At 36.6% G+C, this 53,014-nt stretch carries 54 protein-coding genes and 2 pseudogenes (1 of these 56 running past the window's edge); 43 read left to right on the top strand and 13 right to left on the bottom strand.

The genetic code is table 11. The features are described from left to right. The first annotated feature begins 96 nt into the window (after window positions 1-96). On the top strand, window positions 97-948 hold the full coding sequence (locus AC2YHV_RS21500) for a tyrosine-type recombinase/integrase (protein WP_487374104.1): 852 nt from the start codon (window positions 97-99) through the stop codon (window positions 946-948). Between the two features lie 151 nt (window positions 949-1,099). On the opposite strand, the gene AC2YHV_RS21495 is transcribed toward AC2YHV_RS21500, so the two are convergent. After that, window positions 1,100-1,957: a manganese catalase family protein gene (locus AC2YHV_RS21495; protein ID WP_487374103.1), complete on the bottom strand. Its 858-nt coding sequence runs from the start codon at window positions 1,955-1,957 to the stop codon at window positions 1,100-1,102. Between the two features lie 83 nt (window positions 1,958-2,040). On the opposite strand from AC2YHV_RS21495, the gene AC2YHV_RS21490 reads away from it, so the two are divergent. The 7 genes from AC2YHV_RS21490 (at window position 2,041) to AC2YHV_RS21460 (ending at window position 7,801) form a co-directional block, all read left to right on the top strand. Then, complete coding sequence (locus tag AC2YHV_RS21490; RefSeq protein ID WP_487374102.1) at window positions 2,041-2,181, top strand: hypothetical protein; 141 nt, start codon at window positions 2,041-2,043, stop codon at window positions 2,179-2,181. A 494-nt stretch (window positions 2,182-2,675) separates the two neighbouring features. Next, on the top strand, window positions 2,676-3,908 hold the full coding sequence (locus AC2YHV_RS21485) for an MFS transporter (RefSeq protein ID WP_487374101.1): 1,233 nt from the start codon (window positions 2,676-2,678) through the stop codon (window positions 3,906-3,908). Window positions 3,909-4,052: 144 nt separating this feature from the next. After that, window positions 4,053-4,700 (top strand): LysE family transporter, encoded by a 648-nt coding sequence (locus tag AC2YHV_RS21480; RefSeq protein ID WP_487374100.1) that lies wholly within the window; start codon window positions 4,053-4,055, stop codon window positions 4,698-4,700. Window positions 4,701-4,877: 177 nt separating this feature from the next. Continuing rightward, on the top strand, window positions 4,878-6,215 hold the full coding sequence (locus tag AC2YHV_RS21475) for an amino acid permease (RefSeq protein ID WP_487374111.1): 1,338 nt from the start codon (window positions 4,878-4,880) through the stop codon (window positions 6,213-6,215). A 351-nt stretch (window positions 6,216-6,566) separates the two neighbouring features. Then, window positions 6,567-6,704 (top strand): AAA family ATPase, encoded by a 138-nt coding sequence (locus tag AC2YHV_RS21470; RefSeq protein WP_487374099.1) that lies wholly within the window; start codon window positions 6,567-6,569, stop codon window positions 6,702-6,704. A gap of 240 nt (window positions 6,705-6,944) precedes the next feature. After that, entirely contained in the window at window positions 6,945-7,589 is a 645-nt protein-coding gene (locus AC2YHV_RS21465) for an ATP-dependent nuclease (protein WP_487374098.1), read from the top strand. Further along, window positions 7,565-7,801, top strand: coding sequence for a TOPRIM nucleotidyl transferase/hydrolase domain-containing protein (locus tag AC2YHV_RS21460; RefSeq protein WP_487374097.1), 237 nt, complete (start codon window positions 7,565-7,567; stop codon window positions 7,799-7,801). Before AC2YHV_RS21465 ends, AC2YHV_RS21460 begins: the two co-directional genes overlap by 25 nt. A gap of 89 nt (window positions 7,802-7,890) precedes the next feature. Here the strand turns inward: AC2YHV_RS21460 and AC2YHV_RS21455 are convergent, their stop codons facing one another. The 6 genes from AC2YHV_RS21455 to AC2YHV_RS21430 all read right to left on the bottom strand — a co-directional run bounded on the left by AC2YHV_RS21455 (window position 7,891) and on the right by AC2YHV_RS21430 (window position 13,906). After that, window positions 7,891-8,565 carry a hypothetical protein gene (locus AC2YHV_RS21455; RefSeq protein ID WP_487374096.1) on the bottom strand — a complete coding sequence of 225 codons (675 nt, stop codon included), beginning with the start codon at window positions 8,563-8,565 and terminating at the stop codon, window positions 7,891-7,893. Window positions 8,566-8,976: 411 nt separating this feature from the next. Further along, window positions 8,977-10,302 (bottom strand): MFS transporter, encoded by a 1,326-nt coding sequence (locus AC2YHV_RS21450; RefSeq protein ID WP_487374095.1) that lies wholly within the window; start codon window positions 10,300-10,302, stop codon window positions 8,977-8,979. A 31-nt stretch (window positions 10,303-10,333) separates the two neighbouring features. Then, entirely contained in the window at window positions 10,334-11,482 is a 1,149-nt protein-coding gene (gene dgoD, locus AC2YHV_RS21445) for a galactonate dehydratase (protein ID WP_471801615.1), read from the bottom strand. Between the two features lie 51 nt (window positions 11,483-11,533). Further along, window positions 11,534-12,160 carry a bifunctional 4-hydroxy-2-oxoglutarate aldolase/2-dehydro-3-deoxy-phosphogluconate aldolase gene (locus tag AC2YHV_RS21440; protein WP_487374094.1) on the bottom strand — a complete coding sequence of 209 codons (627 nt, stop codon included), beginning with the start codon at window positions 12,158-12,160 and terminating at the stop codon, window positions 11,534-11,536. Window positions 12,161-12,173: 13 nt separating this feature from the next. Beyond that, complete coding sequence (locus AC2YHV_RS21435) at window positions 12,174-13,127, bottom strand: sugar kinase (protein WP_487374093.1); 954 nt, start codon at window positions 13,125-13,127, stop codon at window positions 12,174-12,176. A 17-nt stretch (window positions 13,128-13,144) separates the two neighbouring features. After that, window positions 13,145-13,906 carry an IclR family transcriptional regulator gene (locus tag AC2YHV_RS21430; protein ID WP_487374092.1) on the bottom strand — a complete coding sequence of 254 codons (762 nt, stop codon included), beginning with the start codon at window positions 13,904-13,906 and terminating at the stop codon, window positions 13,145-13,147. Between the two features lie 314 nt (window positions 13,907-14,220). On the opposite strand from AC2YHV_RS21430, the gene AC2YHV_RS21425 reads away from it, so the two are divergent. The 12 genes from AC2YHV_RS21425 to AC2YHV_RS21370 all read left to right on the top strand — a co-directional run bounded on the left by AC2YHV_RS21425 (window position 14,221) and on the right by AC2YHV_RS21370 (window position 24,757). Then, on the top strand, window positions 14,221-14,493 hold the full coding sequence (locus tag AC2YHV_RS21425) for an HU family DNA-binding protein (protein ID WP_487374091.1): 273 nt from the start codon (window positions 14,221-14,223) through the stop codon (window positions 14,491-14,493). A 723-nt stretch (window positions 14,494-15,216) separates the two neighbouring features. Continuing rightward, window positions 15,217-15,546: a JAB domain-containing protein gene (locus AC2YHV_RS21420; protein WP_487374090.1), complete on the top strand. Its 330-nt coding sequence runs from the start codon at window positions 15,217-15,219 to the stop codon at window positions 15,544-15,546. 63 nt (window positions 15,547-15,609) lie between these two features. Further along, entirely contained in the window at window positions 15,610-16,686 is a 1,077-nt protein-coding gene (locus AC2YHV_RS21415) for a tyrosine-type recombinase/integrase (RefSeq protein WP_487374089.1), read from the top strand. A gap of 31 nt (window positions 16,687-16,717) precedes the next feature. Next, window positions 16,718-17,002, top strand: coding sequence for a helix-turn-helix domain-containing protein (locus AC2YHV_RS21410; RefSeq protein WP_081088781.1), 285 nt, complete (start codon window positions 16,718-16,720; stop codon window positions 17,000-17,002). Window positions 17,003-17,009: 7 nt separating this feature from the next. Beyond that, window positions 17,010-17,780: a hypothetical protein gene (locus AC2YHV_RS21405; RefSeq protein WP_487374088.1), complete on the top strand. Its 771-nt coding sequence runs from the start codon at window positions 17,010-17,012 to the stop codon at window positions 17,778-17,780. A 56-nt stretch (window positions 17,781-17,836) separates the two neighbouring features. After that, window positions 17,837-18,361, top strand: a complete 525-nt coding sequence (locus AC2YHV_RS21400; protein ID WP_487374087.1) for a site-specific integrase — start codon at window positions 17,837-17,839, stop codon at window positions 18,359-18,361. Window positions 18,362-18,800: 439 nt separating this feature from the next. Then, on the top strand, window positions 18,801-19,511 hold the full coding sequence (locus tag AC2YHV_RS21395; protein ID WP_487374086.1) for a LytR/AlgR family response regulator transcription factor: 711 nt from the start codon (window positions 18,801-18,803) through the stop codon (window positions 19,509-19,511). A 9-nt stretch (window positions 19,512-19,520) separates the two neighbouring features. Next, window positions 19,521-20,819 (top strand): sensor histidine kinase, encoded by a 1,299-nt coding sequence (locus AC2YHV_RS21390; RefSeq protein WP_487374085.1) that lies wholly within the window; start codon window positions 19,521-19,523, stop codon window positions 20,817-20,819. 125 nt (window positions 20,820-20,944) lie between these two features. Next, window positions 20,945-21,742, top strand: coding sequence for an ABC transporter permease (locus AC2YHV_RS21385; RefSeq protein WP_487374084.1), 798 nt, complete (start codon window positions 20,945-20,947; stop codon window positions 21,740-21,742). Between the two features lie 11 nt (window positions 21,743-21,753). Beyond that, window positions 21,754-23,268, top strand: a complete 1,515-nt coding sequence (locus tag AC2YHV_RS21380) for a hypothetical protein (RefSeq protein WP_487374083.1) — start codon at window positions 21,754-21,756, stop codon at window positions 23,266-23,268. Window positions 23,269-23,279: 11 nt separating this feature from the next. Next, on the top strand, window positions 23,280-23,954 hold the full coding sequence (locus AC2YHV_RS21375) for an ABC transporter ATP-binding protein (RefSeq protein WP_487374082.1): 675 nt from the start codon (window positions 23,280-23,282) through the stop codon (window positions 23,952-23,954). A 137-nt stretch (window positions 23,955-24,091) separates the two neighbouring features. Next, the gene (locus AC2YHV_RS21370; RefSeq protein ID WP_487374081.1) at window positions 24,092-24,757 is read left to right on the top strand and encodes a GGDEF domain-containing protein; all 666 of its coding nucleotides are present in this window, start codon (window positions 24,092-24,094) and stop codon (window positions 24,755-24,757) included. A 442-nt stretch (window positions 24,758-25,199) separates the two neighbouring features. Here AC2YHV_RS21370 and AC2YHV_RS21365 read toward each other — a convergent pair whose 3' ends face one another. Continuing rightward, window positions 25,200-27,140, bottom strand: a complete 1,941-nt coding sequence (locus tag AC2YHV_RS21365; protein WP_487374080.1) for an AAA family ATPase — start codon at window positions 27,138-27,140, stop codon at window positions 25,200-25,202. A gap of 294 nt (window positions 27,141-27,434) precedes the next feature. On the opposite strand from AC2YHV_RS21365, the gene AC2YHV_RS21360 reads away from it, so the two are divergent. Together AC2YHV_RS21360 and AC2YHV_RS21355 are read left to right on the top strand one after the other, a co-directional pair. After that, window positions 27,435-27,929 carry a GNAT family N-acetyltransferase gene (locus AC2YHV_RS21360; RefSeq protein WP_487374079.1) on the top strand — a complete coding sequence of 165 codons (495 nt, stop codon included), beginning with the start codon at window positions 27,435-27,437 and terminating at the stop codon, window positions 27,927-27,929. Between the two features lie 529 nt (window positions 27,930-28,458). Further along, on the top strand, window positions 28,459-28,893 hold the full coding sequence (locus tag AC2YHV_RS21355; protein ID WP_487374078.1) for an SMI1/KNR4 family protein: 435 nt from the start codon (window positions 28,459-28,461) through the stop codon (window positions 28,891-28,893). A gap of 824 nt (window positions 28,894-29,717) precedes the next feature. Here AC2YHV_RS21355 and AC2YHV_RS21350 read toward each other — a convergent pair. Together AC2YHV_RS21350 and AC2YHV_RS21345 are read right to left on the bottom strand one after the other, a co-directional pair. Continuing rightward, window positions 29,718-30,953, bottom strand: coding sequence for an IS110 family RNA-guided transposase (locus tag AC2YHV_RS21350; protein ID WP_487374077.1), 1,236 nt, complete (start codon window positions 30,951-30,953; stop codon window positions 29,718-29,720). Window positions 30,954-31,429: 476 nt separating this feature from the next. Further along, complete coding sequence (locus AC2YHV_RS21345) at window positions 31,430-31,939, bottom strand: DoxX family protein (RefSeq protein WP_487374076.1); 510 nt, start codon at window positions 31,937-31,939, stop codon at window positions 31,430-31,432. A gap of 362 nt (window positions 31,940-32,301) precedes the next feature. Here AC2YHV_RS21345 and AC2YHV_RS21340 point away from each other — a divergent pair, with 362 nt between their 5' ends. The 13 genes and pseudogenes from AC2YHV_RS21340 (at window position 32,302) to AC2YHV_RS21280 (ending at window position 42,082) form a co-directional block, all read left to right on the top strand. Beyond that, on the top strand, window positions 32,302-32,802 hold the full coding sequence (locus AC2YHV_RS21340) for a DinB family protein (protein ID WP_487374075.1): 501 nt from the start codon (window positions 32,302-32,304) through the stop codon (window positions 32,800-32,802). 232 nt (window positions 32,803-33,034) lie between these two features. After that, window positions 33,035-33,418: a VOC family protein gene (locus tag AC2YHV_RS21335; protein WP_487374074.1), complete on the top strand. Its 384-nt coding sequence runs from the start codon at window positions 33,035-33,037 to the stop codon at window positions 33,416-33,418. 243 nt (window positions 33,419-33,661) lie between these two features. Then, the gene (locus tag AC2YHV_RS21330; RefSeq protein ID WP_487374073.1) at window positions 33,662-33,949 is read left to right on the top strand and encodes a hypothetical protein; all 288 of its coding nucleotides are present in this window, start codon (window positions 33,662-33,664) and stop codon (window positions 33,947-33,949) included. A gap of 154 nt (window positions 33,950-34,103) precedes the next feature. After that, the gene (locus AC2YHV_RS21325) at window positions 34,104-34,583 is read left to right on the top strand and encodes a VOC family protein (RefSeq protein WP_487374072.1); all 480 of its coding nucleotides are present in this window, start codon (window positions 34,104-34,106) and stop codon (window positions 34,581-34,583) included. 252 nt (window positions 34,584-34,835) lie between these two features. Next, complete coding sequence (locus AC2YHV_RS21320) at window positions 34,836-35,204, top strand: VOC family protein (protein WP_487374071.1); 369 nt, start codon at window positions 34,836-34,838, stop codon at window positions 35,202-35,204. A 1,086-nt stretch (window positions 35,205-36,290) separates the two neighbouring features. Beyond that, on the top strand, window positions 36,291-36,821 hold the full coding sequence (locus AC2YHV_RS21315; RefSeq protein ID WP_487374070.1) for a hypothetical protein: 531 nt from the start codon (window positions 36,291-36,293) through the stop codon (window positions 36,819-36,821). A gap of 12 nt (window positions 36,822-36,833) precedes the next feature. Continuing rightward, window positions 36,834-37,013: a hypothetical protein gene (locus AC2YHV_RS21310; RefSeq protein WP_487374069.1), complete on the top strand. Its 180-nt coding sequence runs from the start codon at window positions 36,834-36,836 to the stop codon at window positions 37,011-37,013. A 188-nt stretch (window positions 37,014-37,201) separates the two neighbouring features. Continuing rightward, window positions 37,202-38,485, top strand: coding sequence for a YopA family protein (locus tag AC2YHV_RS21305; protein ID WP_487374068.1), 1,284 nt, complete (start codon window positions 37,202-37,204; stop codon window positions 38,483-38,485). Between the two features lie 455 nt (window positions 38,486-38,940). Continuing rightward, window positions 38,941-39,096, top strand: a pseudogene (locus AC2YHV_RS21300) (JAB domain-containing protein); the annotation flags it as partial. Between the two features lie 607 nt (window positions 39,097-39,703). Beyond that, window positions 39,704-40,192: a hypothetical protein gene (locus AC2YHV_RS21295; protein ID WP_487374067.1), complete on the top strand. Its 489-nt coding sequence runs from the start codon at window positions 39,704-39,706 to the stop codon at window positions 40,190-40,192. Then, window positions 40,176-40,802 (top strand): hypothetical protein, encoded by a 627-nt coding sequence (locus AC2YHV_RS21290; RefSeq protein WP_487374066.1) that lies wholly within the window; start codon window positions 40,176-40,178, stop codon window positions 40,800-40,802. The genes AC2YHV_RS21295 and AC2YHV_RS21290 overlap by 17 nt, the downstream gene beginning before the upstream one ends. A gap of 403 nt (window positions 40,803-41,205) precedes the next feature. After that, a complete protein-coding gene (locus tag AC2YHV_RS21285; protein ID WP_305162693.1) occupies window positions 41,206-41,337 on the top strand; it encodes a hypothetical protein in 132 nt (43 codons plus the stop codon). A 586-nt stretch (window positions 41,338-41,923) separates the two neighbouring features. Continuing rightward, the gene (locus AC2YHV_RS21280) at window positions 41,924-42,082 is read left to right on the top strand and encodes a hypothetical protein (protein WP_262870805.1); all 159 of its coding nucleotides are present in this window, start codon (window positions 41,924-41,926) and stop codon (window positions 42,080-42,082) included. Window positions 42,083-42,258: 176 nt separating this feature from the next. Here the strand turns inward: AC2YHV_RS21280 and AC2YHV_RS21275 are convergent, their stop codons facing one another. The 3 genes and pseudogenes from AC2YHV_RS21275 to AC2YHV_RS21265 form a co-directional block, all read right to left on the bottom strand. Further along, the gene (locus AC2YHV_RS21275) at window positions 42,259-42,867 is read right to left on the bottom strand and encodes a hypothetical protein (RefSeq protein ID WP_487374065.1); all 609 of its coding nucleotides are present in this window, start codon (window positions 42,865-42,867) and stop codon (window positions 42,259-42,261) included. Window positions 42,868-42,898: 31 nt separating this feature from the next. Continuing rightward, window positions 42,899-43,189, bottom strand: coding sequence for a hypothetical protein (locus AC2YHV_RS21270; RefSeq protein ID WP_487374064.1), 291 nt, complete (start codon window positions 43,187-43,189; stop codon window positions 42,899-42,901). 147 nt (window positions 43,190-43,336) lie between these two features. Beyond that, window positions 43,337-43,573: pseudogene (locus AC2YHV_RS21265) on the bottom strand (Ig-like domain-containing protein); the annotation flags it as partial. Window positions 43,574-43,780: 207 nt separating this feature from the next. Between AC2YHV_RS21265 and eutB the strand changes: the two are divergent. The 8 genes from eutB to AC2YHV_RS21225 all read left to right on the top strand — a co-directional run. Beyond that, window positions 43,781-44,794 (top strand): hydroxyectoine utilization dehydratase EutB, encoded by a 1,014-nt coding sequence (gene eutB, locus AC2YHV_RS21260; RefSeq protein WP_487374063.1) that lies wholly within the window; start codon window positions 43,781-43,783, stop codon window positions 44,792-44,794. Between the two features lie 316 nt (window positions 44,795-45,110). Beyond that, window positions 45,111-45,296 (top strand): lyase family protein, encoded by a 186-nt coding sequence (locus AC2YHV_RS21255; protein WP_487374110.1) that lies wholly within the window; start codon window positions 45,111-45,113, stop codon window positions 45,294-45,296. A 119-nt stretch (window positions 45,297-45,415) separates the two neighbouring features. After that, complete coding sequence (locus AC2YHV_RS21250) at window positions 45,416-47,128, top strand: PucR family transcriptional regulator (protein ID WP_487374062.1); 1,713 nt, start codon at window positions 45,416-45,418, stop codon at window positions 47,126-47,128. Between the two features lie 840 nt (window positions 47,129-47,968). Further along, the gene (locus tag AC2YHV_RS21245) at window positions 47,969-49,156 is read left to right on the top strand and encodes a M24 family metallopeptidase (protein WP_487374061.1); all 1,188 of its coding nucleotides are present in this window, start codon (window positions 47,969-47,971) and stop codon (window positions 49,154-49,156) included. A gap of 28 nt (window positions 49,157-49,184) precedes the next feature. Further along, complete coding sequence (locus tag AC2YHV_RS21240) at window positions 49,185-50,189, top strand: cyclodeaminase (protein ID WP_487374060.1); 1,005 nt, start codon at window positions 49,185-49,187, stop codon at window positions 50,187-50,189. A gap of 14 nt (window positions 50,190-50,203) precedes the next feature. Further along, window positions 50,204-51,403, top strand: coding sequence for a cystathionine gamma-synthase family protein (locus AC2YHV_RS21235; protein ID WP_331262327.1), 1,200 nt, complete (start codon window positions 50,204-50,206; stop codon window positions 51,401-51,403). A 35-nt stretch (window positions 51,404-51,438) separates the two neighbouring features. Next, entirely contained in the window at window positions 51,439-52,686 is a 1,248-nt protein-coding gene (locus AC2YHV_RS21230; protein WP_487374059.1) for a M20 metallopeptidase family protein, read from the top strand. Beyond that, window positions 52,676-53,014 carry the 5' portion of a homoserine dehydrogenase gene (locus AC2YHV_RS21225; RefSeq protein WP_487374058.1) on the top strand. It continues 717 nt past the right edge of the window, so the window shows 339 of its 1,056 coding nt (coding positions 1-339); it begins with the start codon at window positions 52,676-52,678; its stop codon lies off the right edge, out of view. Before AC2YHV_RS21230 ends, AC2YHV_RS21225 begins: the two co-directional genes overlap by 11 nt.

Below are 53,014 nucleotides of genomic sequence, written 5' to 3'. Positions count from 1 at the left end.
TCTAAACCTTAGGATTATCCTAAGGTTTTTTTGTATAATTTCAACTATTCGTTGAAAAGGCTTAAAAATAGCATGATTTTGGTAGGGGGCTTCTCGATGACCGGTAAAGAAGAAATCCTGGACAATAAACAAATTCTTCATTCTTTTGCGGAATGGTTAATGGGTCAAAATAAATCCGATGGTACGATTAAAACCTATGTGGGAGTTATCTCCCAGCTTCTTCAATGGTTTAAAGGTGAAGCGGTAGAAATTGAAAAATCCCACGTGCAAACCTATTTAGACGATATGGAACAGTCAAACAAGAGTGCAGGAACGATTGAAAAGCATTATTCTGCCATTACCATGTTTTCCAGGTTCCTTGAAAAACCCGAAATCGTCCTCAACATCGATCGTAAAGCAAAGGAAAAGAAAGAAGATCCGCCAAAAGTCCTGAACATGCTTGAGCAAGCTGCTCTCCTAAAAGAAATCGAGGCCTCTGGGCATTTCAGGAATATTGCCATTGTCTACACAATGATTCATACGGGGATCCGGGTGTCCGAACTTTGTGATTTGAACCATAGCGACATCCAAAAAGAGGGAGAAAGGGAATATATCCTCATCCGGGATTCAAAGGGTGATATAGACAGGAAGATTCCACTTTCCATAACTGCCAGTGAAAAGATCAAGGCATACAAGGAATTTCTAAATATGGAAACGGAGGCCATCTTCATATCCAGTGTGAATCAGCGCATCACGCCAAGGTCCGTGCAATATATGCTGACTAAATATAATGCGACTCCCCATAAGCTGCGGAATACGTTTTGCCAAACATTAATCGATAAGGGGATAGACCTTCAAACCGTTTCAAAATTGATGGGGCATAAAGATTTGAACATGACCAAACGTTATATAGGAGAAGGAAGAGAAGAATTGGAATTAGCCATTGAAAATACTTTTGATAATTTATAAGGGCCCTTTGGTAAAATCCTTTTCTAATAGTATTTCCTTCTTAGAGGATATTAAAAAAGACACTGCTCCCAATAAAAATTAAGGGAAACAGTGTCTTTTTTATTGTGTCCAAATAGAAGAAAGAAACAATTTAAGATGTGCCCGCCTTTTTTTAATTGTTCAAATCACTCAAGCCGGGGCTATGTTCATTTGGCATATCCGGCATTTCGGGAACCGGGAATCCTTTTGGCGGCTCGGTAACAGTAAGGTTTCCACCATTTCGGCTCGGTGTCTCCCCTTGGAAAATTTCGCTGATTTGAGTTTGATCCAATCTGAAGTTGAATTGGGCATTATGGTAGCCTAAATCCACATATTTGCGGCATTCAGGATATTTGTTCAAATCATAATTGGGTACAGGGAAGATTTTTCCCCAGTCGACACCAAGCGTTTCCAATGCCTTGGCAAATGCATTTTGGTGGGCATTGTCGCGAACCATTAAAAATGCCAGTGTTTCACGCATTGTTTTATTGGAACTCATTTCATAAATCCTGGACTTTTGCAGGACACCAGTAGATTCAAGCATGACATTGTTCAAAAGGTTTGCCACAAGATTACCGTGATCATAAACCCATGATCCATTCCATGGATTGCCGCCAGCATCGACAGGCAGGGAGGCTTTTGCTCCGATGATGAAATGGTGAGGGTTTGCGCCGCCTTTGATGACTTCATCCAATGGGGCGCCGTCGGTTGCGACATCTCCAGGCATATCCCCGCCAGCTCCATTCAGCAGCTGGTTGATGGTTGATTGGACAAGTTCAACGTGGCTGATTTCTTCCAAGAAAACACCACGGAGTAAATCACGATATTGTTTAGCCTTGCCACGGAAATTGGCGCTTTGGAAAGAATACTGCATCATCGTCCGCATTTCACCGAATTGCCCTCCGAGTGTTTCCTGAAGTACTTTTGCTGCATGCGGATCAGGCTTATCGGGAACGATCATATTGATTAAATCTTCTTTATAGAAATACAAATGGAAGCCCTCCTTGAAATTGATATTTCTAAGTTAGCTTCTGTTATCTGTATTATATTATTCCTAAGGTGAAAAGTACTTTTATGGAATGGCGGGAAGAGAGAAATACTAAAGGGAAGAATGTTTTTGAAAGGATGTTGCACATGCTATCCAATCAGCAGTTAAAAGAATTTCAACAGCAATTGCAGCAAACGAAGCAAGAGTTGGAAAGAGCGATTAAATGATTCAGGCAAATACGATTTAAGAAGAAGCCTGGAGGATTCGACAGGTAAGGCTATCGAGTTACGATAATCATCCAAGCGATCAAGGAACAATGGTTTGGAGCGATTCTTAACTTCTAAAGTTTATGGGTACGACACTCTTGGGGAAAAGCGTGTCCAAGGGAGACCCCGCAGACGCAATGAGCGCCTAGGGCTTCCGTCCGCGGAAAGCAGTGCCTTGAGGAAACGTTCGAATTTTACAAACCTTCAAAAACATTGTTGGCAAAATGAATTATTATCGAGTTTGTCTACCAGTCTGACCCATTCTTAAAATAGAATGGGTTTTTTCGTTTTAATGGACATAAGGGATAGTTTTGGGTAAAGCGCTACTGAATAAATCTTTAAGCGCTATAACATAATAATTGAAGACATTTAAAAAATGATGCAAAACAAATTGATTTCACAAATGGTTCCTTATATGCAATAAGTTGCTTTTATAATGGATGAGGAGTGTAAGTATGGAAGGTCATGAGAAGCAAAATAAAGATGTAAGCGTGTGGTGCCTGATCAGTATGGCATCGATTCCATTGGTGATGACACTCGGAAATTCAATGCTTATCCCGGTTTTGCCCATTTTCGAGGAAAAGGTGGGAATATCTTCATTTCAATCAAGCATGGTGATAACAAGCTATTCCGTTGCATCCATCTTTTTAATTCCCATAGCTGGTTATTTATCAGATCGATTTGGACGGAAAATGGTGATTCTGCCAAGCCTGATCCTAGCTCTTATCGGCGGCTTGATCGCAGGTTATGCTTCATGGAAAATGGAAAATCCATACACGTGGATCATCATTGGGAGGGTATTGCAGGGGATTGGGGCGTCTGGGGCCTCGCCCATCATTTTGCCTCTAGTGGGGGATCTATACAAAGATGATGATGAAAAAACCAGTTCGTGTTTAGGAATTATAGAAACCTCGAATACATTTGGGAAAGTACTGAGTCCGATATTGGGTTCCCTGTTTGCTGCATTTATCTGGTTTTTACCATTCTTCTCGATTTCATTCTTCAGTTTAATATCTATTGTCTTGGTCTTTTTCTTTATAAAGGTACCTAAGGAGAAGGAAGAGCCGAAGAAATTCAAAGAATTCTGGCATGATACGAAAAAAATATTCAAGCAGGAAGGAAAATGGTTATATACGGTTTTCCTGATTGGTGTATTTGTCATGTTGGTTTTGTTCGGTGTTCTTTTCTTTTTGTCTGATAATCTGGAAAAAATCCATGATTTGCATGGAGTTAAAAAAGGTTTAGTGATAGCGATCCCGCTGTTTTTCCTTTGTGTATCTTCTTATGTTGCCGGGAAAAAAATCAAGGGTGAATTACCAATCATGAAAAAGATCATCATGATCAGTATAGCAGTCCTTTCCATCAGCCTTGTATTTGTCGGTTTTACAAAAAATAAGGTTTTCCTTTTATTACTCGTAACGAGTTTGGTTGGCATAGCAATTGGTGCGTTATTGCCGACACTCGACGCAATCATCACTCAAAATATAAAAAAGGAACAGCGGGGGACAATTACCTCCTTCTATATGTCATCAAGGTTCATCGGAGTTGCGGCAGGCCCTCCGGTCATGTCCCTTGTCATGAAAAATCATATCAATTTGACCTATATCATTTCAGGGATCATTGGTATAGGCATCGTTTTGATTGTTATGAAATTCTTTAGTTCAGACAAAAAAGAAGCTACTGCCTAAAAGGTCTATAGAAATCCCCCAAAAAAGCCGGGCTTTCCCACGGCTTTTTTGTAATCGGGAAAATTTTTTTTGCATGTGGTTATAGGCAGTAGGTTGTCACATAAAATGTACAAGTCATGAACTAGCTCAAAGGAGTGATGCTTTTTGAGTGTACATTTACTGCTGAGTTACTTTTTCTTGGGACTTACCCTTGCAGCACCGATCGGTCCGGTGAACTCTGCTCGTATCGATAAAGGAATCAAGAACGGGTTTTGGCATGCCTGGATCGTTGGGGCAGGGTCGATGATTGCAGATGCCTTGTTCATGATTTTAGTGTATATAGGTATGGTACGGTTTTTAGAAATTCCGATTGTCCAGATTTTTCTATGGCTTTTTGGGGGATTCGTGCTTATTTATTCTGGTGTCGAAAGTGTTTTACGGGTTAACACGATATTATTAAATGAATATCGGAATAAAGATTCTTTACTTTCCTGTTTTTTGACTGGGTTCATTATGTCTGTGACCAGTCCATTATCCATTTTATTTTGGTTGGGGATATATGGATCTATTTTAGCTAAAACAGCTTCAAGTTATGGGACATCACAACTTTTCCTTTATAGCGGGATGATCTTCCTTGGACTTACCTGTTGGGATTTTTTTGTAGCGGCATTAACGAATGGATTTCGCAGGTTATTAAATGAAAAAAGCTTAATGGCCATTTCGATCATCTCTGGATTATCATTGGTAGGTTTTGGGGTTTATTTTGCTTATCAAGGTATTTCTGCCATCATATCATCAAGCAGGATGCTTTAGTTTATTACATAAGGTAGGGTATTTGAAAACTTCTTCCTTGCATATTTCATTGTGGCATTATCAACACTATGAATGATGGAAGGAGGGGGTAATGTCATGACGACAAAAGCCAATTGCAGTTCAGCGAAAGGGAAGGCTGTCCAAGATTCTAATGCATCAGGTGAACAACAAGGCAATATGAAATGGTGGCAGCTATCATTGGTCGGTGTAGGCTGTACGATCGGGACGGGGTATTTCCTCGGATCGACCATAGGGATTAAAACGACGGGGCCATCCATTGTATTTTCATTTGTATTGGCTGCACTAGGTACCTACATCGTTTATAATCTGCTTGCCAAGATGACGGCTGCCGATCCTCAAGAGGGTTCTTTTTGTTATTATGCCAATAAAGCATTTGGACGATGGGCTGGCTTTAGCTGTGGCTGGAATTATTGGTCCTCCAATATATTGATCATGGGAAGCCAGCTTACTGCGCTTTCGCTATTATCTCAATTTTGGTTCCCGAAAGTACCGCTGTGGCTATTTGCATCCGGTTTTGCAATAGTTTCAATCGTGGTGGTACTGCTGGGTACAAAAGGGTTCGACAGGGTGGAAAATATCCTTGCGGTAATTAAGACAGCAGCAATCGTAATGTTTATCATTTTAGCCATATGTGCCGTTTTCGGCTGGTTTGGTCTTGATGGAGGGAAACCGCCATCCTTTCCGAATAAGTTCAATGAGTTATTCCCAAAAGGCCTAAAAGGGTTTTGGACATCACTTATCTATGCCTTTTATGCGTTTGGCGGCATTGAGGTCATTGGACTGATGGCGATGCAGCTTAAAAAGAAGGAAGATGCGCCAAAGGCAGGGACGATCATGCTCTTGGTTCTTACCATCATTTATGTGGTTTCATTGGGGTTAGCCGTAACCATGATTTCGTTAGGGGCATTCAGTGAAAAAGAAAGTCCATTCGTTTCGGCATTGGACAGTTATCACCTGGCATTTTTCCCGCACGTTTTTAATGGTGCGATCATCATTGCCGGTTTCTCGACGATGACCGCTTCACTGTTTGGTGTAACCAATCTATTGGTAACGCTCTCCAATGACGGGAATGCACCCTCATTATTTATGCAAAAGATCAGGAAATTCAAGGACCTTCCACTGCCTTCACTGGGTCTTGGAGCCTTAGGACTATTAGGATCAATCATCACTGCCTTGCTCCTGCCAGGCAAGATTTATGAATACATTACAACATCTGCTGGAATATTACTTTTGTATAACTGGGCATTCATCATTCTTTCTTCATTCAAAATCTTGGAGAATAAGATTTGGAGTAAGATTACGGCCGTTTTCGGACTTCTTTTAATTTTAGCAGCGGTCAGCGGCACTCTGCTTGAAAAAGAAATACGTCCAGGTTTTTTCATCAGCCTTTTATTCATCGTGATCATCGGTCTTGCCGCCGTTTTCATGAAATACAAGGTTTGGAATAAGAACAAGGCGATGGCCGCAAAAGCCAGTAAATCTGAACTTGATTGAAAAAAGGGAACGCGACTATATGCAGTTGGTTTTATCCCCTACAAGTAGACACAGTAAAAAGAGAGCATGATAAAATGTTCTTAAACAGTATATCTGGGAGGGATTTTAATATAGAAGAAACTCGTCAAAAAGTCTATTTTCCAGTCGTAAAGGCTTTTTTAGTTTCGTAAAAATTACAGCTTAGAATGCTTCATGCCGGTAAAAATAAAAGAAAAAGGAAATAAATAGAAAAAGTCGAAACCATTATAGCAGAGGTTTCGACTTTTTTTAAAATTAGGGACGTTATTTTTTCATGAACTTAATGAGGTGTTATTTGTTTAACCAAATAAGAAAAGTTTAGGAGGAAGAACAATGAAATTAACAAAGATAACGATTAGAAATTATAAAGGAATAAAGGAACTTAGCTTAAACATCGAAAATATTTCACTTATTATCGGTCCGAATAATTGTAGTAAAAGTACAGTGCTTCAAGCATTATTCTTCGAGTGAAAAAAAACTAAAGAAGGATCTTTATCACAGACATATTACCTCTGAACCAATTAGTTTTCATGCTACATTTGAAAATTTAACGCCAGAGGAAATAGAAATGCACGGACTTAAGAAGTCAATACACGAGCCAACAGGCAAATTTATTGTTAGATCAATTTATAAGTTTGACAGTGACGTTGAAAGAGTATCTAAGTTAAGTGGTAATGAGGAACATGATACGAAGAACATTGGGAAGGTAAAATGGGAGGAGGAAAAGGTGGCACGCATTTTTTAAATGTATTTCCTGAGATTATTTATATTCCTGCTGTGAAAAATGCAAGTGACGATATTAAGGATACATCTCCATACATGAAAACTTTGTCTACGCTTTATAAAGATGTTATAAAAAATTTAGATGAGTATAAGGAAGCACAGGCAAAAACTGAACTTTTGCAAGATAAAATAAATGCACACGATAATGATCAGATTAAATATTTCGAAAAAGAAGTTCAAGGATTTCTAAAAGAGGTGACGGAAACTAAAATAAAGTTTAATGTCGATATAAATCCTTTGGATGAAATTGTTGGTACTTCTTTAAAGCCTAACTTTGACTATAATGGCTTGGAAACTTTGTTAGATCATCAAGGGAGTGGTGTTCAGCGTACATTTATACTATCTATACTTAAAGGGTTTAAGATGTATAGTAAAAAATATCGATCTGAAGAAAAGGGAGTCGGGAGACCACTAATTATAGCTATTGAAGAACCAGAGCTTTATCTGCACCCTCACCTTGCTAGAGTATTTAAAGACACACTATATTCTTTGGCAGATGAAGGGTTTTTTCAAGTCTTGGGAACGTCGCATTCTCCTAATTTATTGATTTGTCACGTTCAAATAGAACTTTAGCTAAGCTATCTTTAGATAATGAGAAAAATGTATTTGCACACCAGGTAAATTCAGATATTTTTGGATTGCCATCTCAAGAGAAAGACAAGATTCAAGCATTATTAAAATTCAATCCTTATGTTAATGAAATATTTTTCGCTGAAAATGTCATATTAGTAGAAGGAGATACAGAGGTAATTGCTTTGAAGTTAATTGAGAGAAATATAGCTTAAGATTAACTTTTTAGTGTCCAAAATATTGCTCAAAACCAAAGAGATAATTAATCTTTTTCAACATCCAAAAAAGCTAACAAACAGTAATCTTACTTAATTGTATAGAGATTTCCTATAACCTCATTAGGAGCAGTTCCGTCCATTTCTGCTTTTCCAATACAACCTAAATTATAGTGGACTTTTGTTAATACTCTAAAAAATTCATGAGACATACATTCATAACATAATTCTTCATCAAAAACATAAGCTTTAATTTTAGGATTTATATTCTTCTTTGCATTAGCCTGCTTTAGTTTTGCTGCTGTTCTATGAGAGCCATCTATTAAAATTTTCCCCATGTTAGTAAAGTCTAGAGCTGGAAGGTGAACAGCTATAGCAGGCTTTTTATTATGAATGGCACTTTCTAAAACCTTTTTATCTAATTCGTCAAATGGTATATGAAACTCATTGATATTCATTAATGATGTATTCATTTTCTCTCTTTTTATAATTTGAGTGGCTTTATCGACATTCCATACTACCTTGTAAGAATCTCCTAACGTTGGGAATTTGATTTCTCGGTAATAAGCGTTAATATTATCAATGGGTGTTTTTGCCGTATAAATCTCATATGCAAACTTTATATACTCTTCCCCTAAATCTGTCAAAATCTCTGCATAACCAGTAGTATCAATAAATTTAGAGTTAAGCTCGTGAAATTTATCATCAGAGAGCTGTGATATCATATTTGTTAGATTGAAAAATGGATTGTTATAAAAATCCAACTTATTCCCTCCTAATTAATTGATCATAGTAACTAATTACTACTAAGAACTTTGTCCGGCCCACCTTCTATCTTATTACATTATGTAAAAATTTAACTTTCAACCTACCTTACAATGATTAACATTTATTAGATGTTTAGTTTAATAACTTGAACTGCTTGTCTTTTATAAATCTAATAGGGGCACTACCAACAGCTTTTGCTGCAACTTATTGCAATTATACCATCAGTTAGTCATTATTAAAGTTGAATAATAGTATTTTTACTAATTTAAGGAAATTCAAAGAAAATAATAATAAACTTTAAGGTGCTTTTATCCATCATATAATATTAACTACAAACAACACAGCAGTAATCCCAATTACAGGATGCACTGCTGTGTTGTTTGTTTAGGTATTCTACGTATTCATCATTAGCCCGATAACTTCTTATTATTCGGTGAATTTAAATCAGCATAATCCTGAACCCTTTCGATTTTACCAACCAAGAAAATGTATGACAGGGCTCCAGCAAAGGTTATACAAGCAATAAAGGTAAGTGCAGGAGCAAAATCACCACCCTTGGCAAGGAAGCCGATCACAATCGGTATAATAATTGATGCTGTACCACCAATGAAATTGAAAGTACCTCCAGCAATCCCAATCAGCCTTTTTGGAGCAAGCAATGAAACAAACACCCAGGTGATTGATGCGAAACCGTTTCCAAAAAAGGCAATACACATGAATAAAATAACTAGATTAGTATTGTCAACAAAATTCGCACCAATGATTGAAGTGGAAAGCAATAATCCTGATATTACTGGGACTTTCCTTGCAATATCTGCAGATACTCCTTTTTTAACAAGGAAATCAGATAGGAAGCCTGCGAGTAAAACTCCGACAAATGCCGCTAAGAATGGTAGGGAAGCCAGAAGACCAGACTTAATGAATGTTAAGCCTCTGTATTCAACAAGGTAAGTAGGGAACCATGTTAAGAAAAACCATAGTGTGGAAGCTACTGCAAACTGTCCTATATATATTCCCCATAGTTTTCTGCTTGTCAGAACAGCCAAGAAATCTTTTTTACCTATTTTTCTAACAGGTGAATCATCATTTCCAGAATAAGATTCAACGATAGCTCCACCTTTTTTGATATAATCCATTTCAGCCTTGTTAATGCTCTTACTATGCTGTGGATCTCTATATAAAACATACCATAAAATGGACCAAGCAACCCCTATGATACCTGTTATAATGAAAAGCCCTCGCCAGCCTACCGACTGCTGGAGAAACACTAAGGTTGGAGTTAAAAAAGCCAGTCCTACAAATTGACCAGATGTGTAGATGGAGATGGCTCTTGCTCGTTCATTTTCTGGAAACCAGCTAGCCGCAACCTTACTGTTGGTCGGGAAGGCAGGAGCTTCGAACGCCCCAAGCCCGATCCGCAACAAGAAAAACCCTGAAAACCCGCTTACAAATCCCTGTAGAAGCGTTGCGATGGAAAAACCCGCAATTCCGTATGCGTGAGTTCTACGATTCCCTAGTTTTTCTAAAATCCACCCGCCTGGAATCTGCAAGGCACAATAAGTCCAGCCGAACGCAGAAAAGATTAACCCCATACTTACGGAATCCAATCCTAGTTCTTTTGAAATAAAAGGTGCTGCTATGGAAATATTGCTTCGATCCATGTAGTTAATAATTACGGTGAAAAATAGCATCATTACAATTCTGTAACGAACTTTTGTCATTTTCTTATTCACTGTACTCACCTTTTTCATTTGGGATTTTCTTTTACCACTCCGCGATACTACCGTCTTTGTGTCTCCAAACAGGGTTTCTCCAATTATGACCAATCTCCGTCATTTTTCTCACATGGTCCTCATTTATCTCGATTCCCAGTCCTGCCCCATCCGGAATCTTCACATAGCCTTCCTCGTATTTGAATACTTGATTATCAACTATGTAATCCAGCAAATCACTACCTTGGTTATAATGAATGCCTAGGCTTTGTTCTTGGATAAATGCATTATGGCATGTAGCATCCACTTGTAGGCAGGCTGCCAAAGCAATCGGTCCTAAAGGACAATGAGGAGCAGCTGCCACATCAAAGGCCTCAGCCATTGAGATGATTTTCTTACATTCTGTTATTCCCCCAGCATGCGATAAATCAGGCTGAATAATATCGGCATATCCATCTGTAAGGAGCTTTTTAAAATCCCACTTAGAGTACATTCTTTCACCGGTTGCAATCGGAATCGCAGTATGATTCACAATATCCCGTAAAGCTTCATTATTCTCAGGTAATACAGGCTCTTCAATGAACATCGGTCTGTATGCTTCCAGTTCTTTTACAAGGATTTTGGCCATTGGTTTATGAACCCTTCCGTGAAAGTCAATTCCGATTCCAATATGTGGACCTACGGATTCACGTACAGCAGCAATTCGCTCTATCACCTGATCAATTTTTTCATAGGAGTCCACATATTGGAGTTCCTCAGTCCCATTCATTTTAACCGCTGTGAATCCCTTAGATACCACTTCCTTAGCTGCTTCACCAACATCAGAAGGACGGTCTCCACCGATCCAAGAATAAACCTTAATAGAATCTCTGGCTTTTCCTCCAAGAAGTTGGTGGACCGGGGCGTTATAATATTTCCCTTTGATATCCCAAAGAGCTTGATCAATCCCGGAAATCGCACTCATTAAGATTGGGCCTCCACGATAGAATCCTGCTCTGTACATGAGATTCCAATGATCTTCAATATTAAGTGGATCTTTACCAATTAGATTTTCCATTAATTCATCAACTGCAGCTTTAACCGTTGCCGCTTTTCCTTCAATTACGGGTTCTCCCCAGCCAACAATGCCTTCATCTGTTTCTATTTTTAAAAATAACCAACGAGGTGGTACTTGGAATAATTCATAGCTTTTAATTTTCATACTAAATCTCTCCTTAGTAGTTTTATGGGTGATTGATAGACCTCTATTTTTTTAAGATCGAATAGCAGAAACAAATGATCTTGCTTTTTGCGTCAATTCCATTAAGTACCTTTCATTTACTTCCTGTTTTGCGTCGACAAGCGAGCTGCCAATTCCGAAACCAACTACTCCAGCTTTTTGGAACTCGGCTATATTGTCTAAAGTAACTCCCCCTGTAGGTAAAAGAGGGATATGAGATAACGGACCACGAATATCCCTAAAATAATTTGGACCGACACTTGCCGGGAAAACCTTGATAATATCTCCTCCATTTTCATATGCTGTTAGAATTTCTGTAGGGGTGAAAGCTCCTGGTATACTAACTGCACCATATCTTTTCGTCATTTTAATGGTTTCTAGATGTACGGTTGGAGATAAGATAAATTTTGAACCTGCGAGGAGGGCTGCCCGGGCTGTTTCAGGGTCTAATACCGTACCAGCGCCCACCACCATTTCCTCGCCAAGTTCTTTAGAAATTAGTTCAATAGATTCTAGAGCATTAGGAGAGTTAAGTGTGATCTCAATTAATCTGATACCACCATCCCGTAAAGCCTTTGCAATTTTTAATGTATCCTCTGGCTTTGCCCCTCGGACAATGGATATGATTTTATTTTCAAAAATACGAGTAAGCGTATTCATTCTGAACACTCCTTTAACGGATTACATCCTCTTTATTGGTTTGGTTCATATATTTTTCAAGTGTTTCTTTATCTGGAAGCCCTTCAATATCACCATTTACAGTTGTAACAATTGCGCCTATCGCACAACCACGTTTTACCGCTTCATGAATAGGTATTTCATCCAATATCCCGGATAATACGCCGGCAGCGAATCCATCGCCAGCTCCAATAGGATCGATTACCGTTGCGACCTGATAAGGCTGAACATAACCAGAAGTATCAGAAGTGGAATAGTAGGCCCCCTTTTCTCCTAGCTTCACTATTACTATTTCAGCACCTAATTGTTTACATTCTCTCGCTATCTGTTCACAATCTGTTGACTTGAATAAGTAGTATCCTTCCGAGATTCCTGGAAGAATGATATCGGACTTTGCTGCTATTTCCAATAACGTTTCTCTACCTGTCTTATCATCAAGAAGCGTCTTTCGTACATTGGGGTCAAATACGATTTTTTGACCATTTTTCTTGGCAAGCTCTATTGCATGTAAAACAGTATTTTTACAAGAATCACTAAGTGCAGGTGTTATTCCAGTAAGATATAGGAACTTTGCTTTGGCTATATAGCTTTCTTCCATATCTTCAGGGACCATTTTACTGGCAGCAGATTGATTTCGGTAATAGAAGACTCTTGAACTATTGATAGTTGTTCTTTCTCTTAAAAACAAACCCGTGGGTGCGCTTTCATCTTCTTTTACAAAAGAAGTGTCCACGCCCTCTCCCCGTATTCTTGAAAGAATACGTTTTCCAAGCTCATCCTTGCCAACTCTGCTCATCCAGCCCGTTTGATAGCCAAGCTTCGCTAATCCAATAAGTGTATTTGTTTCAGCACCGGCAACTCTTGAAGTGAAATTCCGGTTGTATCGTAATTGACCTGTTTCTTCAGCAGAAAATAAGATCATCGTTTCCCCTAAACTTACAACATCCATGTGAACACCTCGTTTCATTAAAACTGACTATTCCCTGCATTTCCAATACTGGTTGCAACATCTTTTGCGGTGGTAATCAATTTTCCTACGATAAAATCCTTTTGCTTAGTCATCCTATCCTTTGGACCTGCAACACTGATGGCTGCTTGAATAGTATGGTTGGTTCCATAAATCGGAGCAGCCAGACAGTATAAACCATCTTCATTTTCCTCATCATCTATCGAATAACCAAGCTCATTAAACAATGTTAGCTGCTGTTCAAGCCGCTTTTTGTCTGTGATGGTGTGCTCGGTGATAGGGCGCAATTCAAGACTATCCAGGATAGTATTCCTTTGTTGCTGAGGTAAAAAGGCTAAAAAAGCCTTTCCGAGACCTGTGCAATATAAGGGTTTTTGACTTCCAGGCTGTGCGGTAGTACGAATAGAACGGTTGTTATCAATTTTCGCAACATAAACCAGTTCATTCTCTGATAACACCGCCATGAATACCGTTTCTTGAACATTCTCCATCAATTTTTTTAAATAAGGCAAGCCTTGAGAGGAAATATCCAACGAATCCATAGCCGCGCTACCAATTTGAATCAGCTTTGGTCCTAACTTATATTTATTATAGGAATCGAGGGAGAGATACCCCTCATTTAACAACGTTCTAATGAGACCAGAAGTACTGCTTTGTGGAAAAGACAAGGATTCACTAATTTCCTTGATGGTTAAACCATGCTGCGCCTGGCTTAATAATTCAAACACTCTTAAAACTCTTTCTGCAGATTTAACGGACATTTGTTTACTCTCCCTTTAAATCACATATATGATTTAATATCCTATATATGATTTGATAATTTAATATTATCATAGGGATATTAAATATCAAGATTAAAATTTTTATTTTTCAAAAAATTGAAATTTTAAGAATGATAAACCCGTTAAGAATAATACTGATATCGACTTTCGCCAAAGTGCTATTATTAGCAATAATTAAAGGGATTTAGCTTCCATTTATCTGATCTTACCAAGTGACAGGCGCATAGATGATATGTTATGTTATGTTGTCATCTCTACATATTAAATAAGAATAAAGGAAAGGGTGCTTGACTATGAACAAAACGGAATTAGTAAATACTGTGGCAACACAGGCTGATCTAACAAAGGGAGACGCGAAAAAAGCAGTCGATGTATTGTTTGAAACGATCTCCAATACTCTCGCTAAAGAGGAAAAAATCCAACTAGTTGGATTTGGCACATTTGAAGTGCGAGACCGAGCAGCTCGAACGGGTAGAAACCCACAAACAGGAGAAGAAATACAAATTGCAGCTTCCAAAGTTCCTGCCTTTAAACCAGGTAAGGAATTAAAAGAGGCAGTTAAATAATAGTATAGTAATTTAATATAAAACACTTTGGGGTGAGCCTTTCTCAAAAGTGTTTTTTCTTTATGAAAAGGTAGGTTTTTACTTTCGCCTAGGATTACACAAGCGTTAGAGCATTTTGAATCTACTTCGTGCGGCTAGCACTACAGTCTGTACAAAAAGTAAAGAACACCTTTTGACATTCTGTACGTGTCGCTTCGGCATTAAATGGTTCGATAACGACGAACTGTACGGCTCATGATTCGCCTACATTCCGTAGGTTCCTGTACCATTTACGGCTACTGCCGCCATACCGAACGAGACGGAAACCGTAAGATTAAGGGATTAATTAATAAATAAAAGGTCACAAGGAAAGCAGCCACCCGGCTGCTTTTTTTTATTTTTTCCTTTGCCTTCCGAATCGTAAAACAGCGCAGGCCGGCTAAACTCCCAGCCGGTAGGACACCCGAACCTTTCCGGCAGGAAGCTAAGACGGCCAGTCAATCGATCAAGGGGCAAAAAACTTTTTGATTAGGGGCGCTATCGCAACATCAAAAACTTTTTGTGCTTAATCCCTTGACCGATTGCCTATGCGTGTTTTTCGTTCTACATGTCAAAGGGGAAAAATAATTCCCCTTTGGGGAACTAATTCGCTTCGCAAGGCAAATGAAAATAGGAAAGAACAACCCACCAGAGAAAAACCAAAAGGGCAACAAATAAAAAAAAAAATGAAAAGGAGTTTTGAAAATGGAATTAACCCCAATTTTTGAAGTGGTACGAATTAAGCAGGAAATCAGGGAAATGGTTGAGCCGTTTGCGGCCTTTCAAATTCGCAATCCAGAAGATGCCCGAGAATTAGCCGCAGCGCAAATCGCAAACGAGGACAGGGAAGTTTTTCTTGTCATGATGCTCAACACGAAAAATCATGTTGTAGGTCTACATCGGGCGCATGTGGGAAGCCTGAATGCGAGTGTCGTTCATCCTAGAGATGTGCTGAAATGCGCCATTTTAAACAATGCGGCTTCCCTTATTGTCAGCCATCAGCACCGGAGAAAGGATATGTTTCTTTTTTATTAATCTTCTGATATATTAGGTGTTAACTAAAAATATTAGGTAATACCTAAAGTGCGAGGTTATTAAATGGGGAAGCAACCTTTTTTATCTGTAATCAGCAATAAACAAGAAATATACTATCCTACATATGAAGAATCAAGGGGATACCAAGCAAAGTTAATGGGGTTATGGGAACAGCAACAGCGTGTTCTAGGATATACGGAGCATACCATAGCTCTTGGAACAAAATGCTTGAAGGAATTCTTAGATGTATCAAATAAGTTCATATGGGAAGTTACAATGTCCGATGCAGATAAGTTTTATTTAGGATTGGTCGGAAGAGGACTAGCATATTCGACTAGAAGAAAATATCAATCCACTATTTCTACATTTCTAGAGTATTTAAAGACAAGGCATGGTCATGAAATATGGGAGAGGTATAAAGTACAAGTTCCTAACTTATTAGATAAATTTAACCGTTACTATCATAGAAAAGATGATCATAATGGTCAGGTAATACCTCCAAAACCTGAATTGCTTGCTAGATTTTGGAATGGTATGAAGGAGGAAATGAAAACAGCTAGAAAATACTCCACTGTTGCGAGAGACTATACCCTTTTTAGGATGTTAGAATTAACAGGTTTAAGAACACAAGAAATAATTATGATGGACGTAAAAGACTGTAGGTTCGACTTAGGGGAAAAAGGTAAAATTCATGTTCGTTTTGGAAAAGGATCTAAGGGGTCAGGATTTAAGCGAAGATGGGTACCGATGTTAGATGATGTAGATATACTTCTGAAATGGTACTTAGAAAGGGTTAGACCTCTTTTCACTACCGAAACTGTGGGACCTTTATTTTTATCAGAAGGTGGATTAAGGTTAAATAAACACACAGCTCGAAAGAATTTAGCGAGAAGGCAAGAAAAGATGGGTTTTACTAAGGAAGAGATTTTTAGTCCTCATCAATTACGTCATTCATTCGCAACTCGTCAGACAGAACTTGGTGTTGACTTATTAACACTAAAGGAACTGTTAGGTCATGCCGATGTCGCAACGACATTTAACTACTCTAATCCTGGTTCAGATCATTTGGAGAAAAGAGTGAGGATGGCTCAGGAAAAGTGGCAAAATCAATTATTAAACTTTAATAAAAAGGGTGAATGAATTGGCGATTGAATGGAGATTAAGAAAAGTCATGGCTGATAGTGGAATATGGTCTGGTGCTGAGTTGGGTAGGCTATTGGAGGATAAAGCAGGTTATAAACTATCTCCACCCTCAATTAGCGCATTATTAACTGGTGAGCCAAAGCAAGTAAAGACGCAAACAATGGATGCACTGTGTACTGCACTAGAATGTACTCCAAATGATTTATGGAAACATACTCCTACACCTGTGAAAAAACTTGAAAGGCCAATGAATAATAAGTTGGCAAAGGCGGTTAATGAATCCATTTCTGAAGACAAGCTTCCACCAATTTAGGAGAATAATGAACAATTTTACTTGCGTATCCTGTGGGAGAAAACTGAATCCGTCACAAATTAATAAAAAAACAACCGTCTGTCAAAATTGTTTTGATAAAGCTCGTGTAGAGAGAATCCAAACTGAAGATTTTCTTAAAGAGAATTTCAAAAAAACATGGAGTGCAACAATATTTAAAAACTATGTTCTATATTTCAAAGAGCTAGGTATTGGTGTATCAACAATTCGTAGGCACACTAGTAAGGTGTTACAGGTTTTACAAGCAGCTGAAAATGAGCTTTTAAGACCTTCTAATATTAATGAAGGCTGGCTGGTATCTACATTAGAAAAAATTCCTAATTCAAAGGGAGTTAAATCAAGTCTATTTAATTTTTTATTTAAGGAAGGCTATTTAAGCTTTAACGCAGATGAGGGAATTCTTAAGGGCATTAGAGAGCTTTTAAAGCAAGTCCCAAAAGGATTTATGCGTCTATTAGATATATATTTCAACGAAAGAATGGAGCTTAGGAATAGGCAAGTAAAGTTTAATGCGAGGAATCCATTATCCCTTTTAACAGTAAAGGCAGATATAGAAATATTTGTAAGATTAGTCCGATGGTTACAAATCTACTGTAAACATATAGATTCTTGGGATAATGTTCAACAAGAAGATATACATGAATTTCTATTAACTTTAACACCTAAGCATCGTGAGATTGTGAGGAAAGATTTATTAGTTCTCTTCAAGTTAGCCAAAAGAAAAAGACAAATAACCCCCATATACCTATCTTGGATATAAAATCTAGAGAGCTTCCTCCAACTATCGAGCCTTTAACCTTTGATGAGCAAGTAAGAGTGGCTAAAGTAATAAAAAGTCGCCTCTATGAACAACCCTTAGAGTGTTTATTGACAACCCTATGTTTTTATCATGGGTTATCTTCATCACATATTAGAAACATAAAAATAAGTGACATAAAGGCTGATTTGAAGGCAATTTACTTGAATGAGAGAACCCCTGTTTATTTATCTAATGATGAACTAATATTAATAAATGAATACATTAAACAAAGATCGAACATTAGAAACGTACAGAATAAGCCTTTTTTAATTTTAAGTTCGAGTTCATCAGAGGTATATCAGAATCGTCCAATCAATAGCACCTTCATTGCAAGGAAGGTAAAGGCTTTTTGTGGTTTTACACCTAAGTCTCTAAGAATTACTTGTTTTAGTATGATAGCAAGCAATTTTGGACCACAAATACTCGTCGAAGGGTTTGGCCTATCATTAACACAAGCTTCAAGATATGGGAAGCTAGAGGATTATCTTTTAGAAGAACAAATAAGATCTGAACGTGATTTTATTAAGGAAAATGGGACTTAACTTTTAATTAAAAGGTGATCTAGTTAATGGGGAAATCAGTAATGATTGAACAGTTTAACCCGTTTATATGCTGTTTTTTGATAATGTAGGATTTTTTCTTATTTAGCAATCGGGCCAGATTGTTGAGTAAGGAGTTATGTTAGGACTAACGGGTGCTTTACTTCAATAAGGGAGTTGCTTAGGCAGCTCTCTTTCTTATGGCACTATCGGGGCAGGATAGTTGAAGAGTCGCTGTTTGATCTTTCTTCAACAATTGGGCCAGATTGTTGAAGAAAAGGAATGATTAGAAAGTGATTCTAAACTCTAAGTTATTTAATTAAAGAGGCAGTAAACTTCAATTAGCTGTCAACTAATCGATTGATTGCAATACGTAAACGAGTTGTGCTTATAATAAAAATGTGGTTAACAAGAGATTGATAGAAATAAGGAGCTTTTTAAAATGACGCATATTTTAATAGTAGAAGATGATGAAAACATTCAACAGTTTTTGAAGCGTGCATTATTTGAATTAGATGCAGATTTACACCTTTCTTTTTCAGTCAGTGCTGCAGATGCCTTAGTTATGGTACAAAGGCAACGGTATGATGTATTTATCGTCGATATTCAATTAGTCGATTATAAAGGTACAGATTTGGTTAAACAGCTTCGCTCTATACAGACATATAAATATACGCCAATCATTTTTGAAACAGCTGTTGTGACAGAAGAACTACGGGCGTATCGAGAATTAAAATGTTATCACTACCTAATGAAACCATACACAAAAGAGGAAGTGCAGAATATTGTTGCAGAGGTACTCGAATACTTGCACCAAGCAAAAACAGATGAACAAACAGTCAGGATTGAACAAAAAGGGTTTATTTTCGAATACCGATTTCAAGATATATTATATATTGAATCATTTGGCAAAAAAATGGTTATTCATCTCTTGACGGAACAAGGGGGACACCGACAAGAAAAAATTGCAGGGTATTCTTTAAAAGCGATGATGGGATTATTACACGAAGGGCCATTTGTGCAATGCCATAAAAGCTATATACTCAATAAATCGTATATTGAAACGATTCAAAAAGCAGACAATCTTGTCAAGCTTCGCCATTGTTTAGTCCCATTACCAATTGGACTTAAATATCGCGATCAAGTAGTGTAGAGGTGAAAAATGGGATTGTTATTATTTGAAACAGCACTTGATGTATTCTCACTCTTTTTGATTATGTTTTTAGTAGGGCGTGAAAAGATTAGCGTTAAAAGGGGAGCAGTCAAATGGCTTGTAGTCATCTTGATATTTTGTCTATTCGATCATACCCAATTTAACTCAGCTGATAGTAATAGTGTTAATGCAGTACTGCTTAGGGATTTTGAAATTTTACCTGTTCAATCGATTCCAGGACTAATTGGACTACTTTTTTTGACATTATTAATGAATAGCTTTGTTTTAAAAGCATCACATGTTGAAATCATCTTTGTCACAATGCTTGGTTATATTATTTGGTTGTTAATACGATTATTCACTGTCACGACGATCGATTTACTGACAATTAGTCAGTTGGTCATTCGTCCATTATCATTTCTGCTAACGATATGTTTTTATTGGCTTGTGACAAAAAGGTTTTTAGTTTATATACGCAATGATTTCAATGAGTTTGTCAAATTAATGATTGTCAGTGTTTTTGGTTTTCTATTGTATATCATTCTGTCATCAAGGAATCAAAATGGGTTAATGATTCATTCTGTTTTTATAGAATTTGTTGTTTTGATTGTGCTTGCAATGCTTGGTTGGCTATTTTATGAACAAAAAAGGGCTCAGGTAATGGAAAATCGTATGAAAGCAACTGAAAAATATATACCAATTATTGATGAGTTAGTTGCGGAAGTACGATCTAGACAACATGAGTTTTCGAATAAATTGTTAGCCATTTCAAGTATTTTGCAATCGACTGAGGACATGAAGGTTGCACGCGAGCAGGTTTCAAAGTATGTAGAAAACGTGCAACTAACAAATGGACAGCATGAGCTACTGAATATGGATCATAAAGTGATTGCAGGCTTTCTCTATACGAAGATGAAACGAGTAGAACAGTTAAAAATGGAATTACATATTGAACGTTCGGTATCGGTTTCAGCCTTTCCATGCGAAGATTATGATTTAATTGAAGTACTGGGTATTCTGATTGATAATGCCATTGAAGCTTGTTATGGAGGCGACACAATTTTAATTCGAATGATGCAATTAAATGATCGATATGAGCTGACAGTTAGTAATCCAGCAGGGTATATGACAAATGAACAATTTATGCAGCTTTTTAAGCCCAGATATTCAACGAAATCCACTCATTCGAACGGCCGAGGCTTTGGTTTATATAACGTCCAACAGATCGCGAAGCAATATAGCGGAAAAATTATCACACGAAACGAACAAAAGAATGGGCAAATGATTACGATAGGTATTCAATTTTAAAGCATAAACAAAGGTTTTAGAGGAACGTAAAAGTATACGTTCCTCTAAAACTTTTGTTTGTTTCTAGCCTATTGTTTCGAGTAAATATGTTCGTTATAGTGTAGTCAACGAAACGGAGGTATACGATGAGAAATTTAATCATACTGGAATGGCGTAAATTAAAACTGCCCATTTTACTTACAATCATAGTAGGGACTTTATTATCGATTATTTTATGTAGCACCATTTATAAGAGTTATGCATTAGAGCATCAGCTAGAAGTATGGGAAGTTGGGTTTGAAATATTTAATTTCATATTCCCACTCCTTGCAGTTTTACCGACGTGTTGGCTCATGTACTTTGAGCGTAAAAATGGCTTCTTAAAATACATTTTACCGAGAGCGAGTAAAAAACAATATTTGTTATCGAAGTGGATTGTCATCAGTGGCAGTGCGTTCTTAATCATGTTCATCATTTCTTTTGCAGGTGTTGTTACAGCTCTTTATGGAGTTCAGCCGATTGATGTGACATATACCTGGATTTCACCCCAAACAGGAGAAGCTGCACCGAGATTATTACAAACGCATTTTGCAGGAGAACTATTTACTGAATCACCACTAATATATGGGTTGTTGTTAAGTGTTTGGAAAGGGTTCATTTGTGCCATTGTGGCAACGATGGGATATGTGTTTAGCCTGTATAGCAAAAACTTATTTGTCATTTTAACAGGTCCTTTTGTTTATACGATTTTAGAAAATTTCATCCTTTCGATTTTACACCTTGAAAATTTACGATTATTTACGGCTTTTGAACCAACAAGTGTCGAGGTCGAAGTTGTTGGCCTGCCATCATTTTTATTTGGTCCAATGTTAGCCATCGTTATCATGATCCTTTATGCCATTTATATGAACTTTAAGGTAAAAGAGTCTATTTACACGATGTAGGAGGAAAAAGTATGATTTCGATCTTAAGACATGATGTTCGAAAGCATATCGGGGCGCCTCTACTATTATTAGCCACTATCTATATTTTGTTTTCTATAGTAGAACGGCAAGGTAATTCGGATAGTTATGAAGTGTTTGTTTTACGTATGTTAACGGAGCATTATTTAATGATTTACTGTATGACACCGATTTTTTTATTATCTATTTTTAGAAATTTAGAAGAAGATACACCTTTTTTATTAGTTCGTTGCCGAAATTTCACACGTTACTTTTATACAAAATGGCTAGCCATCTCGATTTACGCAATACTATTTGTTTTATTGCAAATCATCATTGTAGTTATAATCGGAATCGGCCTACCACATGGGAATGTCTACCCTGTGAATAGTTCAGCTGAAAATGAACTATTTCACTATTTTGAATCTATCTTCTCGACGCCTATAATGGCTACGATTAGTAGCAGTGTATATATGATGGTCGGCTTAGCTTTTGTTGGCGTATCCACCTTAACCATTTTTCATTTCTTCGATCGACGAGTGGTGATAGTATTGGTCCTACTTGCCTATGGGATTATGGCTATCAGTATTAAAATACCTGCACTAGGTTCTCTACCCTTTATTACGTTGAATCGCTACATTATACTTCATCACAATTTTATGGGAAATGGTGTTTTATGGTCAGTTGCAGGGATGATTGTGCTGTTAATTGTCCAAATCAGCTGCATTCGACTTGTTTGGTATCGAAAGTTGTCACCATCTTGGAATATAACACGCAAAGGATTGTTTTTTTATTACGCACAAGCATTATGGACACGGAAAATCATTTTATTGCTATGTGGAATTGTAGGGATTTTAACGATATGGAAAGTGATGAATGGTACGGAAGAGTCATTACAAGATTATATACTTCGCTTTTTCTATGGACAGGAAATAGGAAAGTTCCATTTGTTATCCTTTTTAGAGCAGCTCATTTATTATGGAACGCCGTTATATTTGCTTGCATTATTTATAGAAACTTGGTGTACAGATGATAACTTGCCTGTATTTATACGAATCAAGCAAAAAATGAAGTGGTTGTTCGCGATAGTTGCAAATGGACTTATATTCCAAATTATTTATATTAGTTTAACTTTTGCATTACTTTTTATATGTGGTCTATTAACCAATAAAACATGGACAGCCCATACAGTCCAGATTTCCGAAAGTATACAAGTGAGTATTTGGCCTATTTTTATTTACTTGAAAATAATGGAGTTTAGCGTTTTGTTCCTAACGTTTTTCTTATTATTTATTTGGCTGAAAAATGTGACGGCTTCTTATTTAATTGTCATGGCAACGCACGCACTCAATATAGTACCAAATGCATTGTTTTCAAATAATCCTACAGGTTTAGGAACGATTGCAAGGCTCCAAATACTTGAAGGTTCGGCAGGTATACCTATGAGTAAAGCATTTACAGTATTAATGCTCGGATTCATCCTACTACTGGTCTTTATTAGTCGTTCATACAAACGTTTTTTTAATTAGGAGGTTCATTCATGACAAACGTAATCGAAGTAAGTAATGTGTCCAAGGCATTTTCTGGACAAACCATCTTGAAAAATATTCAGCTACAAATTGAAAAAGGGAAAACAGTTGGTATTGTCGGCAGTAACGGTAGTGGAAAATCGGTATTATTTAAAACGATTTGTGGATTTATTCGTCCAGACGAAGGAATGGTAAAAATTCGAGGAGAAGTGTTAGGAGCTAGAATTGATTTTCCAGAGAATGTAGGGGTATTTATTAATTCACCAGGATATATTGAGATTTATAGTGGCTTTAAAAATCTCCAGTACTTAGCTGCGATTAATAAAAAAATAACAGATATCCAAATTAAACAAACGATGAATCTTGTTGGATTAAACTCGGATAATAAAACGAAGGTGAAGGATTATTCGCTCGGTATGAAGCAAAAGCTTGGCATTGCTCAGGCCATCATGGAAAATCAAGATATTCTAATTCTCGATGAGCCATTTAATGCATTAGATTATAAAACATATAATGATATCAAGGAGATTATCAGATCACTTCAAGATGCTGACCGAACAATTTTACTAACAAGTCATCACTTTGAAGATATTAAAGAACTTTGTGATGAGGTGTATTTTATCGCTGACGGTGAACTGAATCATTTAACAGAAGAAGTTAAGTTGATTTATTTTAAACGTTCTTAATAAAGTAGGGGACTATAATATCACCAGCTAATAAAAGCATATAAGTTATTCAAGAAAGGCGTTTTTTTAATAAGTTGTCCTTTGTAGATTAGGAGGAATTAGCTAAGAGTAAATTAAAATGAAAGAAGGTATCGTTCATGAAATATACCGGCCAGTTTAGTCTAGTAAGCATCGTTTTTATATTCTCGTTCTTTCAAATTTTCTACAATCTAACCCCACTCCCCCAACAGTTTATAGAGGGCTTGTTGTTATCGATCATTGCATGGATTATCGGTAGGGTCTATGATCAAATGCGTTTCAATGCCAACTACGATAACCTAACGCAAGTATTTAACCGAAGGTACGCCTTAAAGATTATGCAGAAAAAGAAAGTAAAATCAGTTCAAACAAACTCTCCTTTCGCTGTGGTCATAATCGATGTAATTAACTTTAAAGATTTAAATCACCGATTAGGTCATGAAACAGGAGATCATTGGTTAAAAGGGCTGTCTATGCTTTTATTGGACCACACCAGCAACTCCGATGTTGTGGCACGATGGGGTAGCGATGAATTTATCATTATCGCTTCAGGGTTTACCCAAAAAGATACAGAAGTTTTCATTGACAATTTGGAATCCGACATACTAGAACAAATTAATAAGGCCAAAATCCCTTTGGGCATTGGGATTGCTATTGGCAACGCCCAATATCCGGAAGAAGGCAACTCATTAGACGAGATTCTTCATGTTGCTGAACAGAGAATGTTTGACGTGAAAATCAGGACAAAAATTTCCACTGCACGCCAGTCATCTAATGGAATGTGAGTATAATAGAAATTTACCTTTCAACTATCTGTTACATTTAAGATTAATAATTTCTAATATGTTCGGCTGGTGAAGTAGTGCTGTCGTATGACCATTACTGAAGTTTAGCCTACAAACAGGCGGCTTTATTGTTGTTGAACTAACGGGTGCGTTAGTTCATTTAGAAAAAGTAAAAAAAAGTCGATTCCTTAACGTAGAGGAGATCGACTTTTTAGCGTATAAAATGGGCAGTATAGCATTGTTGATACTGTTCGTAAAAGTAGACTTTTGCGAACGGTTATTTTTTATCCAGAATCCTCTTGTTATAACGTTCGTTAAATATAGAAAACACTTAATGGACGCTCTTGATTTCTCATAAATTTTTACGAACTTTTGGATAAAGTAAGAGAAAAATAGAAGAAACTCATCAAAAAATAGTCTTTCTCTCTTAGAGAGAATTTCATTAGGTTTGAGGTGTTATATCTGATAATTCAGGTATTATATCTGATAATTCGGTACTAAAAATAGGTTCTTTATCCATTAGACTGAAGGAGTCGTAAAAAATAGTTTGAACCACCTTTCTCCAATCTTCTGGAATGCTAGCCCATTCATCGGTCCATGAGTTTTGAATATAGATATATGCCTTTGCAGGTTTTTCAGAAGAAGGTGATCCATATCCTAAAGCATCCTCAATGCATTCCTCTAACATAAACCTTTTATTTGGATATCCTATGGCATCTAAAATTGGATTGTTAAAAACTTCAGCACCAGGAGTTCCTTGATCACGATCATGCATTACATAAGGATTTATCCCAGTTGCCCTTAAATATTTTACTAAGGAGATAATTGATGATTTCCCTCTAGCTTTAATAATTTGCCAATTATGTGATATATCAACGCGTACAATTGATGGCATTCTAGATATTGTTTCTCTCAAAACTATATCTTCAGTATCTCCTTCAACAATTAGTACGTTTTTCGAAAAGAAAGCCCTTGAGATATAGTCATCCATTTTGAGTAACATTTTAACATAATCCTTTTCAACATCTTGTAACTTCTTAAATGCTAAAGAAGTATTAAAAGGATTACAGATAATTCTTTCAGTTTCAATAGTCTGTCCACCAAAGGAAATTGTATCTTTTTCAAGAATCAAATTATTTAGTGTTTGTGCAGGCTTTTGACTCAAATCTATCATGTAAGGTGAATGTGTTGTACAAACAATCTGGTTAAAGGGAAAACTCGCAAGGTCGTAAATTGTATTACGCATTTGATTAGCTGCATTTGGATGTAAATAAATTTCTGGCTCCTCAAATCCTATTAACAAAGGTCGAACATTTCCAGTTTCTATTTTTTTATTTTCCCGTATAGTTCTATACCTTAGCAGAGCAAAAACTGCAGATCTTATCACCCCAGTTCCTTGTAAGGCTACAGAAGTAAGTACGTTACTTTGCATGCTGATTTTAAAGTTAGGTTTTATATTTTTATCTGCTTCCCCCAATGTAGTTTCTGCTTTAATACCTATGTCAGGAAATATATTACCAAGAACTGAATTTAATTCACCCATCATGACGCCAAATTCACTATTTGAATCACTGGGATCCAGTTCATCTGCTAGTAAATTTAAATATGTTTGGGCTTGTTTGAAATTCTCTGAAGAATCTCTTACATCTTTAAAAAGCTCATTTAATGTATCGTATAATGCCCCAGAAGTGCCGGATAGCTCTGATGCTTTATCTTGAGCTGGAATAAGTAAAAACTTCGGTAATTTTTGTAATACAATACCTGGTATTCCACCAGGGTTTTCAAACCAAGACTCTTGAGTCTCATCTACTTCATAAAGATCTTCAATTTTACGAATGGATTCTAACTGTTTTAGAGTTAATTTTTTTTCTAAATTACCAAGATCAAGGCCGCCTTCCTCTTTAATTACTTCATGTGATAAACCGGCATTAATAAATTCATTAATAGTAGTGCAATCCTTAAATTTTTCAATCATTACTTTATTATATTCTTTCATTTGCACTGTATAATTAATATTGGGTTTGAATATTTTTTTATAAACTATTTTATACCCAGTTTCATTTGTCCCTTCAGTAGGGGTATATTTTAAAATCCTCCCTTTAAATCCTTTCCAATCAAGGGCATCTTTTGACACGTTTCTAAATTCAGCTGTTAAGACGATTTCGTCACAAATTCTTTCATTCGACTTACCATCTTCACTTAATTTATGGCAAAATTCTTCTTCAGGGATTTTCTTTGAATCATTTAATAATATATTGAGGGCATGTAGTATGGTACTTTTTCCTTTATTATTTTCACCTATTAAAAAGGTTGCATCTGAAAAGAAAATCGTAGTATTAAGATGCCTTCTAAACCCTTCTATTTTTAATGAGTATAAGTTCATTTACTAACCTCCTGTTTTTTCTTAGTATATCTACTAATTCAACAAAAGGTATTTTTTACCTTCTTGATTAAATATACTAGCGCCAACATTCCATAGGTTGCTGTACCATTTAAGGCGGGTTTTTAGTTCCATCGCATATTAAATCTATTACTAATTATTTATCAATAACAGGGGTTGCTTCAGCAGACTTTCTCTTATGGAACTAACGGGGTAGGTTAGCTCAATAAAAAAAGGACTTAAACTTTGAAAGGCGAAGTGAATCAATAAGAAAATACAGTCATAAGGAGAGATATATTGAAAAAAATTAGAGAAGCAACAGACAAGGATATGAAAGTAGTTTATATGATGGGCTATGAAGTTTGGGGAGACAGAATGCTTTCTCAAGAATATGTAACGATGTGTCAGGGTTCCAGTAAGTACAAAAAGGGGAAATGGTATGTTCTGGAGGAAACTGATACAAAAGAGTTATTAAGTTCCCTAATAGTATATGAACTAAATCTTTCAGAAGACTTACTTGTTAGAGGGATTGGGTCAATTGCTACTCCTTTACATTTAAGACAAAAAGGGTATGCTTCTATATTAATTGAAGAAGTGATAAACAAATTAGAGCAAAATATAGATTGTAATAATTTTTTCTTATATAGCGATATTGGGTCAGACTTTTATAGAAGATTTAATTTTATTGAAATACCTTCTTCTAAGCAAAAATATAAGGATAGTATTTGTATGTATTATTCAAAAGAAAATGATATTGACTCCATATCTTTTGATATTCCCGACTACTTTTAAAAGATATTCTTATGGAACTCCCATGAAAATTAAAAAAGCACAAAAAACCACAACAAAATAGACTCAGTAAAAACGCTTTTTAAAAAAGGCTGAGCCTTATGATCTGATTGAGTTTGGTAAATCGTTAAACAAAAACCTCCAATCATACTTAAATTAGGTAGAGGCTAGCGCGACGACCAAAAAAGGATTAATCTCCCATGAGTGCTACCCATAAAGGGCGCGACAGTCGGTGGTACACCGTGGTCGTCGGAGTCAGACTAACGGATGGGCTCAAAGGCACCATAGTTCAACGACCTTCTTCGCCAGCCATTAAAACATTATCGACATAGAGACCAATTTTCATTCTCTGTGGTGAAGCGCTGATTTTTGCGCTTCATGGATGGCTAACGGGTGCGTTAACTGAAGAACGGAGCTGCCTTTAAGGCAGCTTTTTATTATGGAACTAAAGGGGCAGGGTAGCTGAAGAAGGTTTTTGAAGAAAAATCAAGAAGTTTTATGTAAAAGAATGTGAAGGGATGGTACGTATTAAATGAATGATGTAATCGATTTGATTGACACAAGAAAACCTGGAGTTACGGATTTAGATATAAAATCAGCAGAAGAACAATTAGGAGTTGTTTTTCCCAAACAATACAAAGAACTTTTTAAACTATCTAACAATGCTCAGATTGATGAATGGACGCTGTTTCCTATTAAAGACTCCAAAAACTTAAAGAGAACCTGGGATGATATTGTAAGACAAAATCAAGATGTGAGAGATGAAGGCATGGCAGATGACCTAATATCTATTGGTGAAGATGGTACAGGGGACAAATTATGTTTTCGGATTGTTGATACCGTAATGGATGGTAAAATATATATTTGGTATCACGAAACCGAAGAATTAGAAGAATTAGCTTCTAACTTAAAAGAATTTATTGTATCGAATTCTGAATTTGAAGATGAGATTGATGAGGATGAATAATTAATAATCTAATCTTGATGAACTAACGGGTGCTTTAGTTGATTAAGGATCACAAAAATAATCAATCTTTTTTATAAAATAATCAAGAAGATTAAAAAAATATGTTGTTCGAAAAAGGGGAGGGTATAGATATTGCCTTCCCCTTTGTGTTTACAAATAAATTTGTATGACTGTATTGTTTATAATGTACTCGATTTTGTATCTCAAAACAGTTAGAGATTGAATTGTTGCGATTTTTGAGTGGATTAATAACTCTATGTACTCAAATGTCCCCAATGTACTTATCTTTGTTTCTTCGTACAGGTGAGGTCCCGAATTTACCTCATGGGAATATACATACATGGGGAACTCCCCCAAGTAGTTAGCCCACCCGTCCCCCTGTACAGTTTCTAGCTGTATGGGGTTTTTCATTTTATAATTAATTGGCATAGATTCCTTATTCGGAAATATAGATATAGTCAATAAAATAAAACAAACCATCAATACGCCCCTGTTTAAAGTTAGGCTGTAGCAGGGGCTTATTTCATTTGTCCTGGCCTTTTTCCCCCAGGTGAATAGATGGCTATAGGGAAGGTTGTGGTTTACTTCGTTGGATACAAGAGGGAACTTATGTAGAAATGGAGAGCTCACGGGTATCAAGGAATAAAATGTTGGAAGTTGCAAGATCAATGAAATAATTTAAAGAACTAAACCAGCCAATAGTTTGTCAACATTTTTCAATAAACACTTAAAATGTTTCATGTTATACTAAATTTGCGTATGCCAAATAACCTTCCAAGGTTCTCTGTTTGGAAAGTTTTGGACTGTTTAGTTATACTTTAAAACTAGGCTAGATCTTGGAAAGTTGATTTGCTTTTTAAAAGTGCATAAATCCAATGTAAGAATTTATTGGCACATGCTATCACAGCTACTTTAAAGGGCTTTCCTTCCTCACGTTTCTTATCATAAAACTCTCGTAATCTCTTGTTACGAGGAATGATTTCATCTGTCGTTTTCTTTTTGCGACAATCACGAATGGCACATTTTACAGCCATATACAAGGCGTGTCGTAGCCTACTAGAACCTCTTTTGGTAATCCGATTTAAAGTACCTTTGAATGTACCAGATTCAAAAACACTTGGATCGATTCCGGCAAATGCAACCAGTTTCTTAGGGTGATTAAACCGATCAATTTCCCCAATTTCAGAAATTATCGTGGCAGCGATTTTTTCACCGATGCCAGGGATCGATTGGATAATCTTACATTCTTCAATACCTTTTGCTAAAGCATCTATCTCATCTTCAAGCTTGGATAGATGCTTTTTGTATTCAAGAAGCATAGTAATATACATATCCAGGCTTAAGGTCAGACTATGATATAAGTTTTTCTGAAATGGATTTTGAGCTGCGGCGGCCATCAATTTTTCTGCCTGACTGTCTGCCCATTTTTGCGAACGACTTTTACATAATTCCTTTATTTTTTTGGCGACTGTCTCTTCACCAGTATCCAGGATTTTTTGTGATGTAGGAAATGTTTGTAAGGTTAGTAAAGAAACATATGAATGTAAGTCACCAAAAACCCCACGGTATTCAGGAAACACTTGATCCAGAATTGCTTGAAATTGTAATTTAGTTTGTACAAACAGGCCTGTAATATTTTCGTGTTGTCTTGTAAGGTTACGTAAGTTTAAGAGTTGGATTCCTCGCTGTTTATACGGCTCTAAGTCCTCTTTATAATACAGCTCGCAGAGATGACGAGCGTCAATAACATCTGTCTTTACCTTGCGTAAACTAGAACTCTTAGCTCGATACGATATGAGTGGATTTACGATAATCAATAAGTACCCTATATCCTCGAAAAACTGGACAACTGGTGTATGATAATGTCCAGTGGATTCTAATACAATGGGGGGCCGTCCCCCGGATACATTTTCTACTTCTCTAATAAAGTCTAGGAGAATAGCTAACCCTTCAAGAGTATGTGCTACTTTAAAGCTTTTTTTGTAAGGCTGCTTTTTATCCAAGAAAGCTTGAACCTGACTTTCCCCTTTTGCCACATCCAGACCAACAACTGGATTCATACATTATCTCCTCCTAATATAAAGTCACCGGTACCCCATTTCCTTCTTGTAGTATCATAGCTTCGCTTGTTATACGAGATCATAGTCCCAACCAGCCTCAATCATGTTTCTACAAGTAGGGGGCGAACTGTTTAGTTGACGGGATCAAATCCCACGGGTGCGGACGTTCTACCCCGGCTACGGTTATCATATATCGATATAAAAAATGGTCAACCAGAAATATTTTCTGGATGACCTTATATTACGAACGGGTGCGTTAGTTCTTTAAAAGATAAAAGGAGAGTACATATTATACATGGTTAATATGTGCTCTCCTTTATTTATTAAGGTTTTTATAATTTAGGTATAGATAACTAAAGTTTTACATTCAAAAAAATGAATGTGGGATGCAGAAATACTTTACATAATCACAATTATCGGCAAAAAAGAGGTCGGAATCACTTATCCCCACCTCTTTTTTTATACTCTACTCTTTGTTAAGCTACATTTTTTTCCTCTATTGTTCTGTTAGTAAATAGTTTTTCTTTAAGAGTAGGTTTAATCATACCATCTACCCCATATCTTCCTGCATTCATAGCAGAAACAAGGATAAACATAGATAATAGAACAAGTTGTGGATTGGTACTTGTCGTGCCACTAAACAGATAAGAGAAGTTCATAACTAGACCAAAAAAGACAGCTGTTTTAGTGAAACAACCCAGCAATAATCCTATCCCGACGAGGAATTCTCCCCAAGGTACTAACGTATTGAATATCTCTACATTAGGAATGGCTACATTTTCAAGGAATACAACCCACCATCCCTGAACAGCCGGATGCTCTCCAGTTGAATTTGCCAACGCACCCTGTAAGAAACCAGCAGCATCAAATTGTCCGCCTGTTAACTTCCCCCAGCCAGCCATAATCCACGTATATCCGAGATACACACGCAAAACAGCCAAAAGAATGGAGACATTTTTGTTATGCTTTAAAAGATCAATAAACATACTTTTCCTCCCAATAATTTAAAAACAATAACTAGGAAATATAATAACATAATTGAAAACGATTTTCATTATCAATTATGTAAATATTATATAAATAATCTCCTTTTAATACAATTTGAGATAATATAGCCAACTCTAAAGATACATAGAAAAAGATGAATAGATTGTGAAGGAATGTACTTAAACTATAGGGTGCGTTAGCTGAAGATCCGGGCTTTCTTTAAGGCGGCTTTTTCTTATAGAACTAAAGGGGCAGGTTTGTTGAAGTAGGTATTTGTAATGGAAAATTGAATAATTAGTTAAATATACAAAAAATGTAAAAGTTTTAGATTTGAGTTAATTAATATAAAGGAGGAATTAAATTGAGCGAACTTAAACTAATTAATACTTACAAAAACGAGCTTCAAAATTACTCTTTGGAACAGCTAAGATATAAGTCTGAAGAAACGGTTTGGTCTATTGGGCAAATGTATGACCATTTAATCCTTGTTGCCCATGAGTATCTAGATAATATGGATACATGTTTCACCTTAAATGATGAACAACCACTTGGGAAAACGGAGTTTGGTAAGCATTTATATAAGATTGGAGGGTTTCCACCAATTAAAATTAAATTACCGGACGAACTAAATACTCCACCTAATAATTCAGATAGCAAGGACGATCTTATCAGCAGAATGGATCAAGTAATTCTGCTGATAAGCCAATGGGAATCGAAAGTGGATAATATTAACCCTAATTATAAAGTCGAGCATGGAGGGTTCGGATGGCTGAATGCAAGGGAATGGTATGATTTGGTTGGTATGCATTTTCGTCATCACTTGCGCCAAAAAGATGAGTTAGAACAAAAGCTTGTTAAGTGACGGGTGTTTAAGTTGAGGATAGGATTGTTTTGGCGATCCTGTTTTCTTATTCAAGTAACGGGTGCGTTAGCTGAAGATCGGAGCTGTCTTTAATGCAGCTCTTTTCTTATGGAACTAAAGGGGCAGGATAGTTCATAAAGCGTAGTGTATTCGAAATATGAGGAACTTCAAAAGGAATTTTTTGAAACTTGTTGAATTTCTTTAGGTAAGGTTCAATGAAAGGTGGAAAACAATGAAGATAGCCAGTTCTCCTATCAATAGTAAAATAAACAATGTTTTTATCCATGTTAAAGATTTAAAGAAATCAGTTGAATGGTATTGCAATCTCCTTGGTATCCCTCAGAATAATGACTTTGTAGAATCACCTGTTTACAATATCCCTGTAACAAGTGAAACTGGATTAACCTTAGATGACCACACGTTTGATCCTAATTTTATATTTAAGCCATCCACTAATGTCTTATTTAATTTCTACACGAAAGATATAGACGAAGCTTACCAATTTATCAAGAGTCATAATATAGCCATTGTTAAAGAAATAGAGCGTATTGGAGATTTTGCTTATTTTAACTTTCAAGACCCAGATGGTAATGTACTTATGATTTGTAATGGTTAATGTTCTTAGGGAGTAGCTGGCTCACTACTCCCTTTACTTGAGTTTTTTCGTACTTCCTTTTAAGTTCACAGTTTGTGTCAACTCTACAATAATCCTTAATGAACTAACGGGTGCGTTAGCTGAAGATCAGAGCTGTCTTTAAGGCAGCTTTTTTTATGGAACCAACGGGGTAGGATAGTTCAACAAGGGTGTGTTTATTTTTATCTTTTTAAGAGAGATAATATTATGTTTTTGGAGGGAATTATGAGGGAAATTACTTTGTCTAATGGAAAAACAGTTGAAGTCGAATGTTTAAGTTGTGCTCTAACAAGAGGGGAAATAGAGCCGGATGGTGGTGTAATAAATGAAGATACTACCCACCATTTTCATACTTGGATGGTCCCTCGATATGAATGGATGTACGATTTTGGACGTTCGGTAGAATCTGTTAGACCAGTTTTGCTCCATGCAAGAAACAAATTGAACAATGATGAAAATGTAAAAAGTGTAATTGATGGAATTAAGGCTTTAAAAAAAGAACTATACACTTAATCCTTCCTTGTCCCACTAACAGTTGCTTTACTTCGATAAGAGAGTTGCTTTGGCAGCTCTTTTTCTTATGGCACTAACGGGGCAGATTAGTTGTATAAAACATGTGTTTATCTATAATTGGTAATATATTCATAATTGTAGAGGGGTTGATAACTTGATAGAAGGAATATTTGAAGCACATTTGCCAGTAAAAAATTTAGATGTTTCATTGGAGTTTTATAAAAGGCTGGGTTTGGAACTTGCATGGCGTGATGAAGAAACTGCTTTTTTTTGGATTGAAAAAGGAAAAAGTTGGTTAGGTTTGTGGGAGGGAAATGAGTATCAAACACCATACCATCCTTCCTTACGACATATTGCTTTTCGAGTTTCATATGAAAATTTAAAAGAATCTTTAAAATGGTTAGATTCTATTCAAGTTAAAGTCGTCCCATTTGGTAGTAGAAAATCTATTGAGCCATTTATTCGACCAGCTCAAGAAAATGCTTCCGTTTACTTTGAAGACCCTGATGGTAACAGTTTGGAAATGATGTGTTCTGTTGAAGTTCCTAATGCTTTAAAACATATTACTGATAAGCTGTCCTTTGAAGATTGGGAGGAATTGGCTAAAAGTAAATTTAAAAAAGAGAAGGCATAATTATTTAATTTTCTTAATGAACTAATGGGTGCGTTAGCTGAAGATCGGAGCTGTCTTTAAAGGCAGCTCTTTCCTTATGGAACTAAAGGGGCAGGATAGTGGAAGATGTAACTATAAATATAAAACATTAACCATAAGAGATTCTTATGTATTTTTATAAATAATTTAAAATTTTATTTACGTTGGAAGTTTAGTATCCTTGTATTAAAGGGTAATTTTGGTAAAATATTGAATTCATTGGGGGGTGCTAAAATGATTAAAGGATTACATCACGTTCAGATAACTATTCCAAAGGAGACTGAAGAAAAGGCTAAAAATTTCTATTGTGGTATTTTAGGTTTACCAGAAATCGAAAAACCCGAATCCCTTAAAGGACGAGGAGGATTTTGGTTAAAAGTCGGTGATAAAGATGTACATATAGGGACAGAAGATGATTTTGATAGATTGAAAACTAAAGCACATATTGCTTACGAAGTAGAAGACATCTCATATTGGAAAAATAGATTAACAAAAGAGAATATACAAATACTTAATGGTGTTCCAATTCCAAATTTTGAACGATTTGAATTTAGAGATCCATTTGGTAATAGGGTAGAAATGATTCAAAATTTGAACTTATAAGTTCTTTTTTGAAACATAGAGTACATAGAGGCCTTAATGAACTAACGGGGCAGTTTAGTTGAAGAAGGATAAAATGATAAATAGGTAAAATGGGATAATATGGAGTATTAATGTATAATTGGATTGAAATTAGAAAGGGTGGAGATGTTTGAAAAAATCTTCTTTGTTCAACTTCTTAGCAGGACTTATCATCATTGGAGTACAGGTTTTTCATATCGTGAATGGGGCAGATCCTTTATTCCCTGTTATAATAATAGGTTTATTTGTAGTTTCGTTTATTATGGAACGAAAGGGTGTTACCTCCTTTTTCTGGGTAGGACTAACCATCTTATTGTTGTTGTTCTCCTTATGGACTATGCTTCCGCGATTATTATTTGGGCCTTAAAACAAAGTAAGACCCTGTTGTTTGTGAAGAATTGTACTTAAACTAACGGGTGCTTTAGCTTAAGATCAAAGCTGTCTTTAAGGCAGCTTCTTCTTATGGAACTATCGGGGCAGGTTAGTGGAAGAAGGAAATAGAAAATAGAAGTAGAATTTATTTAAAGGAATAAAATTGTTACTCCGAGTCAGAATAGTTAAACAATGATTGATTAATTGGGAGTTAGAAGATGAAAAATAAAAAAAGAAATAGAGACGGCTTTTTTAAAGATACCCTATTTGAGTTTATATTTGAAGTGGTTTGGAACATCTTAATGTTTATACCAAGAATGATAATTCGCTTAATAGGGAACATTTGGTGAAGTAGTTAGTCAAAATAGAGCTAACGAGGGCGAATGCAAATAAGAGCTGTCGTTTTTTACAAACAAGAAGCATTCCTGTAATAAGTTTGTGAGCCTTTGCACTTAAACTAACAGGTGCTTTACTTCAATAAGAAAGGTTGCTGAGGCAACCTTTTTCTTATGGCACTAACGGGGCAGGATAGTTGAAGAGTGCTGTTTGATCTTTATTCAACAATTGGGCCAGATTGTTGAATAGGCTTTTATTTTAGAAACTTAATTAATAGATGATGTATTTTTATGTAAAAAAATATTCATAGAGAGCTAATGAGTATATAATGAATAAAATGGTAAAATAGGGAGTATATTTATGGATAATGAAGAGAGAGGTACAGTAACAAAATACCCATCAGGGGAACTTATGTTAGCAGTAATTCAAAAAGAATATGACTATGAAGCTGCAAGAAAAACAGCATTAGAAACTAGATCGGGTATTTTAATTACCTTAGGTGCAGCCATTTTAACTTTTGCTGTGTCAAATATAAAAATAATAGAATTAAAAAATGCAATTGAAAGCGTCGGTGTTTTATTTTACTATTTCTCTTATTTTATTCTTTTGGTTTTATCTATAGGGGGAATTGTTTACTCTCTTTATCATCTTTTAAGGGTCTTGTTCATAGATGAATATAAAAGACTAGATATTGAAGATTTTAATAGAGAAAATGGTGCATATTCAGTTGATATTTTTGCAATGGCAATAACTGAAAAATACAACGAAGTTATTACACATAACCATGCCAAGAATAACGATAAGGTAAAGTTCTACAAGAAAGGCATTTACCCCCTTGTTATTTCTTTGTTTGCTACTATCTTTTTATATGGGTTAACTGTAAATATGTAGGGAGGTGATTAAATGTCAGAAAAATCACTGGGCGACTTAATGAAAGATTTAGATGGTGGTGGGTCGAAATCATCGTCAAACGACTATCCAAAGTTAAAAACGAAGTCTGTTAATGAAGATCAAGGCTTTCCTGAATTAAGGAGTAAACTTGAACATAGTGAAAGACACACTCAAAAAGAAGATGCCGAGTAAGTATTTGGCTTCTTTTTTTGAGTAAAGTATATTTTGAAGTAAAAGGTGAATCATGAGTATCTAGTAGCTTACTTGATTATGTGCCACAAGAAATAATACTTATTCAACACTCGGGCGCAATTCCGCAGCAAGAATTGTACTCTTTCTTTATGTTAAGGGCCATCTTTTTTATTTTAGGGAGTGATAATTTGCATTCAACTAGAGCTATTGATTCCAGTTTTTTTAAGGTTCATGATAAATTTAAAATTTATGAAGGTAATTTTAAGTTATTAAGCGAAAGTCAGGTAGTCCAATTATACGGCATTATTGAATTTTACTTTTATCCAAAACCAACCATTAGATTTCAAGGTGAAACTGAAAAAGTAAATTTCGATATACTTATGGATGAGAAAGATATTATTTTAGAAGTTCCTGGGATGTTACCAACTAAGGCAAGCTTAGATTTAGTACAAAATAATCATGTAGCTAAAGGTATAGTGTTATATCAATTAAAAGATGATAAAGATTTTTATATGGACAGTTATTACTTGCATGTAAATAATTTCGTTAAGTATCTGGGAGACAACATCACTAGAGGTGATTTTCACTATCGAGGTGGAATTACTATAGAATATGAAGACTGGAAATTAAATTTGCAACGACGTCATGATTACAAAGATAAGAGAATCTTTTCAAACTTAAAGGATAGAAACGGACACAATATTACCCACATTATAAAAATAGAAAAAAAAGATGGGAGTAAGTTTAAGAAATCAGAGGTTTCTGAAATAGAAGAGATATTTGTATGGATTTTTACTCTTTGTGCAGGTAGACACATAGGTATTCCAATAAAGATCGGGGAAGACCAAGAGGGGGAGCAATATAGGGAATTTTCAGTGCCTTTAATGAGCCCCTTTCGTGAAGTGCCTAACTGGTTTCCTAAACATAAAGGCACTGTTATTGAAAGTCTATTCCATAATTTTGCTTCAAAGTTTAATGATGAGTTTATAAAGAGAATTATACAAGAAACTATACATTGGTATGTTGAAACATTAAATGCAACATTTATAGAAAATAAGACCATCAATTCCCAGATCGCTTTAGAAAAACTATCTTTTGTTTTACTAACTCAACAAACCCCTCAAATCATTAGTAAAACAAAGTTCGATAAAAATAATTTTCAAACAAATCTAGAAACAATATTAGATGAACTCTCTATAAAAACTGTTCTCAGTGGTGAGCTCAAGAAATACAGTGATGGGTTTGATTCTGGTCCCCATTTATTAGTAAAATACAGAAATCATATAGCTCACCCAAAACGTAACACAAGTATAGATAGTTACTCTTCACTTGATAAGTTCTTAATAAACCAGTTGGGAGTGTATTATACTGAAATGCTTCTTTTGTATTTAATTGGATATGAGGGTGAATTCACTAATCGGCTTAATTTTCCTTCGTGGGAAGGGATATATGATACTCTGCCATGGAAATAGTATCAGTCTATCGGAAGAAGGTTATTTTTTTAGTATTTATTTATCTTTAAACCAAGGCTTCAACAAACTGGGGCTTAAACGGAAGATTATATCTCGAATTCAAGTCTTCAAGAATAGGGCGCTTTTCTTTAATAAGAGGGCGTCTTTTTGTAAAGCCTCAACAAATTTAAGAGGTTAGATCTTGTTAGGGTAAAGAAAAGATTGTGAAGATTTCTACTTAAACTATAGGGTGCGTTAGTTCATTAAGAAGTATGGAAAATGATCAAACAATTTTATAAAAGAATCATTCAACTGAATATATTAAGAGCGTGTTTTGATCAATCTCAAAACACGCTCTTTCTTTTCGTTTACCAAGATTTTTAAATATCAATTTGATCAAACTTTATTTTAAATACAATCAAAAAATGGGTAAGTTAGGTATAACCGAACTTGCCAAGGAGAAACATGTCCTTTTCCACCCATCGGGTGACCCGACCCCGAGTATGGAAGACATTGAAGTCACAAAGCGATTGGCGGAAGCAGGGAAAATTATTGGAATTGAAGTGTTAGACCATTTGATTGTTTCCCATACGGGTAAGTATGTTAGCTTAAAAGAAAAGGGGTATTTATAATAAGAAAAAAGACGAGCAAGAGGGGGATGGTTCTCCCTTTTGTTCTCTAGGGACTGAGTCCCTTTTGGAAAGCACTGAAGGAAACAACCAATAAAAGGAGGCACACCGGCTGGATCGTCAGCTGGTGCGTTCACGGATGGAGAAAAAAACATCCGTTTTTTCTCGATTTAGAGCAGGCATCGAGCCTGCTTGCCGGTTGCTGATGCATCCTCTAAAACTTACAGTAGCCTCTTCAGGTAGAAGGAACAATTTACTGAGCAAATATTCTACGCTCGTAATACAAGTTTTCAGAATGTTACTCCTTCGCTTTCTTCTTACTTTATCTTTACTTTTACAATTTTTCCTCCAGCCTTTTTACCCGCCTGTTCCATTAGTTTCGCAAACTGTTTCTTTATCTCCGTATCCTTTTTGTTCTTTTTCATCATATATATCCCTCGCAATTTAATATTCTTGCTAAATAGTATTGCCATGGTAAAGGAAGCTCATACATTCCCCGGTTCTAAAGTGACCCCTTCCCCACTATATTGTTAGTAAAGTGGAAAACTGGCAAAGTGACCCTGAGGTATGTTTCCATTTTTACAGAATGAGAGGGGAGAGGAGGGAAGGGATGTCATCATTGAACCCTTTTTTCGAGGAAATGAAGCAAAAGGATCCAAAACCAAAAGCTATTCAAAAAACATCTTCCGAAAGTCCTTCGCACAGAATAACGTCGGTGAGAAAAGTCAGGAAAGACAAGCAGCATGACATTAAGTTCCCTGTCGATTATGTCATGAAGGTCAAGCTCCGGACGCTGTGCAAAACGTTAAATCTGATATATAAGCAAAAGACGGGAAAATCCTTGACCCAAACGGCCTGCAATACCTTATTGCTAAGGTTCGGTTTGACTAGATGGAAGGATGTGAATTTTGCAATGGAATATACGGACACGAAGGAATATATGCATACCTATTTGCTGGAAACGGAATACGGCGAAAGGGGAGGATTGCATGAAGTCGCCATCTTGAAGGACCTATCCGATCGGAGGGTTGCCTTTTGCATGATCCATCATACCGTTGCCTGGCTAGAAAGAGGGGGTTCCATTGAAGAAATCCTATAGTCAATTCAACCTTTTATCGAACAAGCTGTTTTACGGGACCAAGGAAAAAAAGAGTTTTTTTGATTACTTCTTGCCAAAATATCGATATCTGCAAATCGAGGTACCCTATTATGAATTTTTAAGGGGGGAGGTATTCGTCGAGGACTTGAAGGATTTGTTTGAAGAGGCTCCGCAAAACCTAAGCTTGTATCACCTTATTGCCCTCTTATACTTCGATTTTCTGGAACAAGTGAAAAAAGGGGCCAAATATGAACAGCTCTGTCCGTTTTTGATTTCTTCCAAGAAAAAATTCCTGGAACGGCCGATGATCGAAAAAAGGGTATTGAAGCAGGTGACGACCAACCTTTTCTCTTTCGAGCAAAGGGAAGAGGAAATCGAGGTGACCTCAGAAGAAAAACGAGCAGAGATCACCCTTCGAATCAAGGAGTCGGAGATTTACCGGGGTGAGGTATTCCTGCATGACATTTCCCCATACTTGATGGATGAAGAGTTGAAGGTCGAGGATTTACTGGTTATTTTGTTCATGGACTTTCTGAAAAGGATTAAAGAAAAGGGAAACTCAACCCAAGCCATGAAGGCCATTTTATTGAACTTTGAGGATTACTTTTGATAAGCGGTCAAAAAAATCAGGCATAGAGAAAGGATAGTTACAACTATCCTTTTAAAAATGATCTTTTGCAATGAGGTTCAAGGGTGATGAAATCCTGCGATTAAGCGAGTACTTCTGAATTCATTTATAAGCACATCTTTCGGTTTTCACGTAGTGAATAGGGTGCAATTGAATTTGAACATCGAAGGGATATAAGTTTTGATGGGGATATTTTTGAATCATTACAAGAGCGGACTCTAAACGGGTTTGCTCTTTTTGTGTGATTGAAATAATGTTGTCCGCGGTCTGTACGGGATGTCTTTTTGCTAGTTAGCGATGTGCTACATCCAGGTGAGGCGTATAAAATTTGGAGGCAAGAGTAAGCTAACATACGTATATAGGCCGCCGCGGGAGGTGAATAAGTATGAGTAATGATGCAAGAGGTTCTAAAAAAAATAAACCAAATGATGCAAACCATGTGAATGCTGAGACGAAAGCCAAGCAAAGACGAATTTCAGAAAAGAATAACCAAGAGAATAATGACAAGAAAGAATAATGGGAAGGTTTAGTAGGGACTGATCTTTTTTGATTCCACTATAAACTTCTTCTCATATAACAAATAAAGAATATAGAAAAAATTTTTAAAAGAGAACTGATATATCGACATCAGTTCTCTTTATTGATTTATCACTCGAAAAAGAAGGTCATATTCAAGACCATACACCTCGATAGAATATATAATGTTAAAAGTGATCTCTATAAATATAAGATAGTTTCCTTTTGTCCTAGAGTAACTGCCTAATTGAAACCATCTTTTACATAAGCTCTATATTTATGAGGAAGAGAGTTTGGCAAATTATTAATCTTTGCGTAAAATTTGTATTTTACGAATAAAATGATATGGGAGTTAGGAGATATTGTTGACCGATTAGGTACTCTTGTAAACAAAGGGAATTAAGTTAAGTTAGTAGAAGAGGGTGAATAGCCTTCTTTTTTATGTGAAAGTTATTTATTAGACTTTTATTGCATATAATTACTAGAATGGGAAAGATATGATAAAATAGAGGGACAACTGAGGATAGAGTGGGAGGTCACAGTTTCACCTTTGCCATCTAATGATAGATGGGAAGGGAGGTGACCGCATGATACATTTCCTATTGAACATTGTAACAGATATTGGTAAAGACATTATAGTTGCTGTAGCAACCAGTCTCATCCTATCTGCGTTCAGTAAGAAAAAGAAAAAGAACCACTCCGCCCTCCAAGATGGAAATGGTTCTTCTTCTGATTCTTCTGATTAAGTAGTTGTGACCAACCACTCTTGCTAGTTGTCACCCTCATGTTACCAGCATGGGGGTGTTTTTAGTTTATGTTAATATAAGGATAACATACCCCAATTTTAAAGTAAATATTCAGACACTGTAAAGGAGAGCTCCGGAAGCATTGATTTCGGCAATCAACGATCCCGCTGATTACTTCACCACTTTCCATACGAACCAGCGGATTCTAATATGTCTGATTTATCGCTGAAATCCATGGCTTTAACTTTCTTATTACTGATTTCCCACGTTTGATAAACCTCTGGCGTATTCATACCAGGCTTCGTCTCAGGATAAACCATCATTCTAATCTTGAATACATCTCCATATGGGTCATTCGGAAACGGTTCTTTTACTTCCAACAATCCACTAACTTTCAGATAATGAAGGAAATCTATCATTTCCGCCCGCGTATCTACCCCTCTTTTCATTTCAATATAAACCTCTAATGTATCATCAGCAATTTGTGTCGAATCGAGTTCTCTGATAGGACCACCAAATAGAATCTCTTCGTTTTCATCCCCATATTCATAAGCGGTGAAATGCCTATCATGACCAAAATAATTATCAAAAGCTTCTTCGAAGGATTCTGCTTTCTTCAGCTTCTCAACATCTACGAACGTAAACGTCGGTTTTACTTCTTCCATGATTTCAGTTTCTTCTTTTTTCGGTTCCTCTGATTCCGCCTCACCTGTACGCTCTGATTGTCCTTGACAAGCTGACAACAAGACGACGGACATACACGCAATACCTAACATCTTCTTCATTTAAATCCCCCTAGACTAGTCGACCCGCTGATTAATTTTTTTTTGGTAGCTGAATAACCTTTTTAGCAAGTTCGTACTCTTTCCATTTATCTGAAGTTCTCTTTTGCATAGCTTCTTGTTGCTTCCAGTATTCAGTCTTAAAGTAAATTTCACTAAGATACTTATATAGAGCATTTTTTTCTAAGGTATTAGAAGCCCACTCTGTATCCATTTCTTCATCGCAAGTATGAGCGATTAACTGAAAATCAGTTAAATAACTTGCTAAAACCTTTGCCGATATTTTAAAAGCAATTTCAAGCATTTCTTCTTTCTTATCCGTCATCTCACCTAATACACCTCTTTAAATTAATGCTACTATAACTAGTAATTTTATTAGTCTTAATCTTTATATGAATATTATTTTGACCTGGTTTTAGGTCCGAAAAATGGTAAAAAGGGAGCCGCCAGGCTCCCCTTTGTCATATTGAACTTAATGTTTTACAACTTTGGTAGTTGCCTTAGAACTAGTATTTCCTGCCTTATCTTTTGCAGTTATTGAAAGTGTAGTTCCTTTTTTCTGTGCTTTAATCTTGACTGAATAGTTGCCCTTAGAACTTGCTTTAGCTGAACCGAGTGATTTACTTCCTGCCTTCACAGTTACAGTTGAATTAGCTTCTGCTTTACCCGTGACAACTTTATCATTGTCATCTACTTTATTTACTGTTGGCTTATTTGGTGCATAGCTTTAATCACTGAGTCGTGCATCTATTTCATCTTTTTTAGTTATTATGTAAACTAAATATAATAGTTTTATAAAACAAACTGTATGAAAAATCCCACCCTTTTATAGTCAGTTTTTACAATTGATATATCTTATAGAAGGAATTAGCATTTATCTTATGAATACCTAATTATCAAGGAGGGGGAGGATAATATGAATAATGCAAAACTAACAAAGGAAAGAAAAGATATGAAAATCCGTGATGTTTGGGAAGCAAGAAAACGAATCGCTTCAATTGTAAGTAGAACTCCATTGATTCAATCTACTATACTATCAGAAAAAACTGGCCGTCCTGTTTTTTTAAAGCTTGAAAATGTTCATGAGGTGGGAGCATTTAAAGTAAGGGGAGCTGCCAATAAGATACTCAGCTTGAGTGAAGAAGCAAAGAAACGTGGGGTTGCAACGTTTTCAACTGGAAACCATGGTATGGCTGTAGCATATGTAGCAAAAAAAATAGGGATTGATGCTGTTGTATGCATTTCAAATCGAGTACCAAAAGCAAAAGTTGATTCATTAAAAAGACTGGGAGCTCAAATTGAGATAGTTGGTGATAGCCAAGATGCCGCAGGAGAGCGTTGCTATGAGCTGGAAAGAGGGAAAGGATTAACGGTGATTCAACCATTTGATGATCCTCACGTCATAGCTGGACAAGGAACAATTGGCTTGGAATTGTTAGAGGATCTTCCTAATCTAACAGATGTAATTGTTCCCCTTTCAGGTGGTGGGCTTCTCTCCGGAATTGGCTTGGCATTAAAGTCATGTGATGATGATATAAGAGTAACTGGTGTTTCAATGGAACAATCAGCAGTCATGTATGAAAGTTTGAAAGCTGGTAAACCAGTAAAACTAGAGGAAAGCGAGACACTCGCTGATAGTTTATTAGGTGGAATTGGCCTTGATAATCAATACACGTTTGAAATGGTCCGGCAATATATAGATGATGTGGTACTCATACCTGAAAATGAGATTGCATTTAGTATGGCTTTGATGATGGATAAACACCGAATCATTATGGAGGGCGCGGCAGCAACGGGAATTGCGGCTGTTTTAGGAAACAAAATTCCTCAGCAAGATGGTGATATCGCCGTTATTATAAGTGGACAAAACGTTGATCTTTCGATACTGCTTAAGTTAATCCAAAATTATACCTTTGAAAATAAAGGGTGAGCTTATCTCCTATAGTAGTGACATCAGTCTTGATAATGTGAAAATTAAAAACGATTTTTTAGGATTGAGGGAAGGGCCAAGAAGCATAAAATGTCATCCAAACATTAGTGCCATTGAACTTCCTATTTACAGGAAATCGGATACATGAAGAATTTAATTAAAGCATAAACAATAGTGATTAAAGGCAGTAGCAATAACAGGGACTTAGTAATCCATTGTAAAAGCAGCGATGAATGTGAGAAAGGGGATACATGCAATTAAGTCCTAACAGCCGTGTAAATATGTACAATCAACTAGCGATGACCTTCTAACTGAGATCCATAATACAAACCCTAACCCCGAACATTTACTACAGACGAAGCAAAAGATACAAGCTGTATTTAAGAAAAAACCACACCAATTCAATCATGTGATAAAAATGGGAGAGAACAAACTTCAAGACGCAATCCCTATCCGTCTTGGCCAAGAATTTGAAACACATAGACTCTGTAGTAGAACGTAATTTCAAAATATTACCTCAATAAAAAGCGGAGTACAGTAGACGGTATCCTGATAATATGGTTTCCTATAAATAGTAGTTTTTTATCTTTTTTAATCTTTAGATGGTCAGAGGGGGACAACATGAGATTAACTATAAAGGATGTTTTAAATTACGAGATTATGAAAAAGGCTAGAATAATAACTGGAAAAAATTTTGAAAACGAACGATATATTCAATGGATTTCTGTGATAGAGATGCCAGTGGAAAATTTTGTTCGTAAAAATGAGGTTGTATTAACGACTGCTATTGGATGTAACAACGATGTTGAAACATTAAAAACGTTTGTACAAGATGTTATAGACTCTGAAGCATCAGCACTGTTAATCGCAACGGGAAGGCATATATTCGATATTCCAAAAGAAGTAATTGATTTAGCAGAGAAGCATAATTTTATGATTATAGAACTCCCATGGGAACTCCGTTTTTCCAGGATTATTGAAAAGGTTATGAAAGAGATTAACGATATTCATTACAAAGAACGGGAAAAATCAGAGAAGGTACAGCAAGAGCTGTTGAAGTTAATTCTTAAAGAAACAGACCTTAACCATATTACAAAATTCATCCAAAGACTTATTGGCTGTTCGATCATCATTACCGACCGATCAGGATCAATTCAAGAAATAAGTAGCCATACTCAAAGCTTTATTAAAGAGTGGAAGAATTATGTGTTACAGGGGATTCTTCCTTTAAGAAAAGAAACATACATAGAAACGCATGATCCTATGTTTCAGAAGTTTCAAATGGTTGAAATAAAAGATCAGACGATACTACAGCTCCCGGTACTGCAGGTTTTAGGGGATGCTCAAGGCTATATATTTGTGTTATTACCTCGTAAGACATCTGTAGACTCCTATTTAACCCAATATCGCGTGAACGTGTTAGAGCATTCAGCTACAACAATCGCTCTTTGGCTTTCAAGAAAAAATGCCGTTGAGGATACGAAAATGCGTCTTCGCAGTGATTTTGTACAAGAGCTTGCCAAAGGTGAATTTGTTTCAAGTGATCAGGCTAGTTCAAGAGCCAAATTACTCGGATACAATATAAAGCTGCCTTACGTTTCCATTGTAGGGTACCCTGAAAACCTAGAGGTGCTTTTTCGGAAGCGAAAACAAGATGATGATTCATTTGAGCATTGGCTTGAAAATATGATTCGCTATATTGAAGAAGAAATTTATTACGCAGCACAATCTCTTAAAAGAGAAGTAATGATGACATACCAAGGGGAACAGCTCCTTATTTTTCTTGAAATTCCTAGCAAAACTGAAAATGAAAATGCTACAAATTTCTTAGACCTAGTAGAACGCCGTTTAGGAAATTTACTTCCAGAAGTTATCATATCTTGGGGAATAGGAAACTACAGTGAAGATTTTAATGGATTTGCAGAAAGCTATCAACATGCAAACGTTGCTTTAAATATTGGAAGACGTAAAAAGGGAACAGGGAATCGTATGATGTACGAGAAAACACGCGTTGACCGTGTGCTCTTAAATCTTGCTCAGAATAACGAAATGAAAGAAGTCATAATGTCAACGATTGAACCACTTGTTCAATATGACAATCAGCGTAATATGGATTTAATTGAGACCTTTAGTGTATATAATCAGTTTCAAGGTAATGTAAGCCAAACGGCAAGGTCATTGAATTTACATAGACAGTCCTTGTTGTACCGCCTAAGAAAGATTGAATCATTGACAGGACTTTCTCTTATAGATCCAGAGGATTTATTTTTATTGGATTTAAGTATTAAGACTTGGAAATTGGGTGTAACTGAAAAAATAACACAACAAAGATAAATTCGGAGATAGAAACATACGGTAAGTAAAGGTCCTAATGTATAAAACGCGGTATGGTGAAATGCTAAAAGGTGGCGCAATCAATGCTGAACAGGCAAAAATTGCTGAAGAATCAAGTATGGTAGCTGTATTGCACTAGAACGTGTACCGGCTGATGAAGAATAACATCTTGATAAACGTAAATACGTTGTACCATTTGTAGGTGGTGCCGAAATCTTGTTATGCCCTACTTCATTTTGCCGCTGGTGTAGTACAACACCAGCTGTTGTTGCATTGATGATGGAGCTTGAATCTGGATCCTCAAATTTTGAAATTCGGAAAATAACAAAAGCTATCCTTGAAGCGACGACCCTTACAAAGATTATGAACTTATTGCCCGTTTTTCAAAAGGGGCTTTTTACAATCCGATGAAGGTTATAGAGATATCTACTTAGATAATTCAAAGTATATTCAGGAGTACGACCGGTAGTCTATCATTCTTGCGGATCGGAAAAATTTAGACCATCATGAAAGTCTAGTTACAAAGATTTTCATGACGGTCTATTTTGTTTTTCTAGGTGAAGTAGTATTGGGACGAATAACCTAGTTTCTTGAATAATCGTCTTTTTTGAACTTCGTAGCTAGAATGCATTCCTTATAAATAGAAAGTCTTATTGAAAGGATAAAATGTATAGGTTTTTGGTCAGCTTTTTCGATTTTATTAAACTTTATAATTTGACTACAAACTTGTTTGAATTTTCATACATTTTTGCGGATGATAGAATTTTCGTTCTACCATTATAATGAACCCATAGAGTTAAAAAAATTAAAAACTTAGTTGAACGAGGAGGGAATGTTCCCATGTCATTTGGAACAGCAGAGTATAAAGAGAGAATTCGTAAAACAAAAGAGAGAATGGCATCAAAAGGGATTGAAGTATTACTTATTACAGATCCGGCAAATATGAACTATTTATCCGGTTATGACGGTTGGTCCTTCTATGTACATCAAATGTTAGTGATTATTAGTGACGAAGATCAACCGATTTGGATTGGAAGGGGGCAAGATGCAAACGGGGCCAAAGTAACAACATGGCTTTACCACGAAAACATCATTCCGTACCCAGACGATTATGTACAATCCGATACAAAGCACCCAATGGACTTTGTAGCCGATATTGTAAAACAAATTGGCCAAGATAAACGTTCCATAGGTGTTGAGATGGAAAACTATTATTTCACCGCAAAATGCTATGAACAGCTAAAGAAGGGACTACCAAATGCCTCGTTTCAAGATGCAACGCTTTTAGTAAACTGGGTTCGTAATGTGAAATCAAATCTAGAGATTGAGTACATGAAGCGTGCTGCGATAATTGTTGAAAAAGCAATGATGGATGGAATTGGACTAATCAATAAAGGTGTTCGTGAATGCGATGTCGCTGCGAAAATTTTCCATTCCCAAATCACTGGAACAGAAGAATTCGGTGGTGATTATCCAGCAATTATGCCACTGCTTCCATCAGGAGAGAAAACATCAACTCCACACTTAACGTGGACAGATGAACGCTATAAACAAGGAGATACAGTAATTCTAGAATTGGCTGGTTGCTACAAGCGCTATCACTCACCACTCGCAAGAACAGTTAATATCGGTCAACCTTCCGAAAAAATAAAAGTGCTTTCAGAAGTGGTTGTCGAGGGATTGAACACGTGTCTTGACATGATTAAGCCAGGCATTGCATGTGAAGAAATTGAAGAAACCTGGAGAAAATCAATCAAGAAAAGCGGGATCATAAAAGAGTCACGACTTGGATACGCAATGGGACTTAACTATCCTCCTGATTGGGGTGAGCATACAGCTAGTATCCGTAAAGGAGATAAAACGATTCTTCAGCCGAATATGACATTCCATCTCATTCCAGGGATTTGGTTAGATCAGTATGGATTTGAAGCGAGTGAATCATTTCGTGTAACAGAAACTGGCTGTGAAACATTTGCATCACTTCCAAGACATTTGTTCATCAAAGATGGAGTCCTTACAAAAAACTAGACACCATTAAAGGAGTTGAATCGGCACCATGCTTATATATACTGAGCAGGAGCTTAAACAATATGTGCCATTAAATCTTGAAGCAATCAGCATCGTAGAAGAAGGATTTTCTAAACTAGCCAAAAAAGAAGTGGAAATGCCACCGATTATGCGTATTGATGTTCACGATCAAAATGGCGAAGTAGATGTAAAAACAGCATATGTCAAGGGCAAAGACATGTTTGCGATAAAGGTTTCTTCGGGATTCTTTAATAACTATAAGCTAGGTCTTCCTAGTGGGAATGGGCTAATGATGTTGATTAGTACACAAACTGGTATTCCACAGTCGCTTCTTTTAGATAATGGCTATTTAACTGAGGTTAGAACTGCTGCAGCGGGAGCGATTGCTGCCAAGTACCTTTCACGGGAAAATATTGCAACAGTTGGCGTAATTGGCGCTGGAAGTCAAGCAAGATTCCAGGTTAGGGCTTTAAAATTGATACGCGATTTTAAGAAAATACTAGTGTATGCTCGTTCGACTGATCGTGCAAAAAAGTATGCAGAAGATATGGCAGCAGAAATAGGCATTGAAGTCCAAGTGATGGACAATGCTGAACAAGTTGTTCGGAACAGTGATTTGATTATAACCACAACCCCATCAAAAGAGCCGATTATCAAAGCCGAATGGCTGCATCCAGGCCTTCATATTACAGCAATGGGATCTGATGCTGAACATAAGCAAGAGTTAGAAGCTGAAGTGCTGGCACGAGCGGATAAGCTTGTGTGTGATACGAAAGCACAATGTTCCAGACTTGGAGAATTGCATCACGCGCTTGATAGTGGTGTGTTAACAAAAGAATTATCCATTATTGAACTTGGTCAATTAACATTGAAAGAGTTGAGAGGCCGTGAAAATGACGGAGAAATTACCGTTTGTGATTTAACGGGAACAGGAGTTCAAGATACAGCGATTGCACTTTTTGCTTATAACGAAATGGCGAAACGGAATTTAGGAATAAAGGTTGAAAATAAAACGTTATCATTAAAAAATTAATGAGGTGTGTTTATATGACAAACAATAACGCTAAATTGGGTACAAAAGCAGTATGGGCCGGGGAAAAAGAGTATTTAGTTCACGGAGCAACACAAGTACCGGTCGTGCTAAGCGTAGCTTACGGTTATGATGATATGGATGAATGGTATGATGTGGCAATCGGAAAGAAAAAAGGCCATATTTACGGACGTAACACAAATCCAACAGTTCAAGCATTTGAAGATAAACTGAAAATTCTAGAAGGTGCCGAAGCAGCAACAAGCTTTTCAACTGGAATGGCAGCTATTAGCAATACATTGTCCACCTTTTTATTGCCGGGTGATCGGATTGTGTCGATAAAAGATACTTACGGCGGTACGAATAAGATTTTTACAGAATTCCTTCCACGTCAACAAATAGAAGTTTCACTTTGCGAAACAGGAAACCATGAGCAAATTGAGGTGGAAGTTGCAAAAGGATGTAAAATCTTATACTTAGAAACACCGACAAACCCAACCGTGAAAATTACGGACATTGAACGCATGGCAAAAGCGGGTCGTGATGCAGGTGCACTTGTGATTGTTGACAATACATTTGCGACGCCAATCAATCAGAACCCCCTCTCACTAGGTGTAGACTTGGTAATCCATAGTGCAACAAAATTCCTTGGTGGTCACGCAGATGCATTAGGTGGTGTTGTGTGCGGTTCTAAAGAGCTTGTTGAAAAAATCTATCACTTCCGTGAAATTAATGGGGCAACAATGGACCCAATGGCGGCATACCTAATGTTGCGCGGTATGAAAACACTTCACCTTCGCGTTCGTGAGCAATGTAAAAATGCAATGGCTCTTGCTAAATACTTACAATCAAAAGAAATGGTAGAGAACGTCTACTATCCAGGATTAGAATCGCATCCACATCACGATATTGCGAAAAAGCAAATGAAGGATTTTGGTGGAATGCTTAGTTTTGCAGTAAAAGGCGGAGTAGATACAGTAAGAGACCTTCTTCCGAAATTACAATTTGCAAACCGCGCTGCGAATCTCGGTGCTGTTGAAACAACAGTAGGACCTGCTCGTACTACAAGCCATGTTGAATGTACTCCAGAAGAGCGTGCAGCAATGGGAATTCCTGAAGGGTTAATTCGCGTTTCTTGTGGAATTGAAGATATTGAAGATTTAATTGCAGATTTTGAGCAAGCATTTAATCACGTTAAGAGCGTTTTGCAAGTCTAATAGATACCTAGTTTACTATAGGAGTTGAGAGGTGAATGTCAAATAAACATCCTATGGTTAAACAAGCTAATTGCTTGTTTAACCAACTGATTGAATGGCGCCGCACGTTTCATCAACATCCCGAGCTTAGCTTTCAAGAGTTCGGGACCTCCCAATTGATTGCTGAAACGTTACAAAAAATCGACGGAATGAAAGTAGAAAGAGGAATTGCAGTTGAAACAAGCGTTGTCGGTATATTAACTTCTGGTGAAGGTCCGACGATTGCAATCAGGGCTGATATTGATGCTCTGCCCATTACAGAAGAAAATACTACAAGTTACTGCTCAAAAAATGATGGTATTATGCATGCATGCGGACATGACGCCCATACAGCTATTTTACTAGGTGTCGCTATCATTCTTGCTGATCTCTTTAAAAAGGGTGAAGTAACAGGAACAGTTAAATTCATATTTCAGCCGGCAGAGGAAAGTACGGATGAATGCGGACTTTCTGGATCACCTTACATGGTGCAAGCAGGTGTTTATGACAAGGTAGATGCTGCTATCGCCCTTCATATGTGTCCATGGCTTCCAGTCGGCGACGTACAAATGAGTGATGGTTACAGTATGGCAAATGTCGATGTATTTGAAGCGAAGATTTATGGAACAGGTGGCCACGGAGCGTATCCTGAACTTGGAACTGATCCAATATGGATGCTCGGACCTGTTATGCAAGCGTTACACGGTATTGTTGCTCGCAAGATATCAGCATTGGATGCAGCGGTGGTTAGTATAGGTCAAATCCATGCAGGAACAGCAAGTAATATCATCCCAACAGAGGTCTTAATTGAAGGTACGATTCGCAGTTATACACCCGAAATCCGAGATTTATTAGCTATAGAATTAAGGAAAGCGATTTCAATTGTTGAACATCTAGGTGGGAGTTTTTCCTTGAATATCGAAAGAGGAGAACCAGCCTTAAATAATAGTGCTTTAGTCAATCAATGGATCACCGAAGCCTTGCTTGAGATCTATCCTGAAATAGATATTACGAAACGTCCATTCGGACTAGGAGGAGAAGACTTCGGCTATGTGACACAAAAAATTCCGGGTTCTATGTTTTTTCTAGGATGTGCACAAAAAGAAGGAGTTCAAAGAGATTTGCACACACCGATTTTTGATATCGACGAAACTTGCTTACCTATAGGAACAGCAATTCTCGCGCATACAGCTGTAAGGTTTTTAAATGGAGATGTAAACTTACCGATCAATCATAATTTGGAGGCGCAAAAACATGGCACATAAACTAGCATTTATTGGATTTGGTGTAGTTGGTCAAGGATTAGCTGAAATCCTGCGTGATAAAAAAGAAGAATTAAAACAAGGTGAAGGCTTTCAAGGTGCAATTGTCGCAATTTCGGATTTAATGAAAGGCTCAATCTATCATCCGAGCGGTCTTGACATCGATACAGCTTTACGAGTATTAAAAGAAACGGGAAGTCTAGAAAACTACCCAAAAACGCCAGGCCTTGTGACGGGGTGGGATAGCCTAAAAACGATTCGTGAAACAAATGCAGATACAATTATTGAGGTTTCATACACAGATGTAAAAACAGGTCAACCCGCCATTAAC

This window comes from Peribacillus sp. SRI_006, from assembly GCF_057586375.1.
Note: the sequence above shows the minus strand (reverse complement) of the source record. Positions and strands in the feature narration are given on the sequence as shown.

Coding starts and splice junctions, on each gene's coding strand:
- AC2YHV_RS21295 (WP_487374067.1), top strand. CDS start 39,704: ATGTCATCATTGAACCCTTTTTTCGAGGAAATGAAGCAAAAGGATCCA.
- AC2YHV_RS21375 (WP_487374082.1), top strand. CDS start 23,280: ATGACAAACGTAATCGAAGTAAGTAATGTGTCCAAGGCATTTTCTGGA.
- AC2YHV_RS21390 (WP_487374085.1), top strand. CDS start 19,521: ATGGGATTGTTATTATTTGAAACAGCACTTGATGTATTCTCACTCTTT.
- AC2YHV_RS21410 (WP_081088781.1), top strand. CDS start 16,718: ATGGCTGATAGTGGAATATGGTCTGGTGCTGAGTTGGGTAGGCTATTG.
- AC2YHV_RS21440 (WP_487374094.1), bottom strand. CDS start 12,160: ATGAATACGCTTACTCGTATTTTTGAAAATAAAATCATATCCATTGTC.
- AC2YHV_RS21285 (WP_305162693.1), top strand. CDS start 41,206: ATGAGTAATGATGCAAGAGGTTCTAAAAAAAATAAACCAAATGATGCA.
- AC2YHV_RS21335 (WP_487374074.1), top strand. CDS start 33,035: ATGAAGATAGCCAGTTCTCCTATCAATAGTAAAATAAACAATGTTTTT.
- AC2YHV_RS21425 (WP_487374091.1), top strand. CDS start 14,221: ATGAACAAAACGGAATTAGTAAATACTGTGGCAACACAGGCTGATCTA.
- AC2YHV_RS21470 (WP_487374099.1), top strand. CDS start 6,567: ATGAAATTAACAAAGATAACGATTAGAAATTATAAAGGAATAAAGGAA.
- AC2YHV_RS21365 (WP_487374080.1), bottom strand. CDS start 27,140: ATGAACTTATACTCATTAAAAATAGAAGGGTTTAGAAGGCATCTTAAT.
- AC2YHV_RS21420 (WP_487374090.1), top strand. CDS start 15,217: ATGGAATTAACCCCAATTTTTGAAGTGGTACGAATTAAGCAGGAAATC.
- AC2YHV_RS21355 (WP_487374078.1), top strand. CDS start 28,459: ATGAATGATGTAATCGATTTGATTGACACAAGAAAACCTGGAGTTACG.
- AC2YHV_RS21430 (WP_487374092.1), bottom strand. CDS start 13,906: ATGTCCGTTAAATCTGCAGAAAGAGTTTTAAGAGTGTTTGAATTATTA.
- AC2YHV_RS21485 (WP_487374101.1), top strand. CDS start 2,676: ATGGAAGGTCATGAGAAGCAAAATAAAGATGTAAGCGTGTGGTGCCTG.
- AC2YHV_RS21490 (WP_487374102.1), top strand. CDS start 2,041: ATGGAATGGCGGGAAGAGAGAAATACTAAAGGGAAGAATGTTTTTGAA.
- AC2YHV_RS21250 (WP_487374062.1), top strand. CDS start 45,416: ATGAGATTAACTATAAAGGATGTTTTAAATTACGAGATTATGAAAAAG.
- AC2YHV_RS21370 (WP_487374081.1), top strand. CDS start 24,092: ATGAAATATACCGGCCAGTTTAGTCTAGTAAGCATCGTTTTTATATTC.
- AC2YHV_RS21240 (WP_487374060.1), top strand. CDS start 49,185: ATGCTTATATATACTGAGCAGGAGCTTAAACAATATGTGCCATTAAAT.
- AC2YHV_RS21395 (WP_487374086.1), top strand. CDS start 18,801: ATGACGCATATTTTAATAGTAGAAGATGATGAAAACATTCAACAGTTT.
- AC2YHV_RS21350 (WP_487374077.1), bottom strand. CDS start 30,953: ATGAATCCAGTTGTTGGTCTGGATGTGGCAAAAGGGGAAAGTCAGGTT.
- AC2YHV_RS21345 (WP_487374076.1), bottom strand. CDS start 31,939: ATGTTTATTGATCTTTTAAAGCATAACAAAAATGTCTCCATTCTTTTG.
- AC2YHV_RS21415 (WP_487374089.1), top strand. CDS start 15,610: ATGGGGAAGCAACCTTTTTTATCTGTAATCAGCAATAAACAAGAAATA.
- AC2YHV_RS21275 (WP_487374065.1), bottom strand. CDS start 42,867: ATGAAGAAGATGTTAGGTATTGCGTGTATGTCCGTCGTCTTGTTGTCA.
- AC2YHV_RS21315 (WP_487374070.1), top strand. CDS start 36,291: ATGGATAATGAAGAGAGAGGTACAGTAACAAAATACCCATCAGGGGAA.
- AC2YHV_RS21270 (WP_487374064.1), bottom strand. CDS start 43,189: ATGACGGATAAGAAAGAAGAAATGCTTGAAATTGCTTTTAAAATATCG.
- AC2YHV_RS21280 (WP_262870805.1), top strand. CDS start 41,924: ATGATACATTTCCTATTGAACATTGTAACAGATATTGGTAAAGACATT.
- AC2YHV_RS21235 (WP_331262327.1), top strand. CDS start 50,204: ATGACAAACAATAACGCTAAATTGGGTACAAAAGCAGTATGGGCCGGG.
- AC2YHV_RS21380 (WP_487374083.1), top strand. CDS start 21,754: ATGATTTCGATCTTAAGACATGATGTTCGAAAGCATATCGGGGCGCCT.
- AC2YHV_RS21230 (WP_487374059.1), top strand. CDS start 51,439: ATGTCAAATAAACATCCTATGGTTAAACAAGCTAATTGCTTGTTTAAC.
- eutB (WP_487374063.1), top strand. CDS start 43,781: ATGAATAATGCAAAACTAACAAAGGAAAGAAAAGATATGAAAATCCGT.
- AC2YHV_RS21465 (WP_487374098.1), top strand. CDS start 6,945: ATGGGAGGAGGAAAAGGTGGCACGCATTTTTTAAATGTATTTCCTGAG.
- AC2YHV_RS21330 (WP_487374073.1), top strand. CDS start 33,662: ATGAGGGAAATTACTTTGTCTAATGGAAAAACAGTTGAAGTCGAATGT.
- AC2YHV_RS21435 (WP_487374093.1), bottom strand. CDS start 13,127: ATGGATGTTGTAAGTTTAGGGGAAACGATGATCTTATTTTCTGCTGAA.
- AC2YHV_RS21385 (WP_487374084.1), top strand. CDS start 20,945: ATGAGAAATTTAATCATACTGGAATGGCGTAAATTAAAACTGCCCATT.
- dgoD (WP_471801615.1), bottom strand. CDS start 11,482: ATGAAAATTAAAAGCTATGAATTATTCCAAGTACCACCTCGTTGGTTA.
- AC2YHV_RS21475 (WP_487374111.1), top strand. CDS start 4,878: ATGAAATGGTGGCAGCTATCATTGGTCGGTGTAGGCTGTACGATCGGG.
- AC2YHV_RS21245 (WP_487374061.1), top strand. CDS start 47,969: ATGTCATTTGGAACAGCAGAGTATAAAGAGAGAATTCGTAAAACAAAA.
- AC2YHV_RS21320 (WP_487374071.1), top strand. CDS start 34,836: ATGATTAAAGGATTACATCACGTTCAGATAACTATTCCAAAGGAGACT.
- AC2YHV_RS21310 (WP_487374069.1), top strand. CDS start 36,834: ATGTCAGAAAAATCACTGGGCGACTTAATGAAAGATTTAGATGGTGGT.
- AC2YHV_RS21405 (WP_487374088.1), top strand. CDS start 17,010: ATGAACAATTTTACTTGCGTATCCTGTGGGAGAAAACTGAATCCGTCA.
- AC2YHV_RS21500 (WP_487374104.1), top strand. CDS start 97: ATGACCGGTAAAGAAGAAATCCTGGACAATAAACAAATTCTTCATTCT.